The 57,002-nt window shown below is 45.0% G+C and carries 72 protein-coding genes and 1 other annotated feature (2 of these 73 running past the window's edge); of the genes, 69 read left to right on the top strand and 3 right to left on the bottom strand.

The features are described 5' to 3' along the window. The 60 genes from gltX to MM817_RS10425 form a co-directional block, all read left to right on the top strand. A protein-coding gene (gene gltX, locus MM817_RS10720; RefSeq protein WP_241714732.1) for a glutamate--tRNA ligase crosses the window boundary here: on the top strand, positions 1-1,208 show its 3' portion. The gene continues 244 nt to the left of window position 1, outside the view; 1,208 of the gene's 1,452 nt are visible here — the last part of the coding sequence; its start codon lies beyond the left edge, outside the window; it ends in the stop codon at positions 1,206-1,208. Between the two features lie 296 nt (positions 1,209-1,504). Next, the gene (cysE, locus tag MM817_RS10715; RefSeq protein ID WP_241714730.1) at positions 1,505-2,158 is read left to right on the top strand and encodes a serine O-acetyltransferase; all 654 of its coding nucleotides are present in this window, start codon (positions 1,505-1,507) and stop codon (positions 2,156-2,158) included. A gap of 13 nt (positions 2,159-2,171) precedes the next feature. Further along, complete coding sequence (gene cysS, locus MM817_RS10710) at positions 2,172-3,557, top strand: cysteine--tRNA ligase (protein WP_241714729.1); 1,386 nt, start codon at positions 2,172-2,174, stop codon at positions 3,555-3,557. Between the two features lie 2 nt (positions 3,558-3,559). Continuing rightward, positions 3,560-3,958 (top strand): Mini-ribonuclease 3, encoded by a 399-nt coding sequence (locus MM817_RS10705; protein WP_241714727.1) that lies wholly within the window; start codon positions 3,560-3,562, stop codon positions 3,956-3,958. Further along, complete coding sequence (gene rlmB / locus MM817_RS17280) at positions 3,952-5,373, top strand: 23S rRNA (guanosine(2251)-2'-O)-methyltransferase RlmB (protein WP_336605167.1); 1,422 nt, start codon at positions 3,952-3,954, stop codon at positions 5,371-5,373. Before MM817_RS10705 ends, rlmB begins: the two co-directional genes overlap by 7 nt. A 110-nt stretch (positions 5,374-5,483) precedes the next feature. Continuing rightward, positions 5,484-6,134 carry an RNA polymerase sporulation sigma factor SigH gene (gene sigH / locus MM817_RS10695; protein WP_241714725.1) on the top strand — a complete coding sequence of 217 codons (651 nt, stop codon included), beginning with the start codon at positions 5,484-5,486 and terminating at the stop codon, positions 6,132-6,134. Positions 6,135-6,268: 134 nt separating this feature from the next. Beyond that, positions 6,269-6,418, top strand: coding sequence for a 50S ribosomal protein L33 (gene rpmG / locus MM817_RS10690; protein WP_241714714.1), 150 nt, complete (start codon positions 6,269-6,271; stop codon positions 6,416-6,418). A gap of 53 nt (positions 6,419-6,471) precedes the next feature. Continuing rightward, a complete protein-coding gene (secE, locus tag MM817_RS10685) occupies positions 6,472-6,696 on the top strand; it encodes a preprotein translocase subunit SecE (RefSeq protein WP_241714712.1) in 225 nt (74 codons plus the stop codon). Between the two features lie 37 nt (positions 6,697-6,733). Further along, positions 6,734-7,285, top strand: coding sequence for a transcription termination/antitermination protein NusG (gene nusG, locus MM817_RS10680; protein WP_241714710.1), 552 nt, complete (start codon positions 6,734-6,736; stop codon positions 7,283-7,285). 165 nt (positions 7,286-7,450) lie between these two features. Further along, positions 7,451-7,876 (top strand): 50S ribosomal protein L11, encoded by a 426-nt coding sequence (rplK, locus tag MM817_RS10675; protein WP_241714708.1) that lies wholly within the window; start codon positions 7,451-7,453, stop codon positions 7,874-7,876. Between the two features lie 92 nt (positions 7,877-7,968). Then, the gene (gene rplA, locus MM817_RS10670) at positions 7,969-8,673 is read left to right on the top strand and encodes a 50S ribosomal protein L1 (RefSeq protein WP_241714706.1); all 705 of its coding nucleotides are present in this window, start codon (positions 7,969-7,971) and stop codon (positions 8,671-8,673) included. A gap of 44 nt (positions 8,674-8,717) precedes the next feature. Beyond that, positions 8,718-8,873, top strand: a sequence feature (ribosomal protein L10 leader region). 8 nt (positions 8,874-8,881) lie between these two features. Then, a complete protein-coding gene (gene rplJ / locus MM817_RS10665; RefSeq protein WP_241714703.1) occupies positions 8,882-9,382 on the top strand; it encodes a 50S ribosomal protein L10 in 501 nt (166 codons plus the stop codon). Between the two features lie 87 nt (positions 9,383-9,469). Further along, positions 9,470-9,841, top strand: coding sequence for a 50S ribosomal protein L7/L12 (gene rplL / locus MM817_RS10660; protein ID WP_241714701.1), 372 nt, complete (start codon positions 9,470-9,472; stop codon positions 9,839-9,841). Positions 9,842-9,971: 130 nt separating this feature from the next. Then, the gene (locus MM817_RS10655; protein ID WP_241714700.1) at positions 9,972-10,577 is read left to right on the top strand and encodes a class I SAM-dependent methyltransferase; all 606 of its coding nucleotides are present in this window, start codon (positions 9,972-9,974) and stop codon (positions 10,575-10,577) included. 242 nt (positions 10,578-10,819) lie between these two features. Further along, a complete protein-coding gene (rpoB, locus tag MM817_RS10650; RefSeq protein ID WP_419723384.1) occupies positions 10,820-14,362 on the top strand; it encodes a DNA-directed RNA polymerase subunit beta in 3,543 nt (1,180 codons plus the stop codon). Between the two features lie 35 nt (positions 14,363-14,397). Beyond that, on the top strand, positions 14,398-18,045 hold the full coding sequence (gene rpoC / locus MM817_RS10645; protein ID WP_241714695.1) for a DNA-directed RNA polymerase subunit beta': 3,648 nt from the start codon (positions 14,398-14,400) through the stop codon (positions 18,043-18,045). Positions 18,046-18,635: 590 nt separating this feature from the next. After that, entirely contained in the window at positions 18,636-19,055 is a 420-nt protein-coding gene (gene rpsL, locus MM817_RS10640; protein ID WP_241714693.1) for a 30S ribosomal protein S12, read from the top strand. A gap of 64 nt (positions 19,056-19,119) precedes the next feature. Then, a complete protein-coding gene (rpsG, locus tag MM817_RS10635; protein ID WP_241714691.1) occupies positions 19,120-19,590 on the top strand; it encodes a 30S ribosomal protein S7 in 471 nt (156 codons plus the stop codon). Between the two features lie 71 nt (positions 19,591-19,661). Then, complete coding sequence (fusA, locus tag MM817_RS10630) at positions 19,662-21,737, top strand: elongation factor G (RefSeq protein WP_241714689.1); 2,076 nt, start codon at positions 19,662-19,664, stop codon at positions 21,735-21,737. A 21-nt stretch (positions 21,738-21,758) separates the two neighbouring features. Continuing rightward, positions 21,759-22,949: an elongation factor Tu gene (gene tuf, locus MM817_RS10625; protein ID WP_241714687.1), complete on the top strand. Its 1,191-nt coding sequence runs from the start codon at positions 21,759-21,761 to the stop codon at positions 22,947-22,949. Between the two features lie 186 nt (positions 22,950-23,135). Continuing rightward, a complete protein-coding gene (gene lepB / locus MM817_RS10620) occupies positions 23,136-23,738 on the top strand; it encodes a signal peptidase I (RefSeq protein WP_241714685.1) in 603 nt (200 codons plus the stop codon). 199 nt (positions 23,739-23,937) lie between these two features. Next, positions 23,938-24,246: a 30S ribosomal protein S10 gene (rpsJ, locus tag MM817_RS10615; RefSeq protein WP_241714682.1), complete on the top strand. Its 309-nt coding sequence runs from the start codon at positions 23,938-23,940 to the stop codon at positions 24,244-24,246. Between the two features lie 29 nt (positions 24,247-24,275). Continuing rightward, on the top strand, positions 24,276-24,896 hold the full coding sequence (gene rplC / locus MM817_RS10610) for a 50S ribosomal protein L3 (RefSeq protein WP_241714680.1): 621 nt from the start codon (positions 24,276-24,278) through the stop codon (positions 24,894-24,896). Between the two features lie 24 nt (positions 24,897-24,920). After that, positions 24,921-25,547: a 50S ribosomal protein L4 gene (gene rplD, locus MM817_RS10605; protein ID WP_241714679.1), complete on the top strand. Its 627-nt coding sequence runs from the start codon at positions 24,921-24,923 to the stop codon at positions 25,545-25,547. Next, complete coding sequence (gene rplW / locus MM817_RS10600) at positions 25,544-25,837, top strand: 50S ribosomal protein L23 (protein WP_241714677.1); 294 nt, start codon at positions 25,544-25,546, stop codon at positions 25,835-25,837. Before rplD ends, rplW begins: the two co-directional genes overlap by 4 nt. Before the next feature lie 24 nt (positions 25,838-25,861). After that, positions 25,862-26,692: a 50S ribosomal protein L2 gene (rplB, locus tag MM817_RS10595; RefSeq protein ID WP_241714675.1), complete on the top strand. Its 831-nt coding sequence runs from the start codon at positions 25,862-25,864 to the stop codon at positions 26,690-26,692. 34 nt (positions 26,693-26,726) lie between these two features. After that, positions 26,727-27,008 (top strand): 30S ribosomal protein S19, encoded by a 282-nt coding sequence (gene rpsS / locus MM817_RS10590; protein WP_241714673.1) that lies wholly within the window; start codon positions 26,727-26,729, stop codon positions 27,006-27,008. Positions 27,009-27,051: 43 nt separating this feature from the next. Then, a complete protein-coding gene (rplV, locus tag MM817_RS10585) occupies positions 27,052-27,384 on the top strand; it encodes a 50S ribosomal protein L22 (RefSeq protein ID WP_241714671.1) in 333 nt (110 codons plus the stop codon). Positions 27,385-27,399: 15 nt separating this feature from the next. After that, on the top strand, positions 27,400-28,053 hold the full coding sequence (gene rpsC, locus MM817_RS10580; RefSeq protein WP_241714670.1) for a 30S ribosomal protein S3: 654 nt from the start codon (positions 27,400-27,402) through the stop codon (positions 28,051-28,053). A 14-nt stretch (positions 28,054-28,067) separates the two neighbouring features. Next, entirely contained in the window at positions 28,068-28,502 is a 435-nt protein-coding gene (rplP, locus tag MM817_RS10575) for a 50S ribosomal protein L16 (protein WP_241714668.1), read from the top strand. Continuing rightward, positions 28,492-28,689 (top strand): 50S ribosomal protein L29, encoded by a 198-nt coding sequence (gene rpmC, locus MM817_RS10570; RefSeq protein WP_241714665.1) that lies wholly within the window; start codon positions 28,492-28,494, stop codon positions 28,687-28,689. The genes rplP and rpmC overlap by 11 nt, the downstream gene beginning before the upstream one ends. A 27-nt stretch (positions 28,690-28,716) precedes the next feature. Then, entirely contained in the window at positions 28,717-28,983 is a 267-nt protein-coding gene (rpsQ, locus tag MM817_RS10565) for a 30S ribosomal protein S17 (protein WP_241714664.1), read from the top strand. Positions 28,984-29,034: 51 nt separating this feature from the next. Continuing rightward, complete coding sequence (gene rplN / locus MM817_RS10560; RefSeq protein WP_241714662.1) at positions 29,035-29,403, top strand: 50S ribosomal protein L14; 369 nt, start codon at positions 29,035-29,037, stop codon at positions 29,401-29,403. 30 nt (positions 29,404-29,433) lie between these two features. Continuing rightward, positions 29,434-29,763, top strand: a complete 330-nt coding sequence (rplX, locus tag MM817_RS10555; RefSeq protein WP_241714660.1) for a 50S ribosomal protein L24 — start codon at positions 29,434-29,436, stop codon at positions 29,761-29,763. Positions 29,764-29,787: 24 nt separating this feature from the next. Next, positions 29,788-30,330: a 50S ribosomal protein L5 gene (rplE, locus tag MM817_RS10550; RefSeq protein WP_241714658.1), complete on the top strand. Its 543-nt coding sequence runs from the start codon at positions 29,788-29,790 to the stop codon at positions 30,328-30,330. A gap of 21 nt (positions 30,331-30,351) precedes the next feature. Next, positions 30,352-30,537 (top strand): type Z 30S ribosomal protein S14, encoded by a 186-nt coding sequence (locus MM817_RS10545; RefSeq protein ID WP_241714655.1) that lies wholly within the window; start codon positions 30,352-30,354, stop codon positions 30,535-30,537. A 27-nt stretch (positions 30,538-30,564) separates the two neighbouring features. Continuing rightward, a complete protein-coding gene (rpsH, locus tag MM817_RS10540) occupies positions 30,565-30,963 on the top strand; it encodes a 30S ribosomal protein S8 (protein WP_241714653.1) in 399 nt (132 codons plus the stop codon). Between the two features lie 33 nt (positions 30,964-30,996). After that, positions 30,997-31,536, top strand: a complete 540-nt coding sequence (gene rplF / locus MM817_RS10535) for a 50S ribosomal protein L6 (protein WP_241714650.1) — start codon at positions 30,997-30,999, stop codon at positions 31,534-31,536. Between the two features lie 19 nt (positions 31,537-31,555). After that, positions 31,556-31,924, top strand: a complete 369-nt coding sequence (rplR, locus tag MM817_RS10530; protein WP_241714648.1) for a 50S ribosomal protein L18 — start codon at positions 31,556-31,558, stop codon at positions 31,922-31,924. A gap of 29 nt (positions 31,925-31,953) precedes the next feature. Next, on the top strand, positions 31,954-32,451 hold the full coding sequence (gene rpsE / locus MM817_RS10525; RefSeq protein ID WP_241714647.1) for a 30S ribosomal protein S5: 498 nt from the start codon (positions 31,954-31,956) through the stop codon (positions 32,449-32,451). A 14-nt stretch (positions 32,452-32,465) separates the two neighbouring features. Beyond that, entirely contained in the window at positions 32,466-32,651 is a 186-nt protein-coding gene (rpmD, locus tag MM817_RS10520) for a 50S ribosomal protein L30 (protein ID WP_241714645.1), read from the top strand. Positions 32,652-32,672: 21 nt separating this feature from the next. After that, positions 32,673-33,116 carry a 50S ribosomal protein L15 gene (gene rplO / locus MM817_RS10515; RefSeq protein WP_241714643.1) on the top strand — a complete coding sequence of 148 codons (444 nt, stop codon included), beginning with the start codon at positions 32,673-32,675 and terminating at the stop codon, positions 33,114-33,116. Beyond that, positions 33,117-34,415 (top strand): preprotein translocase subunit SecY, encoded by a 1,299-nt coding sequence (gene secY, locus MM817_RS10510; RefSeq protein WP_241714641.1) that lies wholly within the window; start codon positions 33,117-33,119, stop codon positions 34,413-34,415. It begins immediately after the preceding gene. Between the two features lie 31 nt (positions 34,416-34,446). Next, entirely contained in the window at positions 34,447-35,109 is a 663-nt protein-coding gene (locus MM817_RS10505; protein ID WP_241714639.1) for an adenylate kinase, read from the top strand. Further along, positions 35,096-35,842 (top strand): type I methionyl aminopeptidase, encoded by a 747-nt coding sequence (gene map, locus MM817_RS10500; RefSeq protein WP_241714636.1) that lies wholly within the window; start codon positions 35,096-35,098, stop codon positions 35,840-35,842. Before MM817_RS10505 ends, map begins: the two co-directional genes overlap by 14 nt. Positions 35,843-35,864: 22 nt before the next feature. Next, positions 35,865-36,083: a translation initiation factor IF-1 gene (gene infA, locus MM817_RS10495; protein WP_067561620.1), complete on the top strand. Its 219-nt coding sequence runs from the start codon at positions 35,865-35,867 to the stop codon at positions 36,081-36,083. A 28-nt stretch (positions 36,084-36,111) separates the two neighbouring features. Beyond that, positions 36,112-36,225, top strand: a complete 114-nt coding sequence (gene rpmJ / locus MM817_RS10490) for a 50S ribosomal protein L36 (protein WP_241714634.1) — start codon at positions 36,112-36,114, stop codon at positions 36,223-36,225. A gap of 28 nt (positions 36,226-36,253) precedes the next feature. After that, entirely contained in the window at positions 36,254-36,622 is a 369-nt protein-coding gene (gene rpsM, locus MM817_RS10485) for a 30S ribosomal protein S13 (RefSeq protein WP_241714632.1), read from the top strand. Between the two features lie 16 nt (positions 36,623-36,638). Further along, entirely contained in the window at positions 36,639-37,049 is a 411-nt protein-coding gene (gene rpsK, locus MM817_RS10480; RefSeq protein WP_336605166.1) for a 30S ribosomal protein S11, read from the top strand. Positions 37,050-37,134: 85 nt separating this feature from the next. Further along, the gene (rpsD, locus tag MM817_RS10475; RefSeq protein WP_241714630.1) at positions 37,135-37,761 is read left to right on the top strand and encodes a 30S ribosomal protein S4; all 627 of its coding nucleotides are present in this window, start codon (positions 37,135-37,137) and stop codon (positions 37,759-37,761) included. Between the two features lie 84 nt (positions 37,762-37,845). Further along, positions 37,846-38,790, top strand: coding sequence for a DNA-directed RNA polymerase subunit alpha (locus MM817_RS10470; protein WP_241714628.1), 945 nt, complete (start codon positions 37,846-37,848; stop codon positions 38,788-38,790). Between the two features lie 35 nt (positions 38,791-38,825). Beyond that, on the top strand, positions 38,826-39,194 hold the full coding sequence (rplQ, locus tag MM817_RS10465) for a 50S ribosomal protein L17 (RefSeq protein ID WP_336605165.1): 369 nt from the start codon (positions 38,826-38,828) through the stop codon (positions 39,192-39,194). A gap of 25 nt (positions 39,195-39,219) precedes the next feature. Continuing rightward, entirely contained in the window at positions 39,220-39,981 is a 762-nt protein-coding gene (gene truA, locus MM817_RS10460) for a tRNA pseudouridine(38-40) synthase TruA (RefSeq protein ID WP_241714791.1), read from the top strand. A 60-nt stretch (positions 39,982-40,041) separates the two neighbouring features. After that, on the top strand, positions 40,042-40,479 hold the full coding sequence (gene rplM / locus MM817_RS10455; protein WP_241714627.1) for a 50S ribosomal protein L13: 438 nt from the start codon (positions 40,042-40,044) through the stop codon (positions 40,477-40,479). A 68-nt stretch (positions 40,480-40,547) separates the two neighbouring features. After that, a complete protein-coding gene (gene rpsI, locus MM817_RS10450; protein WP_241714625.1) occupies positions 40,548-40,940 on the top strand; it encodes a 30S ribosomal protein S9 in 393 nt (130 codons plus the stop codon). Positions 40,941-41,115: 175 nt separating this feature from the next. Further along, positions 41,116-42,204, top strand: a complete 1,089-nt coding sequence (locus MM817_RS10445; RefSeq protein WP_241714624.1) for an Mrp/NBP35 family ATP-binding protein — start codon at positions 41,116-41,118, stop codon at positions 42,202-42,204. 177 nt (positions 42,205-42,381) lie between these two features. After that, positions 42,382-43,002: a TetR/AcrR family transcriptional regulator gene (locus MM817_RS10440; RefSeq protein WP_241714622.1), complete on the top strand. Its 621-nt coding sequence runs from the start codon at positions 42,382-42,384 to the stop codon at positions 43,000-43,002. A gap of 22 nt (positions 43,003-43,024) precedes the next feature. Further along, on the top strand, positions 43,025-43,666 hold the full coding sequence (locus tag MM817_RS10435; protein ID WP_241714620.1) for an HlyD family secretion protein: 642 nt from the start codon (positions 43,025-43,027) through the stop codon (positions 43,664-43,666). A 35-nt stretch (positions 43,667-43,701) separates the two neighbouring features. Further along, positions 43,702-44,439, top strand: a complete 738-nt coding sequence (locus MM817_RS10430) for an HlyD family secretion protein (protein WP_241714619.1) — start codon at positions 43,702-43,704, stop codon at positions 44,437-44,439. Positions 44,440-44,475: 36 nt separating this feature from the next. Beyond that, entirely contained in the window at positions 44,476-46,023 is a 1,548-nt protein-coding gene (locus tag MM817_RS10425; RefSeq protein WP_241714616.1) for a DHA2 family efflux MFS transporter permease subunit, read from the top strand. A 55-nt stretch (positions 46,024-46,078) separates the two neighbouring features. Here the strand turns inward: MM817_RS10425 and gerD are convergent, their stop codons facing one another. Both gerD and pdaB read right to left on the bottom strand, forming a co-directional pair. Beyond that, the gene (gene gerD, locus MM817_RS10420) at positions 46,079-46,849 is read right to left on the bottom strand and encodes a spore germination lipoprotein GerD (RefSeq protein ID WP_241714603.1); all 771 of its coding nucleotides are present in this window, start codon (positions 46,847-46,849) and stop codon (positions 46,079-46,081) included. Between the two features lie 132 nt (positions 46,850-46,981). Beyond that, on the bottom strand, positions 46,982-47,728 hold the full coding sequence (gene pdaB / locus MM817_RS10415; protein WP_241714601.1) for a polysaccharide deacetylase family sporulation protein PdaB: 747 nt from the start codon (positions 47,726-47,728) through the stop codon (positions 46,982-46,984). An 82-nt stretch (positions 47,729-47,810) separates the two neighbouring features. Between pdaB and MM817_RS10410 the strand changes: the two genes are divergently transcribed. Continuing rightward, positions 47,811-48,401: a stage II sporulation protein M gene (locus tag MM817_RS10410; protein WP_241714589.1), complete on the top strand. Its 591-nt coding sequence runs from the start codon at positions 47,811-47,813 to the stop codon at positions 48,399-48,401. Here the strand turns inward: MM817_RS10410 and MM817_RS10405 are convergent. Continuing rightward, positions 48,398-48,646, bottom strand: a complete 249-nt coding sequence (locus tag MM817_RS10405; protein ID WP_241714578.1) for a hypothetical protein — start codon at positions 48,644-48,646, stop codon at positions 48,398-48,400. The two genes, MM817_RS10410 and MM817_RS10405, sit on opposite strands and share 4 nt — an antisense overlap. 84 nt (positions 48,647-48,730) lie before the next feature. On the opposite strand from MM817_RS10405, the gene rocF reads away from it, so the two are divergent. From rocF to glmS, 8 genes are all read left to right on the top strand, one after another. Beyond that, positions 48,731-49,642: an arginase gene (rocF, locus tag MM817_RS10400; RefSeq protein WP_241714576.1), complete on the top strand. Its 912-nt coding sequence runs from the start codon at positions 48,731-48,733 to the stop codon at positions 49,640-49,642. A 32-nt stretch (positions 49,643-49,674) separates the two neighbouring features. Then, positions 49,675-50,742: a tRNA 2-selenouridine(34) synthase MnmH gene (gene mnmH / locus MM817_RS10395; RefSeq protein WP_241714575.1), complete on the top strand. Its 1,068-nt coding sequence runs from the start codon at positions 49,675-49,677 to the stop codon at positions 50,740-50,742. Positions 50,743-50,838: 96 nt separating this feature from the next. Beyond that, positions 50,839-51,576, top strand: a complete 738-nt coding sequence (locus MM817_RS10390; protein WP_241714573.1) for an SGNH/GDSL hydrolase family protein — start codon at positions 50,839-50,841, stop codon at positions 51,574-51,576. Between the two features lie 47 nt (positions 51,577-51,623). Further along, positions 51,624-52,202 (top strand): sigma-70 family RNA polymerase sigma factor, encoded by a 579-nt coding sequence (locus tag MM817_RS10385; RefSeq protein ID WP_241714563.1) that lies wholly within the window; start codon positions 51,624-51,626, stop codon positions 52,200-52,202. A gap of 66 nt (positions 52,203-52,268) precedes the next feature. Next, a complete protein-coding gene (gene cdaA, locus MM817_RS10380; protein ID WP_241714561.1) occupies positions 52,269-53,096 on the top strand; it encodes a diadenylate cyclase CdaA in 828 nt (275 codons plus the stop codon). Further along, complete coding sequence (locus MM817_RS10375) at positions 53,093-54,328, top strand: CdaR family protein (protein WP_241714559.1); 1,236 nt, start codon at positions 53,093-53,095, stop codon at positions 54,326-54,328. The genes cdaA and MM817_RS10375 overlap by 4 nt, the downstream gene beginning before the upstream one ends. A gap of 149 nt (positions 54,329-54,477) precedes the next feature. Beyond that, a complete protein-coding gene (gene glmM / locus MM817_RS10370) occupies positions 54,478-55,818 on the top strand; it encodes a phosphoglucosamine mutase (protein ID WP_241714557.1) in 1,341 nt (446 codons plus the stop codon). Positions 55,819-56,227: 409 nt separating this feature from the next. Further along, a protein-coding gene (glmS, locus tag MM817_RS10365) for a glutamine--fructose-6-phosphate transaminase (isomerizing) (RefSeq protein WP_241714555.1) crosses the window boundary here: on the top strand, positions 56,228-57,002 show its beginning. 1,055 nt of this gene lie beyond the right edge of the window; the window shows 775 of its 1,830 coding nt (coding positions 1-775); the start codon lies at positions 56,228-56,230; its stop codon lies beyond the right edge, outside the window.

Below are 57,002 nucleotides of genomic sequence, written 5' to 3'. Positions count from 1 at the left end.
TTTGTACGGAACGACTCCCTATTTACGCAAAACATATTGAGCTTTTGCGTGAAAAGGGGTTAGCCTATGAGTGTTTTTGTACGGAGGATGAGCTTTCGTTGGATCGTGAACGTGCGATTGCCAATGGAGAGACGCCAAAGTATGTTGGACGATGTCGCCATTTAACGGCAGAACAGCGACAAGCATATCTTGAAGAGGGGCGCCAACCGACGGTGCGTTTTCGCGTTAATGATGAAGATACGATTGACTTTATCGATATGATACGCGGGAATATGACATTTGATGCAGGAGCTACTGGCGGGGACTTTGTGATCGTTAAATCAAATGGGATTCCAACGTATAACTTTGCTTGTACGGTTGATGATTATCTGATGAAGATTACGCATGTGATCCGCGGTGAGGAGCATATTTCCAATACACCACGACAACTGTTGCTGTACCGAGCATTTGGGTGGGAGGCGCCTACTTTTGCGCACGTATCCTTAATTCTTGGCGCGGATGGTAAGAAGTTAAGTAAACGGGATGAGTCGATTGTTCAGTTTATTGAGCAGTATCGTGACCTTGGGTATCTGCCGGAGGCGATGTTTAACTTTCTCGCATTGCTTGGATGGACGCCGCAAGGAGAACAGGAAATTTTAACGAAGGAAGATATGATTGAGTCTTTTGGATTTGATCGGGTGCATAAGAGTGGAGCATTTTTTGATGCCGCAAAGTTGGCGTGGATGAATGGTCACTATCTTCGTGAGCGATCGGAGCAAGAATTATTGCCGCTTGTCAAACATACTTTTATGAAGTACGATAAAGAAAGTAAGGAACGTGAATCTGATTCGTTTCTTCTTCTGCTGACAGCGTTGTATAAAGATAAGATAAACTATATAGGGCAGTTACCTGAGTTGGCCCTTCCGTTTCTTGAAGATTTTCCTGTACTCGATGAGGATGCACGCATTTTATTGTCTGATGTGTCTGTGCGCATGGTACTTGAGGCGTTTGCAGATGCTATGGCTAGTGCAACGACATGGGATGCAGAAGTTGCGAAGGCTACGTTAAAAACGGTTCAGACTGTGACAGGATGTAAAGGGAAAGATTTATATATGCCTGTTCGTGCAGCGGTACTTGGTCAACTGCATGGACCTGATCTCAACAAATCGTTAGCGTTGCTAGGGCAAGAGCGCATTCTCTTGCGCCTTAAGCACGTGATGTCCCTATAGAGTCGATCATTTGGGATAGTATGCAAAGCAAGCCGCTTCAGAGAGCCTTTTTGCCCATCGTTGGGCGCTGTGAGGAAAGGTAGTTGGCTTCTTGCAAAATGCGCCAAATGCGAGCGAAAGGAACGGCGGATACCAAGCGGCATCTTCCTAGTAAAATTCGCCGGGGCCGCCCGTTATAGCGGATTCAAGAGTTGCTATCGCCAATCGTGCGAAAGCAGAATCAGAGTGGAATCGCGGGTAACCCGTCTCTGGCTTTACTAGAGGCGGGTTTGTTATGTGTAAAGGGGGGTTGACCGATGTTTCGTCGGATGCGTGAAGAGATTGATTTTATCATGGAAATGGATCCTGCTGCTCATTCTCGATTTGAAGTATTCCTTACGTATTCGGGATTACATGCGATCTCGTTTTACCGCATAGCTCACTCATTGTATCAACATCAATGGTTTACGCTTGCGAGGGCGATTTCACAATTTGCTCGTCTATTGACAGGGATTGAAATTCATCCGGGCGCTGTTATTGGCAAAGGGCTTTTTATCGATCACGGTACAGGTGTTGTGATTGGAGAGACGGCGATCATTGGGGATTATGTGATCCTCTATCAAGGGGTAACGCTTGGCGGGACTGGAAAAGAAAAGGGGAAACGCCATCCGACGATTGGTAATCACGTGCTGATTGCGACTGGGGCAAAGGTGCTTGGATCTCTTACTGTGGGAGATTATGCAAAAATAGGTGCTGGCTCTGTTGTGCTTAAATCGGTGCCGCCACATTCGACTGTTGTGGGTATTCCGGGGCGCGTTGTGGCTATTGAAGGTCGGCGCGTAGATGAACTGGATCAAGTGAGCTTACCGGATCCGATCTCCGAAGTAGTGCAAATGATGCAAGATCGCATTGAGGTTTTGGAACGCAGTCTCGCACAGTTAGAGTCTGAGCGTGTAAGATGGCGAAGCTAAGGAGGATCAGAAGATGTCGATACGCTTGTACAATAGTTTATCTGGGGAAAAAGAAGTATTTGAACCGATTGAACCTGGTGTAGTGAAAATGTACTCTTGCGGCCCTACAGTATATAATTACTTTCATATTGGTAACGCGCGGGCTTTCGTGGTATTTGATATGGTTAGACGCTATTTGCGCTATCGGGGCTTCAAGGTAAAGTTTGTGCAGAATTTTACGGATGTTGATGATAAGCTGATCAAGCGTGCTAACGAACTGGACACGACTGTGAATCAAGTTGCTTCACAATATATAGATGCGTATTTTGCTGATGCTTCTGCTTTAGGGATTGAGCAGGCGGATGTGCATCCACGTGTGACGGAGACCATGGATGATATTATTGCGTTTATCTCAGGTTTAATTGACGCGGGGTATGCCTATGTCGCTGACGGAGACGTGCTTTTTGATACGCCAAAGTTTAAAGACTATGGACAGCTATCCAAGCAAAGCCTAGATGAATTGCAAGCGGGTAGTCGCGTAGAGGTGTCAGATTTAAAGCGCAATGCGATCGACTTTACGCTCTGGAAGGCGGCAAAGCCAGGTGAGCCATGGTGGGATAGTCCGTGGGGACACGGTCGTCCGGGATGGCATATTGAGTGCTCGGCGATGATCCAGAAACATTTGGGTGAGCATATTGATATCCACGGGGGTGGACACGATCTATTATTTCCACACCATGAAAACGAGATTGCTCAAAGCGAAGCACTTCTTGGAGCTCCACTAGCGCGTTATTTTTTGCACAATGGCTATATCAATATCAATAACGAGAAGATGTCTAAGTCTCTTGGCAACAGCATTTTTGTGCACGATCTTGTGAAACGTTATGATTCACGTGCGTTGCGGATGTTTTTGCTCTCTGCGCAATATCGTAGCCCGATTAATTACTCTGATGATGTCATGGCGCAGATGGTGGCAGCCATTCGGCGAATGGATAGTTGTTATGATAGTATCGTTGCCAAACTAGAAACGCCATTTTTGCCTGAGGGAGAAACGTTTGATGCATCGCCGTGGGAAGATCGTCTGATTGAAGCGATGGATGATGATATTAACACAGGGGATGCCATTGGCGTGATGTTTGATTTTATTCGCATGGTTAATAGTTACCTTCATCAAGGTGATGTGGATCGAGCGGGATTACAGGGCAGATATGAAAAGTTGAAAAATTGGCTACAATTATTTGGGTTAGAGAAAATTGCAAGTGAGTTGCCTGATGAGGAAATTGCGCAGATGATTGAGTCCCGAGCACAAGCGCGATTTGCACGAAACTTCGCAAAAGCGGATGCCATTCGCGAGAAGCTTTTAGAACAGGGTATCCACCTTGAAGATACAGCACAAGGTGTGAGGTGGTGGAGGGAATAGCATTGGAACTAGAGGAGAAGGCGTATCGTATGCCCCCGTTAGCCTTGGCTTATATAGGCGATGCGGTATGGGAACTTGCTGTGCGAGAGTTTCTTATAGCACAGGGGGAAACGCAGCCAAGGCGATTGCATCGCTTAGCCGTTTTGCGGGTACGTGCTAAGGCGCAGGCGGATCGTTTGCGCAAGATTACAGAGGAACTCTCTGAACGTGAACGGGATGTGGTGCGCAGAGGGCGCAATGCTAAGTCGGCATCTGTGCCAAAAAGTGCATCTGTGGCTGATTATCGAGCGAGTACGGGCATCGAGGCTCTCATTGGGTATGTGTATTTGGCAGGACAGCAAGAACGATTAAAGGAAATTATGCAGTTATTGTTACAAGTTGAGGAGAATGATCTATGTTAAGGAAACGAGTATCAGTTAAAGCAAGGATGCAAGGTACAGGTGGCAATCGATCGGGTGGTCAAGGTAATGCAGGGTTCGCTAGACGTAGTGAGGGATTTGATCGGTCACAGAATGAAGGCGGGAGAAGTGGTCAATCACGAGGCGGCGAACGCAGCAGTGAGTCGCGCTATGGTCAATCGCGAGGTGGCGAACGCAGTAGCGAGTCGCGCTATGGTCAATCACGAGGTGGCGAACGCAGTAGCGAGTCGCGCTATGGTCAATCGCGAGGTGGCGAACGCAGTGGTGAGTCGCGCTATGGCCAGTCACGAGGCGGCGAACGCAGTAGTGAGTCGCGCTATGGCCAGTCACGAGGCGGCGAACGCAGTAGCGAGTCGCGCTATGGCCAATCACGAGGTGGCGAACGCAGTGGTGAGTCGCGCTATGGCCAGTCACGAGGCGGCGAACGCAGTAGTGAGTCGCGCTATGGCCAGTCACGAGGCGGCGAACGCAGTAGTGAGTCGCGCTATGGGCAGTCGCGAGGTGGCGAACGCAGTAGTGAGTCGCGTGGTGGTCAATCACGAGGTGGCGATCGCAGCACAAGCACGCGACGTAACCGAGGTAGTGATCGCGAACAGCGCAATTATCGTGAAGAACGGGAACGTACCAGAGAGACGGCATATAGCCAAGATGCAAAAGAGGTACAAGAAGAGTTTGTGTTTGGTAGAAGGTCAGTTCTAGAAGCTCTTAAAGGGCAACGGGCGCTAAATAAAATTTTATTGCAAGAAGATGCCTCGGGGGGCAGCTTAAACGAAATTTTAGCTGTTGCTAGAGAACAACGTGTGATTGTACAAAAGGTTCCAAAAGCAAAGATGAATGAGATTGTAGGGGAACGCAGTCATCAAGGCGTTATCGCGTATATTTCCGCAAAGGAATATGTGGAATTAGAAGATCTTATTCAAAAGGCTAAAAGTCAAAAACCGGGTCTTCTCATCCTGTTAGATGGAATCGAAGATCCTCATAATTTGGGTTCCATTTTACGCGCAGCTGATGGTTCTGGAGCTGCAGGTGTAATTATTCCTAAACGGCGTGCTGTACCGCTCACGGGAACGGTTGCTAAAGCTTCTGCAGGTGCATTGGAACACGTCGACGTCGCTCGCGTAAGCAATATTGGACAAGCTATGGAGCGATTAAAAGAGGCTGGGTTCTGGGTTGTTGGAGCGGCGCCGGAAGCAAAAGAAATGTACTGGCAGGTAGATTACTCTATGCCTGTTGCTCTAGTGATTGGCGCAGAAGGAGAAGGTATTGGCCGACTTACCTCGGAGCGCTGTGATATTCTAGTAGGTTTACCCATGCGCGGACAAGTCAATTCGTTAAACGCAGGTGTAGCTACGGGGATTATCTTGTATGAAATTTTGAGGCAACGGCTATCTAAATAACCGCACTTGCCTGATTTTTGCTATTGACCCACACAAAATAAGATTGACCCTCTCGGAATCTATCATGTATACTGACTTTACTATAATGCGATGATAGAGTCCCCGGAGGGATGACGGTGGCAGTTGAACTTTTGGTTGAGTATGGCAGGAGCCTTGACGACATCCCGGACGAATTATTAGTCGAGTGCGTAAGGGTTGGCGATGATAGAGCGCTGGAATGTTTAATCCAGCGTTATAAAACGTTTGTACGTGGGAAGGCGCGCTCCTATTTTCTAATAGGGGCTGACCATGAGGATATTGTGCAGGAAGGTATGATTGGATTATATAAAGCAATCAGAGACTTCCGAGATGATAAACTCGCCTCGTTCAAGGCATTTGCGGAGTTGTGTGTAACGAGACAGATTATTACCGCGATTAAAACGGCTACGCGGCAAAAACACGTCCCGCTAAACTCCTATATATCATTAGACAAGCCTATATACGACGAAGAGTCGGACCGAACGTTGATGGATGTGATTGGCATAGCGCGGGTAGCCGATCCAGAAGAGCTCATGATTAATCGCGAAGAATTCAGCCGAATTGAGTATAAAATGGCACAATTGTTGAGTGAATTAGAGCGAAACGTTTTGATGCTTTATCTGGATGGACGCTCATATCAAGAAATCGCTGTGGATTTGCAAAGACATGTGAAGTCGATTGACAATGCTCTTCAACGTGTGAAACGCAAGTTAGAGAAGCATTTAGAAGATCGACTTGCATGATGGAAGCCGCACAATCAAAAGATATTTTTCATGCACAATGACTAAAATATTGTCAAAAGGGCAATATTGACATACGTCGTTGCTTGTGTTAGAGTATTTTGGTGTTTTCGGCTTTGTAAAGGGAGGTGCTCTACATGCGTGTGACGATAACGTTAGCTTGTACGGATTGCAAGCAGCGTAACTATACTACGATTAAGAACAAGAAGAATAACCCGGATCGTTTAGAAATGAAAAAGTTCTGTAAATACTGTAATTCTCAGACTGCACATCGTGAAACGCGGTAATGTAACAGGCTTTTTCTGTCCGTGGGGTCTATCCGCAGTTGGGGGTGCCTTTCTTGAGTAATTTACTTTCAAGCGTACAGAATGGCACAAATAGTATGCTTGGTTATTTTCGCGGGGTAGTAGAAGAGGTCAGGAAAGTGCGCTGGCCAACTCGCAAAGAATTGACTACGTATACGATTACGGTCGTTGTGGTGTGCGTTGTTCTGTTTTTGCTGACTTATGGATTTGACTGGCTTGTCACTCGGGCATTTGAGTTGCTGGGTATAGGGAATTCCTGATTATAACTTAGGAGGTGCGGGCTACCGCCCTCGGTCTATGGAAAATCAAAATCAATTAGAGACGTTATGGTATGTGCTTCATACTTATTCTGGGTATGAAAACAAGGTTAAAGCCAATCTTGAACGTCGCCTTGAGTCGATGAACATGTCAGACAAGATCTTTCGGATCTTGGTTCCAACTGAAGAAGAAATTGAAGTCAAGAATGGCAAGAAAAAAACGGTGCAACGCAAAGTATATCCTGGTTATGTACTCGTTGAGATGATCATGACGGATGATTCTTGGTATGTCGTGCGTAACACGCCCGGCGTAGCTGGTTTTGTCGGATCTAGCGGAGCGAACTCAAAACCAACTCCTTTATTATCTAACGAAGTAAGGCAGATCTTGATGCAAATGGGTGTAGATGATGTGAAGACGCGCTTTGAGTATGAGGTCAAGGAAGCGGTTCGCATTATTAATGGTCCTTTTGCAAACTTTGTGGGTACGATCGATGAGATTTTGTGGCCAGAGCAAAAAGTCCGCGTATTGGTTTCGATGTTCGGTCGCGAAACTCCTGTTGAACTTGATTTCGAACAGATGGAGAAACTATAATAGTACAGTCTATAGAGCGAAGCACCGTTGTGTAAAAGGTGCATACGGTGCTCAGTTTAATGTTAATCCGCTACTATGTGCGTGCATTGTTGTGCTGTAGTGGGAGGTCGTGGGATAACCTGCGGTCGTCATACCACATTGGTGAGGGAAAGTGAGGTTTTTCAAGTGGCAAAACGCATTATGAAGCTTGTAAAGCTGCAGGTGACTGCAGGAAAAGCCACGCCGGCGCCTCCGATTGGACCTGCATTAGGTCAAGCGGGCGTCAATATTATGATGTTTTGCAAGGAGTTTAATGCTCGTACCGCTGATCAACCTGGGATGATTATTCCGGTTGTAATTACCGTATATGAAGATCGCTCATTTACGTTTGAGTTAAAGACACCTCCTGCATCTGTGTTGCTTAAAAAGGCGCTCGGTGTGGAAAGTGGTTCTGGCGAACCGAATAAAAAGAAGATCGGTACGTTGCCACGCACTAAGGTGCGGGAAATTGCTGAAATGAAGATGGTTGACCTGAACGCAGCAGACGTAGAAGCTGCAATGCGCATGGTTGAAGGCACAGCGCGTTCGATGGGCATTGTGATTGCAGACTAGTACGATATGTTGTGTGAAGTGGGAGGTGCGCAAAATGAGAGGATTTTCTCATGATGATGCGCCGTCTACCACATTTAGGGAGGAACGAGATCATGGCAGGAAAGAAGTATGCTGAAGTAGCGAAGCTAGTTGAAAAAGATCGTTTATACGATCCTATCGAGGCGTTAGAACTTGCAAAGCAAACCTCTGTTACGAAGTTTGATGCTTCTGTTGAGATTGCATTTCGTTTAGGCTTAGATCCTCGCAAAAACGATCAACAGATTCGCGGTGCTGTTGTACTACCGCACGGCACTGGTCGAACAGTGCGTGTCATCGTTTTTGCAAAAGGTGACAAGGCGCGTGAAGCGGAAGCAGCTGGAGCAGATGTTGTGGGCGATGATGATTTGGTTGCACGTATTTCAGGTGGCTGGATGGATTTTGACGCCGCTATTGCAACTCCTGATATGATGGCGAGTGTTGGTCGGCTTGGTCGCGTGTTGGGTCCAAGGGGATTAATGCCTAATCCAAAAACAGGAACTGTAACTTTTGATGTGAAAAAAGCAGTAGAAGAAGTGAAGGCTGGTAAAATTGAATATCGTCTTGATAAAGGGGCGAATGTTCATGCTGTGTTGGGGAAGGTTTCTTTTCCTACAGAGAAGCTTCTAGAAAATTATCAGGCGATTCAGGATGCATTGCAAAAAGCAAAACCTGCAGCGGCAAAAGGGCAGTATTTCCGTAGTGTTTCAGTAAGTACCACGATGGGACCTGGAATTTCTATGAATCTTCAACGGTTAACCGCTGCAGCACGGACAGAGTAATTATTCGGTTTGACACTTGTGATGATGGTCAATATGTGATATAATTATATAAGTTTGTCGAGCTGTAGACAGTAGGTGCTCTTTTGAGCTTAATATAACCTACCGAGGCTGCGACCACCGGATCGGATGAAGGTGTATTGCCTTTTAGCTGAAACGTTTGGACGTAGTCTCCGCCTCGGCGGAGTTTTTTGTTTGCTAGGAGGTGTAAATGGTGAGTGTTCGTGAAGAGAAGGCAGCACAAGTAGCTGAGATTGCAGACAAGCTGTCCAATAGTAAAACGACGATTATCACTGACTATCGTGGTTTAACAGTTGCGGAAGTCACTGATCTGCGCAAAAGACTGCGCGATGCGGGTATTGAGTTTCGCGTGTTAAAGAACACCTTAGTTCGTCGTGCGACTGCAGAGTCAGGGACGTCTGCGGTAGACGTGTATTTAAAGGGACCTACTGCAATTGCATTTAGTACAGATGACTTAGTTGCACCTGCTAAATTGCTCAATGACTTTGCTGTTAAGAACAAGGCTCTTGAAATCAAGGGCGGTCTTGTTGAAGGTAAGTTGGTTGATGCAGATGGTGTGAAGGAACTAGCTACGTTACCATCACGTGATGGATTGTTATCGATGTTGCTTAGTGTATTGCAAGCGCCAATGCGCAACTTGGCTTATGCAACAAAACAAATTGCAGATCAAAAAGAAGCGCAAGAAGCATAGATTTGCTTTGGGTTACCGTCGTAGTGGTGTCTTAGAGTAAAACACCAACAACAACGAGAATATAAGATGGTTTGTGGAGGGATACACGTGTCTAAAGAACAAATTATTGAAGCGATTAAGGGCATGACTGTACTAGATTTGAACGAACTTGTTAAAGCAATCGAGGAAGAGTTTGGTGTAACTGCAGCAGCTCCAGTCGCCATGATGGGTGGAGCAGGTGCAGGTGCAGGTGAAGTAGAGGCAGAACAAACTGAGTTTGATGCGATTCTTGTAGAAGCAGGCGCTTCGAAGATTAACGTAATTAAAGTTGTTCGCGAAATTACTGGCCTAGGATTGAAAGAAGCGAAAGAAGTAGTTGATAATGCACCAAAAGCTTTAAAAGAAAAGGTTAGCAAAGAAGATGCTGAAGCAATCAAAACAAAGATTGAAGAAGCAGGCGGCAAAGTCGAAATTAAGTAGTTTTCTATGCTTGAATGTAATCAGCGGATCGCGCTTTGCGTAGTCCGCTGATTTTTCTACCTATGCAAAGTTAGCGATTGTAAACCATTCTATTACATAAGCTTACTAGGGTGATTAGAGGGAGATTCATATGTCGGACCACTATTATAGCTCAAAACCTAGTAGTCTATCAGAGCGCTCTGAAATTCATGCCGTTTTGCGTGGTCTCTCGTTTAAATTCGTGACTGACCGCGGTGTATTTAGCCGTTCTGAAGTTGATTTTGGATCGGCATTGCTAGCTGAATCGGCATTTATTTCGCCGGGTGATCGACTCTTGGATTTAGGATGCGGCTATGGGGTAGTTGGCATAGCGTTAGCTAATTCTGTGAAGGATGTTGAGCTTTGGTCGGTGGATATCAACGAACGTGCGGTAGAGTTGTGCAGGATGAATGCAGCGCGCGTAGGTATTGAGGCGCACGTTCTGGAAAGTGATGGCGTTGCGAAGATACCGAGCGAGATTGCATTTAATTGTGTGGTTTTGAATCCTCCGATTAGAGCAGGTAAATCCACGGTGTGGCGTCTATATGCAGAAGCTGAATCAGTACTTTTGCCGCATGGCGAGCTATATGTCGTCATTCAAAAAAAACAAGGTGCTCGTTCTAGTACGGAGTATTTGCGCACGCTATTTCATACAGTGGAAGTCATAGCAAACAAGTCCGGGTATCAAGTCATTCAATGTGTCAAAATGGCAACATAACAAATAAAGATTATTTATTTAGTTTAAAATTGTCAAATGATGTTGACTTGGGATGTCTTACGTGGTATCGTAGCTTAATGTGAAATATTATTCTGGGGTTGTATGCTCTATGAATGAATATTTTGCTTACATTTCGGCAATAGAAGTATATTACGCATTTGAAATAGAAGAGAAATGAGGTCGAGAGTGACCCGTTTGTCTTTATTTCTTTTTTGTGGATAGCCAGCGATTTGGTATGAGGGGTGACCGATTTGCAGGGACACGTAGAAAAGTACGGGCGCCGCGAGCGCAGAACGTACTCTCGCGTTGCGGAAGTTCACGAACTCCCGAATTTAATTGAGATACAACAAAAGTCGTACGAATGGTTTTTGAGTGATGGATTGCGAGAACTTTTCGCAGATATCTCTCCCATTCAGGATTTTACAGGGAATCTGACTTTAGAATTTGTAGATTATAGCCTGGGGGATCCGAAGTACAGTGTCGAGGAATCTAAAGAGCGAGATGTAACCTATGCAGCTCCTCTGAGGGTAAAGGTGCGGTTGATTAACCGCGAAACAGGTGAAGTCAAGGAGCAAGAAGTCTTTATGGGAGATTTCCCGCTCATGACGGATACAGGTACCTTTATTATTAATGGTGCAGAACGGGTAATTGTCAGTCAGCTCGTACGTTCTCCTAGTGTGTATTTTAATACAAAGGTAGATAAAAACGGGAAAAGAACGTTTAGCGCTACCGTCATTCCTAATCGGGGCGCTTGGCTTGAACTTGAAACAGACGCAAAAGATATTATATATGTGCGTATTGACCGCACGCGCAAAATACCAGTAACTGTCTTGCTAAGGGCGCTTGGCTTTTCAACAGATGCCGAGATTTTAAACCTTCTTGGTGAAGATGAATACTTACGAAACACATTAGAAAAGGATAACACCGATTCTACTGAGAAGGCTTTAATTGAAATCTATGAACGCCTACGGCCGGGAGAACCTCCCACATTAGATAATGCGCGTAATTTATTGACTTCGCGCTTCTTTGATCCAAAGCGGTATGATTTGGCTGCGGTTGGTCGTTATAAACTCAATAAAAAGTTACACTTAAAAAATCGTTTGCTTAATCAACGATTGTCAGAGTCGCTTGTTGATGCGGATACCGGGGAGATTTTAGCTGAGGCTGGTCAAGTTGTGGATCGACGTCTGCTTGATCGTTTGCTTCCTTTTCTTGATTCTGGTCTTAATCAGCATACGTATCGATCATCGGCAGGTGTCACTGAGGATCCACAAATCCATGTACAAGAGATCCGCATTTTTAGTCAACGCGAAGATGGGAAGCCCATTAAAGTAATTGGTAATGGACGTATTGAAAAAAATGTAAAGCACATTATGCCGGCGGATATCATTGCATCGATTAGTTATTTTATGGATTTGCTTCATGGGATCGGGGATACAGATGATATTGACCACTTAGGGAATCGTCGTCTCCGCTCTGTTGGGGAATTGTTGCAAAATCAGTTTCGCATAGGTCTATCTCGTATGGAGCGCGTTGTTCGCGAACGGATGTCGATTCAGGATGCTAACGCGATTACTCCACAGGGGCTTATTAATATCAGACCTGTGATCGCATCGATCAAAGAGTTTTTTGGGTCGAGTCAGTTATCTCAGTTTATGGATCAGACGAATCCTTTGGCAGAATTGACACACAAACGTCGGCTATCTGCACTTGGCCCAGGCGGTCTTACGCGTGAGCGAGCTGGTTTTGAAGTGCGAGATGTTCACCACTCTCACTATGGTCGGATGTGTCCAATTGAAACGCCTGAAGGTCCGAATATTGGTTTGATCAATAGCTTGTCTACCTATGCGCGAATCAATGAATATGGTTTTATTGAAACGCCCTACCGACATGTTGATCCGGAAACCGGCCTGCTGACTGATCGTATCGATTATTTAACGGCTGATGAAGAAGATAATTATGTCGTTGGTCAAGCAACATCAAGGATTACACCTGAAGGTAAGTTTATGGATCCGGAACAAATTGTCCGTCATAAAGAAGAAATTCTAACAATGCCTGGTGACCGGGTCGATTATATTGACGTTTCACCTAAGCAAGTTGTTTCTGTTGCGACGGCGCTTATTCCTTTTTTGGAAAACGATGATGCCAACCGAGCGTTGATGGGTTCGAACATGCAACGTCAAGCCGTACCGCTATTGGTGACAGATGCACCGCTTGTTGGGACGGGGATGGAATACAAGGCAGCTCGTGATTCAGGTGTTGCTATACTTGCAAAACGTTCTGGCATTGTGGAGCGTGTAACTGCAAATGAGATTCAGATTCGCGCGCAGGAAATAGTTGATGGCAATGTTGTTCAGGGCAATATTGATCGCTATAAAGTGATGAAGTTTATGCGTTCAAACCAGGGGACATGTATCAATCAACGGCCGATTGTCAGATTGGGTGATAAAGTCCAAAAAGGTGATATTATTGCTGACGGCCCTGCTACAGATCAAGGTGAATTGGCACTTGGACGCAATGTTCTTGTCGCGTTTATGACGTGGGAAGGATACAACTATGAAGATGCAATTCTCTTAAGTGAAGACATTGTGAAGGAAGATGTCTATACTTCCATTCACGTAGAAGAATATGAGTCTGAGGCGCGGGACACAAAACTTGGGCCTGAAGAAATTACACGGGATATTCCGAATGTCGGGGAAGAGGCACTTCGCAATTTAGATGATCGCGGGATTATTCGCATCGGTGCAGAGATTGTCGCAGGTGACATTCTGGTAGGAAAAGTGACACCAAAAGGTGTGACTGAACTAACTGCAGAAGAGCGGTTGCTTCATGCGATCTTTGGTGAAAAGGCGCGAGAAGTCCGCGATACTTCGCTAAAGGCGCCAAATGGTGGGGCCGGTATTATTGTGGATGTAAAAGTATTCACTCGCGAAAATGGCGATGAATTACCTCCTGGTGTTAATCAGCTTGTGCGGGTTTATATTGCGCAAAAACGCAAGATTTCTGAAGGCGATAAGATGGCAGGAAGACACGGTAATAAGGGTGTTGTGGCCCGGATTATGCCTGTGGAAGATATGCCTTATTTGCCAGATGGAACGCCTGTGCAAATTGTGTTAAATCCATTGGGTGTTCCTTCGCGGATGAATATCGGACAAGTGCTTGAGACGCATCTAGGCATGGCGGCACATACACTTGGTATTCGGATTGCAACTCCAGTTTTTGATGGCGCTCATGAAGCTGATGTGTTCGATGCGTTAGAAGAGGCTGGTCTTGATCGCGATGGTAAGACGGTGCTTTATGATGGTAGAACTGGTGAACGATTTGATGGACGTGTGACTGTTGGCTATGTGTATATGTTGAAATTGCATCACTTGGTTGACGATAAGATTCATGCTCGTTCTACTGGACCGTATTCACTTGTTACGCAACAACCGCTTGGTGGTAAGGCGCAGTTTGGTGGTCAACGTTTTGGCGAGATGGAAGTGTGGGCGTTAGAGGCGTACGGCGCAGCTTATACACTCCAAGAAATTTTGACAGTCAAGTCGGATGATGTAGTTGGCCGTGTAAAGACGTACGAAGCAATTGTTAAAGGTGAAAATGTGCCTGAACCAGGAGTTCCTGAATCATTTAAGGTGCTCATCAAAGAACTGCAAAGTCTTGGGCTTGATGTAAAAATACTCTCTGAAGATGAACAAGAAATTGCCATGCGTGAATCCGATGAGGACGATGATACGACAGAAAAGCTTAATTTCAGTTTAGAGATGCGTGAAGTGGGCGAGGACTAAAAGTCCTTAAAGAGGACATAAGAGGGGGGCCCCTTTTGCTAGATGTCAATAACTTTGAGTATATGAAAATTGGTCTTGCCTCACCAGACAAGATTCGATCATGGTCGCATGGGGAAGTCAAAAAACCAGAAACAATTAATTACAGGACATTAAAGCCCGAGAAAGAGGGGCTGTTTTGTGAAAAGATTTTTGGACCTCAACGAGACTGGGAATGCCATTGTGGTAAGTACAAACGCGTTCGGTATAAAGGTGTAGTTTGTGATCGTTGTGGTGTGGAAGTAACGCGTGCCAAGGTTCGACGTGAACGCATGGGACATATCGAATTAGCTGCGCCAGTATCACATATTTGGTATTTTAAAGGCATTCCTAGCCGCATGGGTCTTGTATTAGACATGTCACCGCGCTCGCTAGAAGAAGTCATTTATTTTGCTTCGTATGTAGTTACTGACCCAGGTGATACGCCGCTTGAAAAAAAGCAACTACTTTCCGAAAAAGACTATCGCAGTTATCGTGAAAAGTATGGTTATGCGTTTGAAGCTGGCATGGGTGCTGAATCCATCAAAAAATTGTTATTAGAGATTGATATCGAGCGGGAAATTGAAACATTGCGTGAAGAGCTGCGCACTGTGCAAGGGCAACGCCGTAATCGGGCGATTAAACGTCTTGAAGTATTGGATGCTTTTAAACAATCAAGGAATGAACCGAGTTGGATGATTCTTGATGCACTTCCGGTTATACCTCCGGATTTGCGGCCAATGGTTCAGTTAGACGGAGGTCGTTTTGCGACTTCAGACTTAAATGATCTGTATCGCCGAGTGATCAATCGTAATAACCGTTTAAAACGGTTATTAGATTTGGGAGCACCGGATATTATCGTACAAAATGAGAAGCGGATGCTACAAGAAGCGGTAGATGCGCTCATTGATAATGGTCGTAGAGGTCGTCCTGTTACAGGACCTGGGAATCGCCCGCTAAAATCTCTTTCGCATATGCTAAAGGGAAAACAAGGACGGTTTAGACAAAATCTCTTAGGCAAACGGGTTGACTACTCTGGGCGATCTGTCATCGTCGTTGGACCAGAATTAAAAATGTACCAATGTGGATTGCCAAAAGAAATGGCATTAGAACTATTTAAACCCTTTGTTATGAAGGAACTCGTGGGTCAAGGGCTCGCGCATAATATTAAAAGTGCAAAACGCAAGGTAGAACGTGCGTCTCCAGAAGTGTGGGATGTACTCGAACAGGTTATTACTGAACATCCTGTATTGTTAAATCGGGCACCTACGTTGCATCGATTGGGTATTCAGGCGTTTGAACCGATACTTGTTGCAGGTCGTGCCATCAAGTTACATCCACTCGTCTGTACTGCATATAATGCAGACTTTGATGGTGACCAAATGGCTGTGCACGTACCTTTATCTGCGGAAGCGCAAGCCGAAGCGCGTTTGTTAATGCTTGCAGCGCACAATATCTTAAACCCTAAAGATGGGAAACCTGTAGTTACGCCAACTCAGGATATGGTTCTAGGTTCTTATTACTTAACCATTGAGAAGGCGAATGAACCAGGTGAAGGGCGAATTTTTAGCACTAAGGAAGAAGTTCTCCTTGCCTATCAGTATGATCAGATATCGTTGCATTCGCGCATTGTTATTCCTGCGCGCATGCTTGGAAAAACTTCATTTACAGCGGAACAACAACAAGCTCTTCTTGTCACGACGTGTGGGAAAATATTATTTAATGAAATTTTCCCTGTGGAATTTCCTTATATCAACGTTGCGGACAAGAAAAACCTTCTCGTTGGAACGCCTAATGAGTATTTTATCTTCGAAAAAGGTACGGATTTAAAAGCGTTTGTTGAAAAAGTACCTGTAAAGGGCGCTGTTGTGAAGTCCTTTTTGGGATCTATTATTGGAGAGTGTTTTAGCCGATTTGGAACAACTAAGACAGCTGAAATTCTTGACCGCGTTAAGCGTCTTGCATTTTCCTATTCAACAAAAGCTGGTATTACGATTTCTGTAGCAGATATTTATGTTCCCCAACAAAAAGAGGACATTGTAACTGATGCAGAGAAAAAAGAAGATGTTGTAGTTATGCAATTCCGCCGTGGTCTTATTACGGAAGAAGAGCGTTATAACCGATTTATTAGTATTTGGAGTAGTGCTAAAGATCAACTGACGAGTACATTGATGGATTCACTTGATCGCTTTAATCCTATCTATATGATGGCAGATTCAGGTGCTCGGGGATCTGTTTCGCAGATTACTCAGTTAGCCGGGATGCGTGGATTAATGGCCAATCCATCTGGGCGCATTATTGAATTACCAATTAAGTCTAACTTCCGCGAAGGTCTCAGTGTATTGGAGTACTTCATTTCAACTCATGGCGCGCGAAAAGGACTTGCAGATACGGCGCTTCGTACGGCTGACTCAGGTTATCTAACTAGACGTCTTGTGGATGTTGCGCAAGATACCATTGTTCGCAGTGATGATTGTGGAACAGACCGCGGTTTGCCGGTTTCACAAATTCGCGATGGTAAAGAGATTATTGAAGATTTGTATGATCGCATTGTTGGACGAATTGCGTTTTCCACTGTTCGCCATCCGGAGACGGGTGCAGTGCTTGTAGAGCGCAATCAATTGATCGATGAAACTATAGCTCGTACCATTATTGACGCAGGGATTACGGATCTTATGATTCGCTCTGTATTGACATGTCGTGCAAGACATGGCGTATGTATTAAATGTTATGGACGCAACTTAGCCACAGGTAAAATGGTGGAAATCGGTGAAGCAGTTGGTATTATTGCAGCGCAGTCTATTGGTGAGCCAGGAACACAGTTAACGATGCGTACCTTCCATACGGGCGGTGTAGCAGGCGATGATATTACTCAAGGTTTACCACGTATTCAGGAATTATTTGAAGCGCGCAATCCGAAAGGGCAAGCCATTATCACAGAGTTGACTGGTAAGGTGACTGAGATACGAGAAGCTAAGGATAAACGGGAGATTGAAATCACTGGTGAAGCTGAGACAAAAGCTTATACGGTGCCGTTTGGATCTAGGTTACGTGTGACGGTTGGTCAAGAACTGGAAGCTGGGGATGAGCTGACAGAAGGTAGTGTGGATCCTAAGGAGATGCTTCGTGTTAAGGGTTTGCGCGGTGTTCAAAACTATTTACTGCGTGAGGTCCAACGGGTTTATCGACTACAAGGGGTTGACATTGACGACAAGCACGTTGAAGTGATGGTGCGCCAAATGATGCGCAAGGTGCGTATTGTGGATAGCGGATCAACAGACCTTCTGCCTGGAACCTATGCTGATCTGTTTACCTATGAGGATGCCAATCGAGCAGCCTTGCTAACTGGCGGGGAACCGGCGGTAGCGAGAGCAGCGCTGTTAGGTATCACCAAAGCATCTCTTGAAACAGATTCCTTCTTATCTGCTGCGTCTTTTCAAGAGACGACGCGCGTGTTGACGGAAGCTGCTATTAAAGGTAAAGTAGATCGCTTACTAGGCCTTAAAGAGAATGTGATTATTGGTAAACTCATTCCTGCTGGGACGGGGATGGCAAGATACAGGAATATCGCATTGGTAGACACAGAAACTCAACAAATCGTAGGATCCAATGCTCATAGTGCACAAGAACCGAAATTGGAAAAAGTGACTGCTGATGTGGTTGAGTAAGATATCGGTCATCGTGTGATGCTTTTGCGGTGAATGTTGTATTTTAGAAGCTCGTGTAACCGCCTTTACTAGTGTGCGTAGTGCGCAGTAAAGGCGGTTCATTATTGCACATAATGATCTTCTGGGTATTGACATTGCACTGTTAAAGGTGATAACATATCGAAGTGTGCCTAGATAGGAAGAAGTGGAAATGGCGGATCGGCTGTATATTTTTATCGGATATGCAGATTAGCTGGCTACACACTTTGCAAAAAAGGCATCTGAACGAAGCATATCTTACGAGAGACACTGAGTCGTGTGATGCGTTTGCCACTGAGGCTGTGTAAAAGACAGGGTGTGTCTGTCGTATGATCGTTTTACATCTTGTTGGGGTTTACCTGCAGATTGTGAATGAACGCTTCGACAGTTGAAGCTTTGCGAAACTATTAGGCGTGTAGAACATAGTAAGTCAGCTCGGGGTTTTTAAGGTATGTGCGTCTTTTATTTGTCTGCAAATGATCCACCAGGGTCAGTGGTCTTGACTAAAGATGATGCACATGATTTGAATGTTGGCGGATGAGATAAGTCCGCTTTATAAGGAGGTGTACGACGTGCCGACGATTAATCAGCTAGTGCGTAAAGGACGCATGGTTATAGAAGAAAAGTCCGGAGCGCCGGCATTACAGAAGGGCTATAACAGCTTCCACAAGGAGCAAACGGATCTCCCTTCACCACAAAAACGCGGCGTGTGTACCCGTGTAGGGACGATGACCCCGAAAAAGCCAAACTCAGCACTTCGTAAGTATGCTCGTGTGCGTTTAACGAATGGTATTGAAGTAACTGCCTACATTCCTGGTATTGGTCATAACTTGCAGGAGCACTCCGTAGTTCTAGTGCGGGGCGGTCGTGTAAAGGACTTACCTGGTGTGAGGTATCACATTGTCCGTGGTGCACTTGATACTGCAGGCGTGAAAGACCGTCAACAGTCTCGTTCCAAGTACGGCGCCAAGCGTCCGAAGAAAAAGAAGTAATGAGCTTAAATGCTAGAAGTGATTTCTCTCATGTGATGAGGGTAATGGAAAGGGGGATTTGTCCATGCCGAGAAAAGGGCCAGTTCCGCGTCGCGATGTGATGCCGGATCCGGTTTATGAAAATAAATCGGTTACTCGCTTGATTAATAAGATTATGTTGGATGGTAAGCGTGGAGTAGCACAAAATATTGTTTACGGTGCGTTTGAAAAAGTACGTGAGCGTGCAGGTAAAGATCCGCTGGAAGTATTTGATGCAGCCATGAAAAATATCATGCCGGTTTTGGAAGTTAAAGCACGTCGGGTAGGGGGTTCAAACTACCAGGTGCCAATTGAAGTTCGTCCAGAGCGACGTTCTACGCTTGGCATCCGCTGGTTAGTCACCTATGCCCGTCAACGTCACGAAAAAAACATGGACGAGCGCTTGGCTAATGAAATTATGGATGCTGCTAATAACGCTGGTGGATCTGTGAAGAAGCGTGAAGATACACATCGGATGGCGGAGGCCAATAAGGCGTTTGCTCACTACCGCTGGTAGTCATTTGATGAATACAGTGTTATGCGATGCTATTCAGATCGCTTACGATGAAAGCAGGGAGGAGGGATTTCATGTCTAGACAGTTCCCGCTAGAAAAAACGCGCAACATTGGTATTATGGCTCACATCGATGCGGGGAAAACAACCACGACTGAGCGTATCTTGTTCTACACAGGGCGCGTCCATAAGATTGGCGAAGTGCACGAAGGTGCTGCGACCATGGACTGGATGGTTCAAGAACAAGAGCGTGGAATTACAATTACTTCGGCTGCTACCACTGCACAGTGGAAAGGGCACCGGATTAACATTATTGATACTCCTGGTCACGTTGATTTTACGGTTGAGGTAGAGCGTTCGTTACGTGTTCTTGATGGTGCTGTAGCGGTTTTTGATGCTAAAGGTGGCGTTGAACCACAGTCCGAGACTGTGTGGCGTCAAGCTGATAAATATGATGTTCCGCGGATCGCATATGTCAACAAGATGGATATTATCGGAGCAGACTTTTATGATTGCGTAGATCAAATTCGCGATCGTTTGAAATCTAATCCGGTGGCTATTCAAATTCCGATAGGCGCAGAGGATCATTTTACAGGTGTCATTGACCTGGTTGAAAATCGCGCAATCGTGTACACGGATGACCTTGGAACCACATCGGAATCACGGGATATTCCCGATGAGTATCGTGAGAAAGTTTCAGAGTACCGCATCAAGCTTCTTGAGGCAGTTGCAGAAGTAGATGAAGAATTGATGATGAAGTATCTTGATGGTGAAGAGTTAACTGTTGATGAGATTAAACGGGCATTGCGCGTTGGTACAATTAAGACTGGATTGGTACCTGTTTTATGCGGTTCATCGTATAAGAATAAGGGCGTTCAACCTATGCTTGATGCAGTAGTTGACTACTTACCTTCACCACTGGATATTCCGCCTGTTAAGGGCTTGGATGAAGATGGGGAATTTGAAGAGCGCATACCTGATGATGATCACGCCTTTTCAGCATTAGCGTTTAAGATTATGACCGATCCTTTTGTTGGTAAACTTGCATTCTTCCGTGTGTATTCTGGTCATTTGTCTTCTGGATCGTATGTTCTCAATTCAACAAAAGGGAAGAGAGAACGTATTGGACGGATTCTACAGATGCACGCAAACCATCGTGAAGAAATTCCTGTGGTTTATTCGGGGGATATCGCTGCTGCTGTTGGTCTTAAAGATACGACAACTGGTGATACCTTATGTGATGAAAAGTCCATCATTGTTCTAGAATCAATGGATTTTCCGGATCCGGTTATCTCCGTTGCTATTGAACCTAAGACCAAAGCTGACCAAGATAAGATGGGCATTGCTTTGAATAAACTTGCTGAAGAAGATCCTACCTTTAGGACGCGTACAGATCAAGAAACTGGTCAAACCATTATTTCGGGCATGGGTGAGTTACACCTTGAAATTATTGTTGATCGGATGGTACGCGAATTTAAGGTGGAGGCAAACGTTGGGAAACCAGAAGTTGCCTATAAAGAGACAATTCGCAATAAAGTCAAGGCTGAAGGTAAGTTCGTTCGCCAATCTGGTGGTCGTGGTCAGTATGGGCATGTATGGGTAGAATTTGAACCACTTGAACGCGGAGCTGGATACGTGTTTGAGAACAAAATTGTCGGTGGTGTGGTTCCGCGTGAATATGTGGCACCTGTCGATGCGGGTATTAAAGAAGCGATGCTAAATGGTGTCGTTGCTGGCTATCCGATGATTGATATCAAAGCGACAATTGTTGATGGTTCTTACCATGAAGTTGACTCTTCAGAAATGGCTTTCCACATCGCCGGTTCTATGGCTCTTAAAAATGGTGCCAATAAAGCGAATCCGACATTGCTAGAGCCTATTATGAAGGTTGAAGTTGTGGTGCCTGAGGAGTACATGGGTGACATTATGGGTGACATTAACTCGCGCCGAGGGCGTATTGAGGGAATGGAGTCACGTGCTGGAGCTCAAGTCATCAGAGGTTTTGTGCCGTTAGCGGAGATGTTTGGTTATGCAACTAGCCTCCGTTCGCGTACGCAAGGACGGGGAACGTATACGATGGAATTCTCGTCATACGAAGAAGTACCGCGTTCTGTTGCAGCAGAAATTATTGCAAAAAATAAAGGACAGTAAAACGATAAGGAGTTGATTTCATTGGGAAAGGCAAAATTTGAACGCAACAAACCGCACGTAAACATTGGTACCATTGGTCACGTTGACCACGGCAAGACGACTTTAACAGCTGCTATCACCACAGTTCTATCGCTAAATGGTCAAGCGCAAGCCATGTCGTATGCTTCGATTGACAAGGCTCCAGAAGAGCGTGAGCGCGGTATTACAATCAATACAGCTCATGTTGAGTATGAGACAGAAAATCGCCATTATGCTCACGTTGACTGCCCTGGTCATGCTGACTATGTTAAAAACATGATTACAGGTGCTGCACAGATGGACGGAGCTATCCTTGTTGTATCTGCATCAGATGGTCCAATGCCACAAACACGTGAGCACATTTTGCTTGCACGTCAAGTAGGTGTACCGCATATTGTCGTATTTATGAACAAATGCGATATGGTTGATGACGAAGAGTTGCTAGAGCTCGTTGAGTTAGAAATTCGCGATCTTCTAACTGAATATGAATTCCCTGGTGATGACACGCCTATTATTCGCGGATCTGCTTTAAAAGCTTTAGAAGATCCTAAAGGTGATTGGGCTGGAAAAATTACTGAGTTAATGGAAGCTGTAGATAGCTTTATTCCTACGCCAGTTCGCGATACAGATAAGCCTTTCTTGATGCCTGTTGAAGACGTCTTTACGATTACAGGTCGTGGCACTGTTGCGACAGGTCGTGTGGAACGTGGACAATTAAAAGTAGGCGACGAAGTAGAGATCGTCGGTTTGTCAGAAGCACCACGTAAAACGATTGCAACTGGTATTGAAATGTTCCGTAAGTTACTTGACTTTGCACAAGCAGGCGACAATATTGGTGCATTATTGCGCGGTGTTGATCGGAAAGATATTGAGCGTGGTCAAGTTATTTGTAAGCCTGGTTCGATTAAACCGCATACCTCTTTTGACGCATCAGTATATGTGTTGAAAAAAGAAGAGGGCGGTCGTCATACACCTTTCTTCAATAATTATCGTCCACAGTTTTATTTTCGTACCACTGATGTAACTGGCATTATTACACTTCCAGAAGGCGTGGAAATGGTTATGCCTGGCGATAACGTTACTCTTAAAGTGGAACTGATCGCACCGATTGCTATCGAAGATGGTACGCGGTTTGCTATCCGTGAAGGTGGACGTACAGTTGGCGCAGGTGTTGTTGTAGGTATTACGAAGTAAATGTTGAAGAATTAAAGCTAGGCGTATCGTGCGCCTAGCTTTTTTCTTTTTATTGGCATTGAAGCTTTTATATGCAACCTACTCCAGAGTGAGTGCTTGGTTTATTGCGCGTAAAGCATGTATAATAGAACGGGTGTCCTGATTGTGCGTAAACACCATTGAACTTTCTTTTGAAGGAGGCACACGATGAGCGAACCATCAGGCGTTACGGGTGGAGCATCTAGACCTGACGATAAGAACCAGAAATCTGGGTGGAGTAATTTATGGGATTGGATTAAGGCGATTCTTGTTGCTGTAGTCATTGCGTTTCTAATTCATCATTTCTTGTTTGCACAATTTCAAGTTGATGGGTTATCCATGTATCCTACATTGCATAACAACGAGCGATTGCTTGTAGATAAGATTCCATATTATTTTGGACCCCCTAAACCTGGAGACATTATCGTTTTTCGTTCTCCTTTTGGAGATGACTGGGTTAAACGGGTGATTGGAATACCTGGCGAAACACTAAAGATTTATGATGGGCAGTTGTACATTGATGGAAAGATTATAAAAGAACCATTTATTAATGGACCGATGAATCCTTATAAAAATTTTGGTCCTATTACTGTACCTCCAGGCGATTTATTTGTCATGGGTGACAATCGCAACATTAGTGAAGATTCACGTGTGATTGGGCCTATTCCGATCTCATCTGTCATTGGTAGAGTGGATTTTGTTTTCTGGCCACTCAGTCACTTTAAATTTATTGGTCCCACTCAAGAACACTATCTTCCACAATCACCTTGAAGATGATGGAGATCATTTTGGTTGATACTTGTGTTTTGCGGATTTCTTGTGTATAATTTCATACTGTTGGTTTCTGACTGCGATGATGCAAAAGGTTGCTCATGTACCAATGCCATATGGGTACCAATGGGGAGATTTTTGCGGAGTATGTCCAGCCGGTCATGAGCCGGAATAATTGGGCGATGAAGGAGGGAAACATGTGGCAAAGCAAAAAATTCGGATTCGACTTAAAGCGTATGACTACCGACTGCTAGATCAATCAGCTGAAAAAATCGTTGAGACTGCAAAACGGTCAGGCGCAGGAGTAGCTGGTCCGATTCCGTTGCCAACGGATAAGTCTGTGATAACCGTTCTGCGTTCACCGCATAAGTACAAGGATTCTCGCGAACAGTTTGAAATGAGAACGCATAAACGACTGATCGATATTTTGAGTCCAACGCAACAAACTGTAGATGCATTGATGCGCTTAGATTTACCGTCAGGCGTAGACATTGAGATTAAATTGTAGAGCTGTGCACGGCTTGGGAGGTGCAGGTAGTGAAAGGGATATTAGGACGCAAACTTGGTATGACGCAAGTGTTTCTGGATGACGGAAACGTAGTTCCTGTAACGGTTGTTGAAGCGGGACCGTGTGTAGTATTGCAGGTAAAAACCCCTCAAACAGACGGATACAGCAGCGTTCAACTTGGATTTGCAGATATGAAGCGGCCTTCAAAACCGCTTGCTGGTCATGCTGCAAAGGCCAATACGGTGGCCAAGCGCTACGTTCGTGAACTTCGTGGGCAACTTGATCAACAGTATGAAGTCGGTCAGGAAGTATTTGCGGATACGTTTAGCGCTGGAGATATCGTCGATGTAGTTGGCGTATCGAAGGGTAAGGGTACAGCGGGGCCAATTAAACGTCACAATCAATCCACTGGTCCTATGGGACATGGTTCTAAATACCACCGTGGAACAGGTTCTTTAGGTTCGATTGATGCAAATCGGGTCTTTAAGGGTCAAACGATGGCTGGTCGTATGGGTCATGAACGTGTGACTGTACAGAACCTACAAATTGTACGTGTGGATCGTGAACGGAATCTACTATTGATTAAGGGTGCCATACCTGGTCCTAAAAAAGGATTCGTCACAGTTCGTACAGCGGTGAAACATCGCTAACGAGTAAGAAAGGAGGTATATGAGATGCCGAAAGTACCTGTATACAATTTGAACGGAGCGGCAATTGGAGAAATTGAATTGTCGGATACGATATGGAATGCTCCTGTTCATCAAGCGGCAATGTACGATGTTGTGCAGAGTTTGCTAGCTTCTAAGCGCTCTGGAACACATAAAGTAAAAGGGCGTTCAGAAGTGCGCGGCGGTGGTCGTAAACCATGGAAACAAAAAGGTACTGGCCGTGCTCGTCAAGGTAGTATTCGTTCGCCGCAGTGGGTAGGCGGTGGAGTTGTACATGGTCCAACACCGAGATCGTATGCGTATCAATTGCCAAAGAAAATTAGGCGTTTAGCGTTACGCTCAGCGTTGACGACAAAAGTTCAAGCGGGAACCATTATAGTGCTTGATGAATTGGCTGTGTCGAATATAAAAACAAAACATATGCAATCTGCATTAGCAGCATTGGGTGTGTCGAGTAAAGCATTGTTAGTTGATGCTTCAAAAAGTCAAAATGTCTATTTGTCACTTCGTAACATACCGGGCACTTCATACTGTGCTGCAGATGGTTTGAATGTATATGACATTTTGAAATATGATCGATTGATTATCACTAAAGCCGGTGTTGCCCGTGTGGAGGAGGTGTTTGCGAAGTGAAAAATCCTCACGATATTATCCGTCGACCACTTGTAACTGAGAAGTCGATGGCGCTTATGGAGCGCCTTGTATATAGCTTTGAGGTTTCTGGCGATGCAAATAAGATTGAGATTGCAAAAGCGATTGAGATTGTGTTTCCGGGCGTCAAGGTAGTAAAGGTCAATACGATGTGGGTACCTGCTAAGCGCAAACGCTTTGGTAAGCACGTTGGTTATACATCTAAGTGGAAAAAGGCTCTAGTCACCTTGACGGAAGATTCGCAGCAACTTGATTTCTTCGGTCAAGCGTAGGTCTGAGTAAAGGAGGTATCCTCGTTGGCTATTAAAAAGTACAAACCGACTTCGCCGGGACGTCGTTTTATGTCGGTGTCGACGTTTGACGAAATCACAACTGATCGCCCTGAGCGTTCTTTGATCGAATCCTTGCCAAAACGCGCTGGTCGCAATCATCAAGGTAAGATTACGACACGTCACCGGGGCGGCGGGCATAAACGTCAGTACCGTATTATCGATTTTAAACGGAATAAAGATGGCATACCCGGCCGTGTTGCTACGATTGAGTATGATCCGAACCGTTCATCTCGCATCGCGCTCATTCATTATGTGGATGGTGAGAAACGGTACATTATTGCGCCGGTGGGCTTAAAAGTTGGCGATATGATCCATTCTGGTGTGGGTTCAGACATCAAGGTCGGAAATGCAATGCCCCTGTCTGCAGTGCCGGTTGGTACTGTTGTGCATAATGTCGAGTTGAAGCCAGGCAAAGGCGGTCAATTGGCGCGTGCAGCAGGTGCAGAAGCGCAACTACTGGCTAAAGAAGGAGACTACGCTCAGCTTCGCTTGTCTTCTGGTGAAGTGCGCATGGTTCGCATTGAGTGCCGCGCAACGATCGGACAAGTTGGAAATCTAGATCACGAGAATGTGAACTATGGTAAAGCTGGTCGTAAACGTTGGTTGGGCATTCGGCCTACGGTTCGAGGCGTTGTTATGAACCCGAACGATCACCCTCACGGTGGTGGTGAAGGTCGTGCGCCAATCGGACGCAAATCTCCGATGTCGCCTTGGGGTAAGCCTACTCTTGGCAAGAAAACACGCAAGAAGAATCACAGGACCGACAAGTATATCGTTCGTCGTCGCAAGAAGTAATCTTGCGTGACTTGCGAGAAGGGAGGACAATATCGTGGGCCGTTCATTAAAAAAAGGGCCGTTTGCTGACGATCATCTTCTGAAAAAAGTTGATGTATTGAATACCGCAAACGAAAAGCGCATCATTAAGACGTGGTCGCGTCGTTCGACGATTTTCCCGCAATTCGTGGGACATACCATTGCAGTTCATGATGGTCGCAAACATGTTCCAGTGTATATTTCTGAAGACATGGTTGGACATAAGTTAGGGGAATTTGCACCAACGCGGACTTTTAAAGGTCATGCAGGTGATGAGAAATCATCGCGGTCTCGTTAAGTGGGCTGGAAGATGAGAAAACTGAAGTAAAGGAGGTACGGAGATGGAAGCTAAAGCTATTGCGCGGCACATTCGTATCGCTCCGCGAAAAGTTCGATTAGTTGTGGACTTGATCCGTGGGAAGCGCGTTGGTGATGCGATTGCTATTTTGCGGCACACACCAAAAGCAGGATCCCCGGTTATAGAGAAGGTTCTGCGCTCGGCAATTGCCAACGCAGAGCATAATTACAACATGGATGTGGAGCAACTGGTTATTACGAAGATCTTCGTGGACCAAGGAACTACTTTAAAACGGTTCCATCCACGTGCGCAAGGTAGGGCGTTTAGCATTCTAAAGCACACGAGTCACATCACTGTGGTTGTGGGCGAAAAGTAGGGAGGGATTGACTGCATGGGGCAAAAGGTGCACCCAATTGGCATGCGAATCGGTATTATTCGCGACTGGGAGTCAAAGTGGTTTGCTAATAAGAAAGAATACAGAGGTTTGTTGCATGAAGACCTTAAAGTGCGGCAGTTTGTTCTAAAGCGCTTGAAAGACGCAGCAGTATCTCGTGTAGGCATTGAGCGTTCTGCCAATCGTTTGAATGTTACTGTTCATACTGCAAAACCAGGTATGGTGATCGGTAAAGGTGGTTCGGAAGTAGATACACTTCGCAATCAACTTTCTAGCTTGACTGGCAAGCGTGTACACATTAGCATTAATGAAATTAAGATCGCTGATCTTGATGCAAAATTGGTTGCTGATAATATTGCATTACAGTTAGAACGTCGTGTAGCATTTCGTCGTGCGATGAAGCAGGCGATGCAACGGACGTTGCGTGCTGGTGCAAAAGGTATAAAGGTGCAAGTGTCTGGACGTTTAGCGGGCGCAGATATTGCGCGTAACGAAGGATATTCAGAAGGAACTGTGCCGTTACACACTCTTCGTGCTGATATTGATTATGCACTAAGTGAAGCGGCCACAACGTATGGAAGAATCGGAGTTAAGGTGTGGATCTACCGCGGTGAGATTTTGCCAACGCGCGGGAAGAAAACCGCCGAATAGGGAGGTAACAAACCATGTTGATGCCAAAACGCGTGTTGCACCGCAAGGAACATCGCGGGCGTATGAAGGGCATGAGCAAGGGTGGCAACGAGATCGCGTTCGGTGATTATGGCCTTCAAGCGTTGGAGCCGGCGTGGATTACCAATCGTCAAATCGAAGCTGCTCGTATTGCTATGACGCGTTACATTCGCCGTGGTGGTAAGGTATGGATTAAGATTTTCCCGAGTAAACCAGTCACTGCTAAACCTGCTGAGACACGTATGGGAAGTGGTAAAGGTTCTCCGGAAAAGTGGGTTGCTGTTGTAAAACCTGGTCGCATTCTTTTTGAATTAGCTGGCGTACCGGAAGAAGTAGCACGGGAGGCGCTGAGACTAGCGTCGCATAAACTTCCTATTAAAACGAAGTTTATATCGCGTGCGGATATGGGGGGTGAACCAAATGAAAGTTAAGGACCTCCGTTTGCAAACGAATGGTGAGTTGGTCGATGCAATTGGTTCTCTAAAAGGAGAGTTGTTTAACCTGCGTTTTCAATTGGCCACTGGTCAGTGCGAAAATCCGATGCGTGTGCGCGAAGTTCGCAAAGCCATCGCGCGTGCAAAGACAATTCTTCGCGAGCGGGAACTAGGCATCGGTTAAGTTTAAAGGAAAGGGGAATCGATCTACATGGATGAGACCCGTAATGAAAGAAAGGTTCGGACTGGAACTGTTGTAAGCGATAAAATGCAAAAGACAGTTGTGGTTGCTGTAGAAACGACGAAGCCACATCCGCTCTATGGCAAACGTGTAAAACATACCAATCGTTTCAAAGCTCATGACGAGCAAAATGAAGCTAAGATCGGCGATGTGGTTCGTATTATGGAGACTCGCCCACTTAGTAAAGATAAGCGTTGGAGACTTTTGGAGATTGTAAAAAAAGCAGAAATTCTGTAATGCTCATTTTAGCGTGGGATGTCCCGTGCTGTTTGAAGGGAGGCATTTGCTGTGATTCAACCCCAAACGAGACTTGCTGTAGCTGACAATTCAGGCGCAAAGGAAATCATGTGTTTCCGTGTACTTGGTGGTTCAAATCGCCGTACGGCAAATATTGGCGATATCATTGTTGCTTCTGTAAAAAGCGCAACACCAGGCGGCGTTGTCAAAAAAGGCGACGTAGTTAAGGCGGTTGTCGTAAGAACGCGACGTGGTGTGCAACGGACCGATGGAACCTATATTCGGTTTGATGAAAATGCCGCCGTTATTATTCGTGAAGACAAAAGCCCGCGTGGAACACGGATCTTTGGACCAGTTGCTCGTGAGTTGCGCGATCGCGATTTTATGAAAATTATATCGTTAGCTCCTGAAGTACTATAAGGTGCTGCTTTGGAACGAGGAGGTGTGATGATGACCCAACCGAAGCTTAAGATTAAAAAAGGCGATCAAGTCATCGTAACGACAGGTAAAGATCGCGATAAAAAAGGTGTCGTTTTAGCGGTTTTTCCTAAAAAAAATCGAGTTTTAGTTGAGGGCGTTAACATGATTAAACGTCATATGAAACCAAGTATGACGATGCCTGATGGTGGTATTGTAGAACGTGAAGCACTGATTCACGTCTCCAATGTTGCGATTGTAGATCCTAAAACAGGAGCTCCAACTCGCGTCGGTTATAAGTTTTTAGAAGATGGTTCAAAAGTCAGATACGCGAAAAAGTCTGGCGAAGTGCTCGACAAGTAGCCAGGTTGAAAAGAGGTGTAGGGCATGGCACGTTTACGTGATCATTATGAAAATGAGATTATATCGCGTTTAATGCAAAAGTTTGAGTACAGAAGTGTGATGCAAGTACCTCGTTTAGAGAAAGTAGTTATCAACATGGGTGTTGGTGAAGCTGCTCAAAATGAGAAGGTTATGGATAATGCGGTTGGCGATTTAACGCTGATTGCTGGACAGAAGCCTGTTGTTACACGTGCTAAAAAGTCTATCGCTGGTTTTAAACTGCGCGAAGGACAAAAGATTGGTACCAAGGTTACATTGCGTGGAGAGCGCATGTATGATTTTGTTGATAAACTTTTCAACATTGCACTTCCTCGTGTACGCGACTTTCGTGGTGTATCATCGAAGGCGTTTGATGGTCGTGGCAACTACACATTAGGTTTGCGCGAGCAGTTGATATTTCCGGAAATAGAATACGATCGCATTGACAAGGTTCGTGGAATGGACGTCGTGCTTGTTACAACGGCTAAAACCGATGAAGAAGCGCGTGGTTTACTCGCAGAACTCGGAATGCCATTTCGTAAATCTTAAAAGGTCGTAGGGGGTAGAGTTGTGGCCAAGAAGTCGATGATTATTAAGGCTCAGCGTCCGCCGAAATTTAGCACCCGAGCTTATACGCGCTGCGAACGTTGCGGCCGTCCGCACTCAGTGCTGCGCAAGTTCGGGATTTGTCGGATTTGCTTTCGCGAATTGGCGCACCAGGGTCAGTTGCCTGGCGTAACCAAGTCTAGCTGGTAAGGGTAAACGGAAGGAGGTTGTCTTTTCATGGTGATGACAGATCCGATCGCGGATATGTTAACCCGCATTCGCAATGGCAATATGGTCGGCCACGAGAAAGTGGATATTCCTGGTTCGCGCATAAAGCATGCGATCGCTGATATTTTGAAATCAGAGGGGTATATTCGGGATGCGGAATTGATTCGAGATAATAAGCAGGGGACAATCCGCGTCCATCTCAAGTATGGTCCGAACAATGAACGTGTGATATCGGGATTAAAAAGAATTAGTAAGCCTGGTTTGCGTGTATATGCAGGATCAGAAGAAATGCCACGGGTGCTAGGTGGTCTCGGTATTGCGATTGTTTCAACATCGCACGGGATTATGACAGATCGTGAAGCTCGTAAGAATAAAGTTGGCGGAGAAGTTCTTTGCTACGTTTGGTAATTGAGTTTTGTTTAATTTAGAGGAGGTGTGATCGTGTCCCGGATCGGTAAAAGATCTATTCCAATTCCAAGTGGTGTTAACGTGGAGATTGACGGGAATGTTGTAACGGTTAAGGGTCCTAAAGGAACTTTAACACGCGCATTGCACCCGGACATGATTGTTAAAATGGAAGCGAGCGAAATTCAAGTTGAGCGTCCGAGTGACAGTAAACTTCATCGCAGTCTGCACGGTACAACGCGTAGCGTTGTTGCCAATATGGTTGATGGTGTGAATACTGGATTTCAAAAGACGCTTGAGCTTGTCGGTGTCGGTTACCGTGCCGCTAAGAGCGGAGACAAAGTGACGTTGTCGCTTGGATTCTCCCATCCAGTTGAGATTCTGCCTGAAGCAGGTCTTGAACTCGATGTTCCAGCTAATAACCGAGTCATTGTCAAGGGTATTGATAAAGAAAAAGTTGGTATATTTGCAGCTAAAATTCGTGATCTACGGAAACCTGAACCTTACAAAGGGAAAGGTATTCGCTACGAGAACGAGGTAGTTCGTCGCAAAGTTGGTAAAACTGGTAAGAAGTAAGGTTTAGGGGTGTGAAAACTTGATTACCAAACCGGATAAAGAAGCCGTACGGGCGCGTAGACATGCGCGGATTCGACGTCAATTGAGTGGAACGGCTGCTCGTCCCCGTCTAAACGTGTTTCGTTCTGACAAGCACATCTACGCTCAGATGATCGATGATGTATCGGGAACGACCATTGTCTCGGCATCTACTGTTGAAAAGTCTGTTCGTGAAAGTGTGCCTCATGGCAATACTGTTGCAGCGGCAGAAGCTATTGGAGAACTCGTTGCAAAACGTGCAGTAGAAAAAGGGATTTCTAAAGTTGTTTTTGATCGCGGTGGTTATTTGTATCATGGACGAATTCAAGCACTAGCTGATGCAGCACGTAAAGCAGGCTTGGAATTCTAATCGTCTAATGTAAGGGAGGGAAGTTACTCGTGCGTATTGATCCATCAAACCTTGATCTAACAGAAAAGGTGGTCTCGATCAATCGTGTCGCTAAAGTGGTTAAAGGCGGCCGACGCTTCAGTTTCAGCGCGTTGGTTGTCGTTGGCGATGGTCAGGGGCATGTAGGGGCTGGCCTTGGAAAAGCTTCTGAAGTTCAGGAAGCTGTCCGTAAAGGCGTTGCTGATGCAAAGAAAAACCTTATTCATGTGGCCATGCGTGGTACAACAGTACCACATGAAATGGTCGGTCGTTTTGGAGCAGGCAAGGTATTAATTAAACCAGCTCGCGAAGGTACAGGTGTTATCGCGGGTGGCCCTGTTCGTGCAGTATTGGAATTGGCTGGTATTAAAGACATTGTTACTAAGTCCTTGGGGTCATCCAATTCAATTAACATGGTACATGCGACATTGCAGGGCTTAGGAGCAATTAAACGTCCAGACGAGGTTGCTCGCCTGCGCGGTAAGACACTCCAGGAATTGCGCGGTTAGGAGGGCGATTTTCGATGAAACAATTGCAAATTAAATTAGTTCGGAGTTTGATCGGTCGGACCCAATCGCAGCGTGATACTGTGAAGTCGCTTGGCCTTCGGAAGATTAACCAAGTTGTACTTCGTGAGGATAATGCTTCGGTCCGTGGCATGGTAAGCAAAGTGAGTCATATGATCGAGCTTACTGAGATCGACGCCTAATAGGTTTTGGAGGGGTATCAGATGAAATTGCATGAACTTGCACCAGTACCTGGTTCTCGCCACTCTCGTAAGAGGCTTGGACGTGGCATTGGTTCCGGACTAGGTAAAACGTCTGGTCGGGGCCACAAAGGCCAATGGGCACGCTCAGGTGGCGGTGTGCGTCCTGGTTTTGAAGGCGGTCAAACACCGATTTTTAGACGGTTGCCTAAACGTGGTTTTAGTAATGCTCCTTTTAAGAAGGAGTGGTCGGTGGTTAATTTGAAAGAACTAGAACGTTTTGCAGCAGGAACTGTAGTAACTCCTGAGTTATTGCAAGCGGAAGGTCTAGTTAAAGGAGTTAGTGAGGGCGTAAAAATCCTTGCTGTTGGTGAGTTGTCTGCACCATTGACGATTCGCGCACACGCTTTTTCTGGTGCAGCGAAAGAGAAGATTGCAGCAGCTGGCGGCACTGTCGAGGTGATCTAGATGTTGCACAGCCTAGGGCGTGTCTGGCGAGCAAAGGATTTGCGCAAGCGCTTGTTGATCACCTTATTAATATTAGCTATTTATCGGATTGGCGCTGTCATTCCGGTACCTGGTGTCAATGCTTCGATGCTGCAGTCACTTGCTGCCAAGAGCCCTGTGGTGGGATTGCTTAACACGTTTTCTGGCGGTGCACTTTCGAATTTCTCGATTTTTTCGATGAGCATCTATCCCTATGTGACCGCTTCAATCATCGTGCAGTTGTTGCAGATGGGTGTTGTGCCACAGTGGGAAGACTGGTCCAAGGAAGGCGAGACAGGGCGAGCGAAACTGACGCAAGTGACGAGATACCTTACCATTATTTTAGGTTTGGTTCAGTCATCGGCATTAACGTTCTCCTTTACGCGTGAATTGGGACCGGGATTTATCGTGGATCCGAGCATTTGGACATTTGGGTTAATTGCTCTTACGCTGACAGCAGGTACTACTTTTTTGATGTGGTTAGGAGAGCAAATAACCGACAAGGGTGTAGGTAACGGAATCTCTGTCATTATCTTTTTGAGCATTTTATCTCGATTAGAGACAGTCATTCCTGAGATATATACCAATTGGTTTTATGCGCATCCCACAGAGTTATTTTTAAACATCGTTAAAGTTGTGGCTATGTTAGCAGGTGTATTAGTTCTTGTGGTGTTTGTTGTGTTTGTGCAACAAGGAGTTCGTCGAATTGCTGTCCAGTATGCACAAAAGCAAGTTGGTCAAAAGGTTTATAGTGGTCAGAGCACATTTATTCCGATTAAGGTCAATGCAGCTGGTGTTATTCCTGTGATTTTTGCGACTTCCGTGTTGTTTTTTCCGACAATCATTGCGCAGTTTTTTCACGGCAATAAGATTGCTACTTGGATTACGACAACGCTTAGTCCAACTTCAACGGTTTTTATTGTTGTGGAAATGGTACTGATTATCGGCTTTACATTTTTCTATACTCTAATTCAGATTAACCCAAGTCAATTGGCTGAACAGATGCAGAAAAATGGAGGGTATATAGTTGGTGTTAGACCAGGTAAGGCGACAGAAGATTATTTGGTTCGTATTATGAACCGGCTGTCTCTGGTTGGCGGGATTTTTCTAGCAGTTGTATCTGCAGTTCCCTATCTTTTTATGGGAATTACAGGCTTGTCGGGTGTTGCTTTTTACTTTGGTGGTACTTCGTTACTCATCGTCATTGGTGTGGCACTTGATACCGTAAGGCAACTAGAAGGTCTTGTGTTGCAACGGAGCTATAAGGGGTTCATCCGATGATATCAGTTTGGCAAGAAGGAGTGGGATTGGCATGCAAGTTGTATTTTTAGGGCTACCGGGTGCCGGTAAAGGTACACAGGCAACCAAAATTACTGAGGATTATGGTATACCACATATCGCGACTGGGGATATGTTTCGGTCAGCGATCTCTGCGGGAACTGATCTTGGTAAGGAAGTTCAGCGCTATCTTGATGCTGGTCTCCTCGTTCCAGACGAACTGACGATTCGGGTAGTTAAGGATCGTTTAGAGGCGAAAGATGCACAGAAGGGTTTCCTACTTGACGGGTTTCCCCGTACAAGGCCACAGGCGGAAGCGCTCGATCAGATTTTGGCTGAACTGGGTCGCCCGTTAACGAAAGTACTTTATCTCGTCGTTTCGCAAGATGAGTTACTTCGTCGCTTAACTGGTCGTCAAGTGTGTAAAGAATGTGGAGCAAGTTATCATGTAGTATTTAATCCACCGCATGTAGAAGGTATTTGCGATCGTTGCGGCGGTAAGTTAGTTACACGTGCAGATGATGAACCTCAAGCAGTTGCTGTGCGATTACAGCAAAATATGTTGCGCACAGAAGAACTTGCTGGGTTTTACGCAGAACGCGGTTTGTTGGGTAAAATTGACGGTGAACAAGCGATCTCGCACGTGTATGATGAAATACGGCAGATACTGCGAGGCGACACACATGATTACCGTTAAATCTCCTCGAGAGTTGGAAATTATGCGTGAAGCAGGGCGTATCGTTGCTATGGCACACGCAGAGGCCAAAAGGGTGTTGTGTGTAGGCATAACAACGCGCGAATTAGACGCAGTTGTAGAAGATATCATCCGCAAAGCTGGCGCAATACCTTCTTTTAAAGGCTATCAGGGCTTTCCGGCCTCTAGTTGTATCTCTATCAATGAAGAATTGGTTCATGGCATTCCTTCTGGACGGAAAGTTCAAGCTGGGGATATCGTGACGATTGATATTGGTGCTAACTATAAAGGTTACCATGGTGACAGTGCCTATACTCACGCAGTTGGGAACATATCTGCTGACGCACAGAGGTTACTCGATGTGACAGAAGCCTCTTTGTACGAAGGTATTAAACAGGCTCAAGTTGGTCATCGTCTGTCTGATATTTCTCATGCGATTCAGGTATATGTAGAAGCGCAAGGGATGTCAATTGTACGTGAGTATGTGGGTCATGGCATTGGTCAGGAAATGCATGAGGATCCGCAGATTTCAAACTACGGTCCACCTGGTAAAGGGCCACGCCTTAAAGCTGGTATGGTGCTTGCCATTGAACCGATGGTGAATTTGGGTGGACCTGAGGTCCGGACGTTGCTTGACAACTGGACTGTGGTAACAGAAGATGCTTCACTTTGTGCGCATTTTGAGCATAGTGTAGCAATCGCCGAGGATGGGCCGCATGTATTGACGGTTCTGTAAGCCAAAAGGAAGGAGTGAGTGCATGGCAAAGGATGATGTGATAGAAGTAGAGGGTAAAGTTATCGAACCTCTACCAAATGCTATGTTTCGTGTAGAACTTGAAAATGGTCATAAAATTTTGGCACACGTTTCGGGGAAAATTCGGATGAATTATATCAAGATTTTACCTGGGGATCGAGTTACGGTAGAATTATCACCATACGACCTTACAAGAGGTCGCATCACCTATCGGTATAAATAACCGGGAAGTGTGTAAGGGGGTTTGAACGATGAAGGTACGTCCTTCGGTAAAGCCAATGTGCGAGAAGTGCAAAATTATTCGCCGCAAAGGTAATGTGATGGTTATTTGTGAGAATCCTAAACACAAACAGCGTCAAGGATAATTAAAGGATAGTATAGGAGGTGCATGGAATGGCTCGTATCGCAGGCGTAGACTTACCACGCGATAAGCGAATTGAAATCGGCCTGACCTACATTTTTGGCATTGGTCGCCCGACGGCGAATCTGATTCTCGCAAAAACGGGAGTTGATCCTAATAAGCGAGTGACAGACTTAAGCGAAGAAGAAGTCCAATTACTTCGTGATGAGATCGATCGTACCTTTAAGGTTGAGGGAGATCTTCGGCGTGAGATTGCTTTAAATATTAAACGCTTAATTGAAATTGGCTCATATCGTGGTATGCGCCATCGCAGAGGATTGCCTGTGCGTGGTCAACGTAGCAAGACTAATGCTCGCACGCGTAAAGGTCCAAGGCGTACAGTTGCTGGTAAGAAGAAGTAAGTAGGGAGGCGTAGAAGTGGCTACAAAGGTTAAACGCAAGTCGACTGCGACCGTGCGGACAAAGCGCCGCGACCGTAAAAATGTAGAGACTGGGATTGCGCATATTCGCTCCACATTTAATAATACGATTGTAACGATTACTGATCCTACAGGTAATGCACTCAGTTGGGCTAGTTCCGGTGCACTTGGTTTTAAAGGGTCTCGTAAGAGTACTCCGTTTGCCGCACAGATGGCTGCTGAATCTGCAGCTAAAACTGCTATGGAACACGGAATGAAGACAGTCGAAGTGTATGTGAAGGGACCAGGTGCGGGTCGTGAGGCTGCGATTCGCTCATTGCAGACTGCTGGTCTTGAAGTTTCTGCGATTAAGGACGTTACACCGATACCGCATAATGGGTGTCGTCCACCTAAGCGTCGTCGAGTCTGAGTAAAGATAAGCGCTTAGTTTATGCGATTTTGCTGATTTGTATTCAAATAATCGCATAAAAAATTCAGGAGGTGTCAATACTAGAATGGCGAGATATACGGACCCCGTATGCCGGATTTGCCGTCGTGAGGGCCTAAAGCTATACTTTAAAGGTGAACGCTGCTATACGGACAAATGTGCCATTGATCGCCGCGGATATGCACCTGGACAGCATGGTCAAGGTCGCAAACGCACGAGTGAATATGGTATTCAATTACGCGAGAAACAAAAAGCGCGCCGTCTATATGGAATACTAGAAAAACAGTTTCGTGCTTATTATGAAGAGGCTGCACGCCAAAAAGGAATTACAGGTGATCGTCTGCTCTCGTTACTCGAAACGCGTTTAGACAACGTTGTCTATCGTTTAGGCTTTGCAGGTTCACGTCCAGAAGCTAGACAATTGGTCAAACACGGCCACTTTTCTATCAATGGTCATCGTGTGGATATTCCTTCGTACTCAGTACGTATTGGTGATGTTATTACTGTACGCGACAAAAGTGCGACATCTACGAAGTTTAAAGATGTGTTAGAGGCTGCAGAGAGTAAAACTGTTGTAGCGTGGTTGGAGCGCGATCTCGAAGCACGTAGCGGGAAAGTAGTGCGTTTTCCAGAGCGTCAAGAAATTGATGTTCCTGTAACCGAACAGTTAATTATTGAGTTCTATTCACGGTAATTTTACGCTGGCGAGTGTATACCACTCGTTGCGCGAACAAGTTACATTTTGCGCGCTGGCGTCGCCCGAAGGAGGGTTATGTGGATGATCGAGATAGCAAAACCCAGGATCGAAACGGACACGCTGAGTGAAGACGGTAAGTATGGCAGATTTATTGTCGAGCCGCTAGAAAGAGGTTATGGCACGACACTTGGGAATTCTCTTCGGCGGATTCTCTTGTCGTCGTTGCCAGGGGCGGCTGTCACTTCCGTCAAAATCGAAGGTGTACTGCATGAGTTTTCGACTATTCCCGGTATAGTTGAGGATACCACAGAATTTATTTTAAACATGAAACGCCTTGCTTTGAAGATACATTCGGAAGAAGAGAAAAAACTTTTTATCGATATCGATCAGGCAGGCGAAATAAAAGCAGGGGATATTCGCGCGGATTCTGATGTAGAGATTTTGAATCCCGAGCTTCACATCGCCACGCTTGCACCGGGTGCACGTATTTACGCTGAAGTTGAAGCGCGCAATGGTCGTGGATATGTTCCTGCCCATTTAAATAAATCGGATGATCAAGAGATAGGCGTATTACCTATCGATTCGATCTATTCACCGATTTATCGTGTGAATTATCAAGTGGAAAACACACGTGTCGGTCAGGTGACAGACTATGATAAATTGACTTTGGAACTGTGGACAGATGGTAGTGTTAAACCTGATGAAGCAGTGAGTATGGCAGCAGGTATACTTTCAGATCAATTGTATCTTTTTATGGGACTGACAGATCGTGTGCGGCATCATGAACAACCGATCGATCACGGCGAAGAACGAAAAGATAAAGTTTTAGACATGACGATTGAAGAGTTGGATTTGTCTGTGCGGTCCTATAACTGTCTGAAACGAGCTGGGATTAACACGGTACAAGAGCTATGTTCAAAAACAGAAGATGAAATGATGAAAGTTCGCAATCTCGGTCGTAAATCACTAGAAGAAGTCCAAGAGAAGATGGAGCAATTAGGGCTTACGTTGCGAGAAGAGGACTAATATGTTTTCCATTTTTAAAAAAGGAGGTATCCGGAGTGAGAGGATATCGTAAACTGAATCGTCGCACTGGCTCTCGTGAGGCTTTAATGCGCAGTTTAGTGACTGATCTGTTCATGTATGAGCGCATCAAGACCACTGAAGCAAAAGCAAAAGAACTCCGTAAAGTGGCTGATAAAATGGTTACTTTAGCGAAGCGTGGAGATTTGCACGCAAGACGCATCGCGGCGACTTATGTTCGTCCTGAGCCGATTGAAGGAACAGAACGCCAAAATGTTTTGCAAAAGCTATTCTCAGAAATTGGACCACGCTTTGCAGAGCGTAACGGTGGATATACGCGTATTATGAAACTTGGACCACGTCGTGGTGACGCGACTGAGATGGTGTACATTGAGCTTGTTGAGTAGATCGATATGAGCTATGCAAAAGGTGATGTGTACTACCTCGTATGATGGTTCGGACTTTCACGGTTTTTCGCGTCAACCTCGGTTGCGCACAGTCCAAGGTGAAATCGAGCGTGTGCTGAGTGTCGTGTTTGATTGCCCTATTGAGACGATAGCGGCTAGTAGAACTGATGCTGGTGTACATGCGCGCGCTCAGGTATTTCATTTTACATTGCCTCATCAACGTGTAGCTGTGGAGAAATTACCGTATATCTGCTCTAGACAATTACCAGATGATATTGTCTTAGAAAAAGCAGTAGTAGTGGATGATGGTTTTGATGCGCGGCGATCTGTGTTATGGAAAACATACCGCTATACCATCGCTCTAGGTCCCATTCAGGACGTGTTTATAAGGCGCTATGCGTTGTATGAACACCAAATGCTAGACGTTGATGCAATGCAAGCAGCGGCACTGCATTTAATGGGAGAACATGATTTTACTAGTTTTTGCACTGCTAGAGCACAGCAGGTGTCTAAAGTACGAACTGTGCATCGCATTCATTTTGCTTATGATCATCAAGCACGGCGGTTGCATATAGACATTACAGGAAATGGGTTTCTTCACAATATGGTACGGATTATCGTTGGGACGCTTTTGAATGTAGGACGTGGTAAGCTAAAAAGCATCGACGTTTTACACATACTTGAAAGTCGCGATCGTCGCACTGCAGGGCAAACAGCACCTGCTCGTGGTCTCACTTTATGGCATATTGAATATCCTTGTATCAATCTGTTGCTTGACGATGCATAGGTAGCTGCGTTACACTCGTTTTTAGCACATTGAACGTTATGGAATTGAGGAGGGACACCCATGCGGACGACCTATATGGCCAAACCGGGTGCCGTCGAGCGTAAATGGTATGTGGTTGATGCGGAAGGTATGCGCGTTGGCCGGTTAGCGACAGAAGTCGCATCCATTTTGCGAGGCAAGCATAAGCCGGAATATACACCACATGTGGATACTGGTGACTTTGTAGTTATTATTAATGCTGACAAAGTGGTATTTACAGGAAATAAAATGCATGACAAAATGTATTACCGCCATTCTGGATATCCAGGTGGATTGAAAACAACGTCTGCTGAGGAAATGCTGAGTAAGCATCCAGAACGCGTTATGGAAATGGCGATTAAAGGTATGTTGCCACATAACAGTCTTGGTGCTGATCAGTATCGCAAATTAAAAGTATATGCAGGTGCAGAGCATCCACATGGTGCACAACAGCCACAAGTTCTTGAATTAGCTAAGTAGTGGTCGTATGTATTGTATGGATGATGTACAGTCCTATTTATTAGGGTAGTAAAGGAGGGTTATCTAGTTTGGCACAATTACAGTATTGGGGCACAGGACGTCGGAAGACATCTGTGGCGCGTGTTCGTTTGTTGCCAGGTGAAGGCCGAGTAGAAATTAACCATCGTGAGATGGATGAGTACTTTGGTCTTGAAACACTTAAGTTAATTGTAAAACAACCATTACTCGTAGCTGATGTTTTAGGACGCTATGATGTTCTTGTCAATGTTCATGGTGGTGGGATTTCTGGACAGGCTGGGGCTATTCGTCATGGTATCGCTCGAGCACTGTTGAAAGTTGATCCTGATTTGCGCCCTGCATTGAAACGTGAAGGATTATTGACACGTGATGCACGCATGAAAGAGCGTAAGAAATACGGGTTAAAAGCAGCTCGCCGTGCACCGCAGTTTTCTAAACGCTAACGATCAGCAAAGTTTGGTGCAGAAGAAGGCACTCCACGATATGGGAGTGCCTTTTTATGATTGTAAAAAGGTTGCTATCTTGTCGAAATCGTTATCTATGTATACGATTAGAAGTGATACAATAGAAATATCGATGGAGTATGATGGCTTTGTGGTGTTATAGGAGGCGAAAGATATGGCAAAGGTAAGTGTTACAGAAGACGCGGTTCTCGAGGCGCTACGTGTCGTAGAAGATCCGGAAGTTAGACGTAGCATTGTAGAGATGGATATGGTCCGGCACATTGTGATCGATGGGTCAAAAGTGGATGTTGAGATTGTTTTAACAATTCGTGGTTGCCCGATGCGCTCCGTAATTGAGGATCAGGTGCGCGATGCTTTATTGTCGATCCCTGGTGTAACCATGGCTACTATTACGATTGGAACAATGACCGATGAAGAAAGAGATCGGTTTGCCACGAAGATTCGGGGTAAGGAAGGTGAAGAAACGGTATCCCCACTTTTACAAGCCGACTCATCGACTAAGTTTATCGCTGTGGCGAGTGGAAAAGGTGGAGTTGGAAAGTCAACTGTTACGGCTAACTTAGCTGTTGCTTTTGCACGTCTTGGATATCGTGTAGGTATTGTGGATGCGGATATTTATGGATTCTCTATACCTAATATTTTTGGTATTGCAGATGTTAAACCAGCAGTTGTATCTAACCTGATTATGCCTGCACAAACGCATGGGCTAAAGATCGTCAGTATGCATTTCTTTGTGCCTGAAAATCGTCCTGTGATTTGGCGGGGACCGATGTTAGGAAAAATGTTGCGTAACTTTTTTCAAGAAGTGCACTGGGGTGAATTGGATATCATGTTGCTTGACTTGCCACCTGGCACTGGCGATATCGCATTAGATGTTCATAACATGCTGCCGAAAAGTCTAGAGTTAATTGTGACTACACCACATGTCAACGCAGCTGATGTGGCTGTAAGAGCTGGATATATGGCACAACAAGTGAAGCATGATATTATTGGGGTCATTGAAAATATGGCGTATTATCAGTGCGGTCAATGTGGTGAAAAAGCTTATCTGTTTGGACAAGGTGGCGGCGAGCAAGTGGCACAGACGCTTGGAACTCAGTTACTGGCACAAATTCCTCTAGGGGAAATAGGGGCTTCAACGACAGGGTTATTTGCACCTGAAAGTCTTCAAGGTGAAGCGTTTCATGAATTAGCTATGACATTAGCAGATCGTCTTGCCATGCAACCATCAGTAACGGTGTGAACGATTTATTCCGGTATGAGTATGGAGTGGTTTTTAGTAAGTGCCTGAGAAAATTTCAGGCACTTTTTTGTTTTATAAAAAGTACTTGCGGAAATACTAAATAGTACAGTATAATGCAAGCACATACTTACGTATGTATGTGCTAACTTACTTACGGTTGCGGAAGGAGGATATTTGATGACTGAACCTTCCCATATTGCGGGAGAGGTGAAGACTCACCAGCGCATTATTGAAGCCGCTTTGCAAGAGTTTACTCAGCATGGATACAAGGGTGCAAGTACGCGTGCTATTGCTGAAAGGGCTGCAGTTAACGAAGTTACCTTGTTTCGACATTTTGGTAATAAAGTTGATTTATTGCGGATTGCTGTTGAGTATGAAGTCGCTCAGGTTAAGCTTCCAGATAATGTAGATGCATTTGTTGAAATGGATTTACGTGAGGGTTTCTCTCGGTTAATTCGGGAATACTTAATGCAATTGACACGTAAGGGCGACATATTGATGTTAGGTTTTGCGGAATCGTATTCGCATCCACAGATTGTTGATTCTCTTAAAGGTTTGTTCTGGAGAATTAGGACGATGCTACAATCGTACTTTTCTATCATGCAAGAGTCTGGAAAGATGCGTCAAGCAGATAGCTATGTACTGGCACAGATAGTCATTGCTACGCTTCATACGGCACCCGTAGTTAGAAAAACTGCACCGAAAGAAGTTTCTGACCAATTGACGGATGAAAGATTGGTTTCGTCTCTAGTGGAAACTATTGTTACTGCCTACGAAGTAGTCAAAGATAGACCCTAGAAAAAATAAAGGGGGAATATAGGTGAAAAGTTCACGCACCATAGGAATATTTACCATCGTCCTTATTGCAGTTATCGTAATCTTAGTTGGCGGTGGATACTATGTTTATGAACAAGCAAACTATGTAACGAGTTCTGATGCCAGTATACAAGGGACCATCGTTCCGCTTACAGCTCCTCAAGACGGGACATTACAAAATTGGAACTTATCCATAGGGGAAAATGTGACGAAACATGCAGTCATCGGTCAAACCGATGGCTTGGCAGGGATAACGGACATCTATGCTCCGATTTCAGGCACTGTAGTACAAAATAACGCTGTTGATAACGAGCTAGTTGTTCCAGGGCAACCTTTAGGATACGTAGTCAACTTAAACAATCTTGATGTGGTCGCCAATGTTCAAGAAACAGAAATTAATAATGTAGCTGTTGGTAAAACAGTCGATATAACAATTAATGCATATCCAAACACAAGTTTTACAGGTACCGTTACTCAAATTGGCGGTGGTTCTACTGTAGTGACAGAAGGTGTTCCAAATACGAGTTTGACGGGTGCATTTAATAAGCAAACACAACGGGTTCCCGTATATATTTCAATCGCCGGTAGTGAAGGGAAGACGTTAATGCCTGGAATGTCTGTAGAAGTCTCGATTCACCGTAATTAGTCGAAGAAGTCATATCAAGAATGGAGTGAATTCACATGCAGGGAGCAAGTGCGATTCGTGTCATCTTAATTAACTTGATCGTTGTTGTTGTTCTTTTTGCGCTGATTATTGCAGGATATTTTTACTATACGAACTCAACTAACTACGTTACTACTCAGGATGCACAAGTTTCAGGAACGATCGTTCCCATTACTGTTCCTTTTACAGGTACAATTACACACTGGTATGCTGCCGTGAATAGTACAGTTAATCAAGGAGAACTGCTCGGAAATCAGTCTAACTCATCAGTTTTTGCTTTAAATCCAGGTCTTTCGCAGATGATTGGAAATAACAAATCCATGTTAAATAAGTTAAAAGATGAAGAAACGGTGACGTCGCCTATTAGCGGTACGATTCTTCAGAACAATGTTGCGGTTGGACAGGTGGTAGAACCAGGACAGGTGGTAGCTGAAGTTGTCAACTTGGGCAATTTGAATATTACTGCCAATATTTTAGAAACCGAAATTCGTCACGTGAGTGTTGGGCAAACTGTAAATATTAGTATTGATGGGATCCCTAATACGAGCTTTAAAGGAACGGTTCAATCCATTGGAGACACGACAACATCTGCTTTTTCTGTAATTCCAAATCCAGATGCGGCACAAGGTAGTTATACAGCCGTTGCGCAACGGATTCCCGTGACGATCAGCCTCAATGGTGGCTATGCTGGAAAGGCGCTTGTTCCAGGAATGAGTGCGGTAGTCAGCATTCAAGTGAACAATAATAATAGCTGATGTGGCTCTGATGTGTGGTGAAAGGGGGTTTTGCGCTTGTCGTTTAAAGAGCGCTTTGGCATTAGCTTTCCAGCGTTATTTGCAGTTGTTCTTGGTGTATTTATGGCCATCCTTGATACAACCGTTGTCAACGTCGCTATTCCTAAAATGATGGCTGTCTTTAATGCGACTCAAGATGAGATGCAGTGGGTCATTACTGCATATCTATTGGTTACTGGAATGCTTACTCCAATTAGTGGATATTTAGGTGATCGATTTGGTCAAAAGAAGATTTATTTAATAGCGCTTGTTATATTCACAACGGGATCTGCATTGTGTGGATTGGCATGGAGTTCAGATGTATTAATTTTCTTTCGCGTCATTCAAGCTGTTGGCGGTGCGATGTTAATGCCAGTTAGTATGACCATTTTGTTCTCTTTGTCGAAACCTGAAAGACGCGGTGCCGTTATGGGGATATGGGGTATTGCACTAATGTTTGCACCAGCGCTTGGTCCAACATTGAGTGGATACCTTGTTGAATATGTCAATTTTAGATTGATTTTTTACATCAATGTTCCGATTGGGATTTTTAGCTTTTTACTGGTCACAGCGACGATTCCAGAATTTCCGGCCAAAAAAACGGAGAAAATGGATCTGCCTGGTCTAATCACATCGATTATTGGTTTCTTCTGTTTGTTGTTTGCACTGTCAGAAGGGCCAACAGATGGCTGGAGCTCACTTACGATTATTTCTTTGTTCTTCGCAGCTGCGGTATTACTTTCCATGTGGGTAGTTATCGAATTGACCGCGGAGAATCCAATGCTTGATTTGCGCTTATTTAAGCGCAGAGTATTCACTGTATCACTGATTACGAGTAGTTTATTGAATGTTGCTATGCTTGGTGCATTGTTTATCTTGCCAGTATTTTTGCAAGATGGACTTGGATTAACGCCTCTTCAGACAGGACTATTGACTTTGCCAGGAGCACTGTTGACAGGGATTTTGATGCCGATCAGTGGATTTTTATTTGATAAAATAGGTGCACGGCCGCTTGGCGTGATTGGATTATTTATTGTGATGATGGCCACATTCCAAATGATACAGATGAATTATGATTGGACATTCGGGGCCATTCTTGTAATTTATATGTTTCGGCAGGCAGGTATGGGTCTTGCTATGATGCCTCTATCCACAGCAGGGATGAACGATGTAACGAGAGATAAGATTAGCCGAGCAACGGCCTTGCAAAATACAACTCGTAATATTGCTGGATCCATTGGAACAGCTTATCTCAGTACAGTTATGCAAACCAATGATACAAAACACTTAGCTCAATTATTGGAACGTTTGACCATCCACTCATTTCAAGGGTTGCATGTCGCAGGTCAAATGCCGTCTGTATTTGGCCCGGCAAATAGCAATGTCGTCTCCTCCATGATGAGCGTGCTTGAACAAATTGCCTTTGAACGAGGAACACAAGATGCATTTGGAGTATCTGCTATTATTGCGATTATCGCCTGGATTGCCGTTTTCTTTATTGGGAAAAAGCGTCCACCAGTGGTTACTTCAGAAGCAGATAAATCACATATGATGATGATGGAATAACATAAATGAAAAAACAAAAGACCCGAGGTGAAACATACACCCTCGGGCCTTTTGTTTAACTACCACTATCTGAACCGCTATCTCCTTTGTCACTGCCACCATCTCCGCCGCCACCGGAGTCACTATCGCTACCACTACCTTTATCCTCTTCTTTGTTGCCTTGACTACTGCTATCTTTGGATTTTTGTTGACCCATTTGTTTTGGATTTCCTCCACCAGAAGACTTTACAGCCTCTTTCATGCTATCCATAAAGAGCAGACGAAATGTAGGTTCTTGTAATGCTTCAGTCATGATTTTCATCACTTCTTTGCGATATTCAGGACTTTTTAATAGTTGTAATTGGGTTTGTTGAAATTCTGGTGAAGCCATTAAAGTAAGTAATGATTTTTGATATTCAGGATCTTTCATCAGCTGTTTTTGTACCTCTGTCATCTGTTGCCGAGAGGCTTTTACAATAGCTGCGGCAAATGTGGTGTCTTTCATTTGATCCGCTAAAAAGGATTTGTTTTGTCCTTGTTGCAATGCTTTTTCTACCGCGGCAGAGATATCCGCATCAGTAATGGCAGCTTGTCGTTTAAATTCAGGTGTAGAGATTGTATCTTTCAATGTGTTCATGCCATCTTTGCTATGCAAAATGTCAATGACCATCGCTTTAATATCAGGGTAGCTTGGCTTACTTGCTTGTTGGCCGTTTGTCTGTTGTTGAGAGGAGTCATTTGTCGATTCATTACTTGCCGCTTGATCTCCTCCCATCGAACAACTCGTGAGCAAAAGGGTTGTCGCAAAAAGAGCTGGGGTTATTCGTTTTAGTAGTTGGTTTACCACACTGTCGTTCCTCCTTTCTATGGGTACTATGTCCAGCGAATAGGGGGTTATTCAATGATGTGTTATGGTTATCCTAAAGAAAAAAGCCCGAAATGTTCTCTTCGGGCTTTGAAAACAAGTAGCACGCATACACTATTGAACAGTAGAATGAACATTTGCACCTGAGATTAATTCTGATACAGTTGCAAATTGGTATCCTTTTGCGCGCAGGCCATCAATAATCGCTGGCAGTGCTAGGTGCGTTTGTTTACAGCTATCGCTTGCGTGCATTAAGATGATGTCGCCTGGTATGCATCGAGTGAGGACACGCTGTTTAATCTGTTCTACACCTGGGTTCATCCAATCAAGCGAGTCTGTGTTCCATTGAATCACTGTATAGCCCATTTGATTGAGGACTTGGATGGTATGTTTGTTAAAGTCTCCATTTGGAGTTCGAATCAAAGTGGTTTTGACACCAAGGACATCTTTTATGGCTTGTTCCGACTTTTGTACTTGCTCTCGCACCCAAGTATCTGTATGCTCGGAGTAATTTTTATGCATATGGCCATGACTTCCAATTTCAAAACCCATGGCTTTAATTCGTTTGGCTATCTCTTGATGGTGCAAAACCCACGGTCCAGAAAGAAAAAAAGTAGCTTTAGTCACGTGTTTTGCTTGTAAGATATCAAGAATAGGTCCTGGCGCTTTATCGCCCCATGAGATGTCAAATGTAAGTGCAAGAACTTTATTTGACGTAGCTACCTTATAAATCGCAGCAGGTGGTTTGGTCATTGCAGGGCTTTGCGCTGCAAGACTCACCGGCGCTGATAGGGCGAAACCTGTGCAAAACAACGTGGCAGCAAGGCTGACACGTGCAACAAAGCGTCGCACCGAATTCATAGTGAGCACCTCCGTATGTTCAGTCATAAAAAGTGTGCGCGAAAAACGTAGATAGCATACGAAAATAGAGGGGAAGTTTAGAATGATTCAGCTCGTACGCAGATATGGCAAGTTGTCTTTTTTATTTTTTTTGGTGGGGTCCATTCTTGGGGCGGTCTTTGCACATCCATTGCAACACGTATTGTTACCCTTTGTGCGGGATATTCGAAAAGTTGGAGTCAGTATGAGAGGGGAATCATTGATTGAAGTTGCCTTTACTATCTTCTCGCACAATCTAACGACAAGTCTGACTATGCTTATAGGCGGGATTATTTTTGGCATCATACCGCTTGTATCTGTGATGATCAATGGAGCATTAGTGGGATTTGTCCTTACGGTACTGACTCAAACGACACATGTCAATCCAATCTTATTATTTTTTACAGGCATTTTTCCGCATGGGATCTTTGAGATTCCTGCGTATTTACTTGCCAGTGGGTTTGGTCTTGAATTAGGATTTACGCTGTTTCGTTCGTTGTGGCACCGTAAGGAAACTCGTTCTGAATGGGTACAGTTACGTACTGACTTTGGACCTTCTATCCTTTGGATCATCATATTTTTAGCTATTGCGGCATGCATAGAGGCTGGGATTACTCCTCATTTGTTGGCCTGGGCCATAGGAACGCATCATTAATCGAAGTCTTCTACTTCGTCTGCCGGAAATGAGATGATCTTTTGTTCATCTTGTTCTTTGTATGCAACGGTGTAGAGATCAACTGAGCGAGCCATGACTTGTAGTTGCGTGATATGATATTCCTGTTCTAATTTCTTCTCAATCTCTCTTTTAGCTGAGATGTACCTCTCATTTTGCGGCGTAAATAACAGCGCAGTCTCGATTTTTGCATAACTTAAAATAAATAATTCTGCATCTAGTGACATCGCTCTGCCTCCTTTCGGTTTATATGGTACCATATGAAGCGTAAGATGTAGTACGCAGTTTTGGATTTGAAAGGATGGGTTTACATGAATCAATCGAATAATAAAAGGCTACGAGTCATTGGAGTTCCTTCCGACTTAGGACAGGGAAGACGCGGTGTCGATATGGGGCCTAGCGCCATTCGCTATGCAGGGCTTTCTGATCGTTTGAAAGAATTGGGATATGAAGTTCAAGATTTAGGTAACATTGATGTACCGACACCGGAATCACGTGTGCAGGGTTTAGAAAAGCTGAAGTATTTGGATCAAGTACGCGTTGTTTGTGATGAATTGCGCGTTCTCGTGCGCGATGCCTTGCAGGAGGGATTTCTACCGATCGTACTTGGTGGCGATCATAGTTTATCGATCGGCAGTGTGGCAGGTGCTGTGGAGGCTAGAGGCAATCTCGGATGTATCTGGTTTGATGCACACGGAGATATGAATACGGACGAGACGACACCAAGTGGCAATATTCACGGGATGCCTTTGGCAGCGTCACTTGGGTTGGGGCATACTGACCTTGTGTCACTTGGCGGCTTTAGCCCAAAGTTGCAAGCTAAAAATGTTGTTCTCGTTGGCGCGCGATCCATCGATGATGAGGAGCGCCGATTAATTCGGGAGTCAGGTATGCATGTATTTACTATGGCTGATGTAGATGAGATGGGTATTAGCGTCGTCATGCATAAGGCGATCGAACTTGCATCGCAAGGTACAAAAGGTGTGCATCTTAGCGTAGATCTAGATGCGCTTGATCCCATGTATGCGCCTGGTGTTGGCACTGCAGTCAATGGTGGATTTACATATAGAGAAGGTCATCTTGCCATGGAAGTACTGGCCGCTAGTGGATGTGTGACTTCTGTTGACTTTGTTGAAGTGAATCCCATTCTTGATTTGCAAAATCGCACAGGGCAGATGGCTGTTGAGCTTGCATCGTCATTACTTGGCCTTACGGTTATGTAAGTGATCTTGAGAAAAGAAGGTATGGCAGTAGGATGTTTGTAGATGAGCGATATGAAGACATGGTAGAGCGCGACGATTTGATATGGATCGACGTAAGATCTGGTAGTGAATTTCAAGAAGCTACGATTCCTCATGCAGTGAATATTCCTCTATTTAATGATGAGGAGCGAGCTCGCATTGGTACTGTGTATAAACAGGTGAGTAAAGCTGCTGCGATGGAACTTGGACTGGAGATCGCATCTGAAAAGTTACCGCACATCGTTGCAAGTGTGCGCGGCGCGTGTGCAGATGGGAAAAAACCAGTTATTTTTTGCTGGCGTGGTGGCATGCGTAGTAAAACAGTGGCGACAGTCATTGATCTGATGGGGATCTCCAGTATTCGTTTGAGTGGTGGCTATAGGGCCTATCGACAAGTGGTTGTAGATCAACTTGCGCAGTATGCAGGCGTAGAGTTGCCGCCAGTTATCGTTCTACATGGCATGACAGGCGTAGGCAAAACAAATATTTTACACAAATTGGCTAAGCGTGGTGAACCGGTGCTTGATCTAGAGGGCCTAGCTGGACATCGGGGATCTGTATTTGGTGGTATTGGCCTTGATGTGGCGAATCAACGCACATTTGATAGTTTGCTTCTTGCACAACTTCAAAAGTTGCAACATAGTCCATACATCTTCATGGAGGCTGAAAGCAGGCGTATTGGACGGGTGACCATGCCTGAATTTTTATTTGTTGCCAAACAGCAGGGGTATAACATCGAGCTTACAGCGCCCATGGATGTGCGGGTTGCACGTACATTGTTGCAATATCGTTTGCATGATGACCAATTATTTGCTGATCAAGTCCTGTATGCACTTCAATATATCGAAAAACGATTCTCTCCAGATTTGCGTCAACGAGTGTTTGAGTGGCATGCGATGGGGGATTATCCTTCATTAGTAGAGGCGTTGCTTGTTGAATATTATGACCCCCGCTATCAGCATGCCATGGAAAGCTACGACCGGGAGTTCACTTGCTTAGATGTCACTGATTATGAGTTAGCGACAGAACAAATCTGTACTTATGCACAGGAACATATCAAACGAGTAACGGCGTTCCAGTAATCATTTTGAGTGATAGGGACATTCGCAGTAACCAAATGAACCTCCCCCGCATCTTATAGAAAACGCGATTCTTTCTAGTGGCGGGTGAGTGCGGATATGATCTATCTAGCGTTAGGCGATTCTATTACATTTGGTTATGATGCTTCAAGTGATGAGCACCGTTTCGTCAATATTTTGACTCAAAAGCTAACTCAGGTGGCGCGAACTAGTGTACATCTGCATGCAAAACCGGGATGGACATCAAGCCAATTATTGCGATCGCTTGATAAAATTCCACCATGTATTCTTGACGAAGCGCAATTGATTAGTCTGATGATTGGTGGCAATGACCTCATAAAAGTGATGCCGTGGTATCTAGACGATGTAGATACTGCAAAGGAACGATTGGAAAAATCCTTTTATCCACAAGTTTTAGCGATTGTTGATAAAGTCAAAAAAAATCCTGACGCCATTTTGATGATTTGCACAGTCTATAATCCTTTTCCTAAGTCTGATATTGCAAAGAAGGCGTTAACTGATCTCAATCAACTGTTGCGGGATATTGCGAAGAAACGTGGTTGTGTAATCGTTCCTGTCGATGAATGGTATGGCGGAAGTGAAGAACAATTTGTCAACGGATTCAAACGGGGAGAATTGCAGGACTTTCGACTTGTGCGCAATCCGATTCATCCAAATGACGCGGGACATGAACGCATAGCAGAGGCGATTTTGGCCAGTTATCTGAGTATCCGCAAGCGGCAACAAGGGACCAGTAGTAAACACCCGGCTAGAATGGATAAGGGTCCACAGGTTAAAAAACGATTAAAGAGACGCAAGAGTGCTTCTGGTGTATAATGTTTGAAGCAGCGCGTCATGGATCATGCAGCATGTGGGGGCTTGACATGGAACGCGTGAAGCAAGAAACAATCCAATTAGCGATGACTGGCGATCTCCATGCATTTGATACCATTGTAGATGGATATAGAGATGCATTACACCATTTGGCATTTAATTTGCTAAACCATGAACTTGAGGCAGAAGATGCTGTCCAAGAGACGTTTTTGCGGGTATTTCAACATGTATCGGAATATGATAATCAGTTCAATTTCACGACATGGGTATATCGCATTGCTACAAATGTATGCATCGATCGATTGCGTAGACGAAAGTTTACAAGTTCTTTAGATGCATCTGTTTCTCGGAGTGATGGCACAGTAGGGCATGGGTGGTATGAGTGTATTCCTTGCAATGCGCCATCACCAGAAGAAGAAACTATTCGCGAAGAGATGTGTGTCGAGGTTCGCGAGGCATTACTTTCATTGCCGCAGATGTATAGAACGATTCTTATTTTACGTTATATCCAGGAATTATCATTACGTGAGATTAGCGAAATACTTTCTGTTCCACTTACGACTGTAAAGACGCGCATACATCGTGGACGGTTAGCGATGCAGCGTAGCTTTCTTGCAGGGACAAGCTAAGTTTCATGTGATGATCTGACACGGTGAAACAGCACAGGTAACGATGTCAGTAGTTGGGTGGATTTTATGGATCAATTGATGGCGCTGCTAGATAAGTTCACTGTCTTTGACGTGATCGACATATTAATTGTATCGTATGTTTTTTATCGAGGAATCCTGCTGATTCGCGGAACACGAGCAGTCCAATTGTTAAAAGGGATTATCGTGCTTCTGATTGCGACAGGGTTAAGTGGAATCTTCCATTTACAAGCACTCAATTGGTTACTCGACCGAGTGCTTGAGATGGGGCTATTTGCTGTACCTGTAGTATTTCAGCCAGAATTGCGAAGAGCGCTTGAACAACTAGGAAGATCAAACTTGATGAATTTGAGTCGACGTTGGCAACATGTACAAGAGGATCCTACACGCGTGATCCAAGAGACTGTAAACGCGGCACAGGTATTTGCAAAAAATAGAATTGGCGCGTTGATTGTCTTTGAACGGGAAACTGGACTCAATGAATACATTGAAACAGGTATTGCCATTCGTGGACTCATTAGTTCGGAGCTTTTGATCAATAGTTTTATTCCCAACACACCGTTGCACGATGGAGCGATCATCGTTCGCGGCGATCAAGTGATCGCTGCTTCTTGCTATTTGCCATTAAGTGACCGGTCGGATCTAGCAAAGGAATTAGGTACTCGTCATCGAGCGGCAGTAGGGATCACTGAACAATCTGATGCACTGGTTGTCGTTGTATCTGAGGAAACTGGAAAGATATCTGTTGCAGAAACGGGAGTATTGACGCGCGGGTTAGATGAAGTGACTTTAGCAAATACATTAACTAATGGGTTACATCGAAAGCGACGCAATGCAGGGTTGCGGTTTTTTTCAAGGAGAGTGGGGTCCCCGTGAAACGCGATCGCGATTTACTGCAAAACAACAATTTTGTTCGTCTGATTTCGCTTGTTATGGGCATTGCATTGTGGGTGATTGTCAATTCAGCTCCAGGTGGTCAATCCAATGGTCTTGCCACCATCACTCAAACGCTACGCAATGTTCAGGTAACGGTAGTTGCACCGTCAGATATGGTTGTTGTGTCTGAGCAACCACAAAGCGTAAATTTGAGTGTGTCTGGGAGCATCATCGATGTGGCAACTGTACAAGCAGAAGCCTCACAAATTCGAGTGGTAGCTAATGCATTGACGCTTGGACCGGGGATTCACCAAGTTCCAGTGATCATGGAACATGTGCCATCTAGTTCAGTCAATTATGTACCAGATACAGGATTTGTTACAGTTGATTTGCAGCCGAAAATTGGCCAATCGTTGAAACCAAAACTAACGATCGTTGGTCAACCAGCAACAGGTCTTTCGTTAGGTCAACCGATCGTGTCTGTTTCTCATGTGGTTGTCAGTGGACCTAATACGTTAGTCCACCAGGTGGTAGCTGTAACGGCTCGTGTCAATGTTTCTGGTGCGCAAACTAACTTCACGCGTATTATTCCTGTGTTTCCTGTGTCAGCAGATGGACGAGTCATTCCAGGAGTGGTGTGCAACCCTTCAACTGTTACTGTTACCATTCCAATTGAAAACCCTGTTCACGCGGTGAAATTGGTGGCAACTACTGTAGGAACACCTTCGGGTAATGTGGTTGTTTCGGGTATTTCTATCAATCCTTCGCAAGTTCAGGTGCAGGGGACAAGCTCTGATGTAGATGCCCTCACAAGTATTGCATTGCCACCTATTTCTGTAGACCATCTTACACAGACGCAAACGATACAAGTGGCTATTCCTATCCCTTTTGTTGGGGCACATCTCAGTACACCGACAGTGAACGTAACAGTAACCATTGCTCCGAAAGCGACGGTTACTTTGCAAGGGATTCCAATATCCCTAGTGGGCAATGCACAGGGTACTGCATATACTTTAGAAGGTCAAAAAACCGCTAGTATAACGATTACCGGACCAGCAGACATTGTGACGTCGCTTACAGCTGCAGATATTGAGGCGTATGTAGATGTGAGTCAGGTGGCAAATGGCATGAAAAAATCGCTACCCATTCAAATTTCACTGCCTATGTATACTCAAACTGCGAGTATTGTACCTGCAACGGTAACTGTTGCGGCTGTAAAGAGTTCAGGATGAGCACGGAAATATTGGTGTGGACATATTTGGATGATTGCGAGTTGTGGGTTAGTTATGTGACAATATGAAAGATACCGTTTTGAACTAGAGTGTAAGTAAGGGTGCGAGACTGTTGTTAATCCCCCTTGCTTTTTGAAGGAGATAATGGTGTGGCGCGTTTGTTTGGTACAGATGGAGTTCGGGGAGTTGCTAACCGCGATTTAACTCCAGAATTGGTTTTTCAATTGGGGTATGCAGCTGCTCGTGTTTTATGTGAAAATCAAAATAATTCCTTTTTTGTAGTTGGTAAAGATACTCGTTATTCTGGTGATTTGCTCGAATCAGCGCTGATCTCAGGGGTTCTTAGCGCTGGAGTCGACGTTGTGCAATTAGGTGTTCTACCAACACCGGGGGTTGCTTACGTGACGAGGTCGATGGGAGCAACAGCAGGTGTGATGATTTCTGCCTCTCACAATCCCATGCAGGATAATGGCATTAAATTTTTCGGGGCTGATGGATTTAAATTACTTGATGCGATTGAAGATATGATTGAGTTAGAGCTAGGTCGCATTGTACCGGCTGATCGTCCCATTGGAGACGCAGTAGGACGTGTGCGCCATCACCACCATGGCTTGCGTGATTACATGGAATTTTTAAAAGGTACCGTAAGACATCCTTTCACAGGTTTGAAAATTGCTGTAGATGCAGCCAATGGTGCTGCTTACGCAATGGCAGGGGAGGTACTGCGCAGTCTAGGTGCTGATGTATTTTTGTTTCATGCAGAACCAGACGGTGCGAATATCAATGTCCATTGTGGGTCTACACATCCGCATACGATCGCGAAACTCGTTCGGGAAACAGGTGCTGATGTTGGACTGGCCTTTGATGGAGATGCAGATCGACTTATCGCTGTTGATGAAAAAGGCTGCGTAATTGATGGCGATCGGATTATGTTGATTTGTGCCATGGATATGGAACGACGAGGAGAACTGAAAAACCATACAGTTGTCACTACAGTGATGAGCAACTATGGATTTATGAAAGCCGCGCGGCAACTAGGTTTGAATGTCGTGAAAACGGCTGTTGGAGATCGCTATGTTATGGAAGCGATGCGCGATGGTGAATATGTGTTAGGTGGCGAACAGTCTGGCCATGTGATTTTTCTCAATCACAACACCACCGGAGATGGTGTGCTTACCGCTTTGCAATTAGTGGATGTCATGATTGCTACAAAGCGTCCGTTGAGCGAATTAGCAGCAGTGATGCGTTCTTATCCGCAAGTGCTTGTGAATGTGCGAGTGGCAGATAAGTTGGCGTGGCGCAATCATGCGCCTATTGTGGATGCCATTGCTCGGGTAGAGGCACAACTTGGAGATGATGGGCGCGTGTTGGTCCGTGAATCAGGCACCGAGTCTATCGTTCGCGTCATGGTAGAAGGGCCTAGTGAAGATGTCGTGGCGACCTATGCAGAATCGATTGTGTCGATTGTAAAGCGTGAGTTTGGCGTGTGATGAGCTGTTTTAGTGTCTGTAACGATGATGAGGATAGTTGCAGACACGGAGTAGGAGGTGATGATAGCAAAGCGGTGGGGACGAGAAAAACGGGGAATGCAATATGGATGAATCAGTAAAATGACTGTCTTGATAAGCGCCAGGGCTGTGAGATGATCTTCTATTACAGTCGACGCGGTGGAGGTTAGCGAAGAGTTCGGCGGGTGCCTCCCGATGTGATCCGCATTGTGAAAGAATGCCACAAATCTGTAAGGTAACTTACAGGACAAAGGCAAACTAGGATGTCCTAAAAGGGACAATCCCTAATCCCCTAACTTCCGTTTTTGCAACTACACTTAGCGAGGATTGAAGTTAAGCAAAATAGGCACTGCAGATTGCATGTGCCAATGTGATTGGGGGTAGGGCGTTTATGTGCGGAATTATGGGTTATATTGGTGGGAGACAAGCGCAAGATGTATTATTAAACGGACTAAGTAAATTAGAATATCGAGGATATGATTCAGCAGGTGTAGCTATTGCTACTAAAACTGGGTTACATGTAGAAAAAGCAGTAGGAAGATTGCAAGTACTTGCGGATCGTCTAACGACATCTCCTATTGTAGGCAATGTGGGTATTGGTCATACAAGATGGGCTACACATGGACGCCCTTCGGATGAAAATGCGCATCCACATACAGCATGTGGTAATGAATTTGCTGTTGTGCACAATGGAATTATTGAAAATTATCTACACCTAAAGGAGCAACTCTTAGCTTCTGGTCACCGCTTTTCTTCAGAAACGGACACAGAAGTGGTTGCTCATTTGCTTGAGGCTTATGACACTGGGGATCTATTTTCGACCGTTTTACGCATGATTAAGGAGATTCGTGGAGCGTATTCACTTGTGATCGTTTCGGAAAAAGAGCCCGGCCAAATTATTGCTATTCGCAAGCATTCACCTCTTGTTGTAGGTTTTGGCAAAGGAGAACAGTTTCTTGCTTCAGATATCCCTGCACTCCTCGATTACACTCGAGAGGTTCATATCTTAGAAGAAGAAGAGATCGTTGTTCTTACGTCGGAGGCTATCCAATGCTTTGATTTTATGGGCCAACCGAAAAAGATGAAGCCTTTTACCGTCACCTGGGATGCACAGGCTGCAGAAAAGGGTGGGTACGACCACTACATGGTAAAGGAAATCTATGAAC

It is taken from the genome of Sulfoacidibacillus ferrooxidans (genome assembly GCF_022606465.1).
Taxonomy (GTDB): domain Bacteria; phylum Bacillota; class Bacilli; order Alicyclobacillales; family SLC66; genus Sulfoacidibacillus; species Sulfoacidibacillus ferrooxidans.
Note: the sequence above shows the minus strand (reverse complement) of the source record. Positions and strands in the feature narration are given on the sequence as shown.

Excerpts from the sequence above, each read along its gene's own strand:
- cysE (WP_241714730.1), top strand. The coding sequence starts at position 1,505 with ATGTTTCGTCGGATGCGTGAAGAGATTGATTTTATCATGGAAATGGAT.
- cysS (WP_241714729.1), top strand. The coding sequence starts at position 2,172 with ATGTCGATACGCTTGTACAATAGTTTATCTGGGGAAAAAGAAGTATTT.
- rlmB (WP_336605167.1), top strand. The coding sequence starts at position 3,952 with ATGTTAAGGAAACGAGTATCAGTTAAAGCAAGGATGCAAGGTACAGGT.
- sigH (WP_241714725.1), top strand. The coding sequence starts at position 5,484 with ATGACGGTGGCAGTTGAACTTTTGGTTGAGTATGGCAGGAGCCTTGAC.
- rpmG (WP_241714714.1), top strand. The coding sequence starts at position 6,269 with ATGCGTGTGACGATAACGTTAGCTTGTACGGATTGCAAGCAGCGTAAC.
- nusG (WP_241714710.1), top strand. The coding sequence starts at position 6,734 with ATGGAAAATCAAAATCAATTAGAGACGTTATGGTATGTGCTTCATACT.
- rplA (WP_241714706.1), top strand. The coding sequence starts at position 7,969 with ATGGCAGGAAAGAAGTATGCTGAAGTAGCGAAGCTAGTTGAAAAAGAT.
- rplJ (WP_241714703.1), top strand. The coding sequence starts at position 8,882 with ATGGTGAGTGTTCGTGAAGAGAAGGCAGCACAAGTAGCTGAGATTGCA.
- MM817_RS10655 (WP_241714700.1), top strand. The coding sequence starts at position 9,972 with ATGTCGGACCACTATTATAGCTCAAAACCTAGTAGTCTATCAGAGCGC.
- rpsG (WP_241714691.1), top strand. The coding sequence starts at position 19,120 with ATGCCGAGAAAAGGGCCAGTTCCGCGTCGCGATGTGATGCCGGATCCG.
- fusA (WP_241714689.1), top strand. The coding sequence starts at position 19,662 with ATGTCTAGACAGTTCCCGCTAGAAAAAACGCGCAACATTGGTATTATG.
- lepB (WP_241714685.1), top strand. The coding sequence starts at position 23,136 with ATGAGCGAACCATCAGGCGTTACGGGTGGAGCATCTAGACCTGACGAT.
- rplD (WP_241714679.1), top strand. The coding sequence starts at position 24,921 with ATGCCGAAAGTACCTGTATACAATTTGAACGGAGCGGCAATTGGAGAA.
- rplV (WP_241714671.1), top strand. The coding sequence starts at position 27,052 with ATGGAAGCTAAAGCTATTGCGCGGCACATTCGTATCGCTCCGCGAAAA.
- rpsC (WP_241714670.1), top strand. The coding sequence starts at position 27,400 with ATGGGGCAAAAGGTGCACCCAATTGGCATGCGAATCGGTATTATTCGC.
- rplP (WP_241714668.1), top strand. The coding sequence starts at position 28,068 with ATGTTGATGCCAAAACGCGTGTTGCACCGCAAGGAACATCGCGGGCGT.
- rpmC (WP_241714665.1), top strand. The coding sequence starts at position 28,492 with ATGAAAGTTAAGGACCTCCGTTTGCAAACGAATGGTGAGTTGGTCGAT.
- rpsQ (WP_241714664.1), top strand. The coding sequence starts at position 28,717 with ATGGATGAGACCCGTAATGAAAGAAAGGTTCGGACTGGAACTGTTGTA.
- rplX (WP_241714660.1), top strand. The coding sequence starts at position 29,434 with ATGACCCAACCGAAGCTTAAGATTAAAAAAGGCGATCAAGTCATCGTA.
- rplE (WP_241714658.1), top strand. The coding sequence starts at position 29,788 with ATGGCACGTTTACGTGATCATTATGAAAATGAGATTATATCGCGTTTA.
- rpsH (WP_241714653.1), top strand. The coding sequence starts at position 30,565 with ATGGTGATGACAGATCCGATCGCGGATATGTTAACCCGCATTCGCAAT.
- rpmD (WP_241714645.1), top strand. The coding sequence starts at position 32,466 with ATGAAACAATTGCAAATTAAATTAGTTCGGAGTTTGATCGGTCGGACC.
- rplO (WP_241714643.1), top strand. The coding sequence starts at position 32,673 with ATGAAATTGCATGAACTTGCACCAGTACCTGGTTCTCGCCACTCTCGT.
- secY (WP_241714641.1), top strand. The coding sequence starts at position 33,117 with ATGTTGCACAGCCTAGGGCGTGTCTGGCGAGCAAAGGATTTGCGCAAG.
- MM817_RS10505 (WP_241714639.1), top strand. The coding sequence starts at position 34,447 with ATGCAAGTTGTATTTTTAGGGCTACCGGGTGCCGGTAAAGGTACACAG.
- map (WP_241714636.1), top strand. The coding sequence starts at position 35,096 with ATGATTACCGTTAAATCTCCTCGAGAGTTGGAAATTATGCGTGAAGCA.
- infA (WP_067561620.1), top strand. The coding sequence starts at position 35,865 with ATGGCAAAGGATGATGTGATAGAAGTAGAGGGTAAAGTTATCGAACCT.
- rpmJ (WP_241714634.1), top strand. The coding sequence starts at position 36,112 with ATGAAGGTACGTCCTTCGGTAAAGCCAATGTGCGAGAAGTGCAAAATT.
- rpsM (WP_241714632.1), top strand. The coding sequence starts at position 36,254 with ATGGCTCGTATCGCAGGCGTAGACTTACCACGCGATAAGCGAATTGAA.
- rpsD (WP_241714630.1), top strand. The coding sequence starts at position 37,135 with ATGGCGAGATATACGGACCCCGTATGCCGGATTTGCCGTCGTGAGGGC.
- MM817_RS10470 (WP_241714628.1), top strand. The coding sequence starts at position 37,846 with ATGATCGAGATAGCAAAACCCAGGATCGAAACGGACACGCTGAGTGAA.
- truA (WP_241714791.1), top strand. The coding sequence starts at position 39,220 with ATGTGTACTACCTCGTATGATGGTTCGGACTTTCACGGTTTTTCGCGT.
- rplM (WP_241714627.1), top strand. The coding sequence starts at position 40,042 with ATGCGGACGACCTATATGGCCAAACCGGGTGCCGTCGAGCGTAAATGG.
- MM817_RS10445 (WP_241714624.1), top strand. The coding sequence starts at position 41,116 with ATGGCAAAGGTAAGTGTTACAGAAGACGCGGTTCTCGAGGCGCTACGT.
- MM817_RS10440 (WP_241714622.1), top strand. The coding sequence starts at position 42,382 with ATGACTGAACCTTCCCATATTGCGGGAGAGGTGAAGACTCACCAGCGC.
- MM817_RS10430 (WP_241714619.1), top strand. The coding sequence starts at position 43,702 with ATGCAGGGAGCAAGTGCGATTCGTGTCATCTTAATTAACTTGATCGTT.
- pdaB (WP_241714601.1), bottom strand. The coding sequence starts at position 47,728 with ATGAATTCGGTGCGACGCTTTGTTGCACGTGTCAGCCTTGCTGCCACG.
- MM817_RS10410 (WP_241714589.1), top strand. The coding sequence starts at position 47,811 with ATGATTCAGCTCGTACGCAGATATGGCAAGTTGTCTTTTTTATTTTTT.
- MM817_RS10405 (WP_241714578.1), bottom strand. The coding sequence starts at position 48,646 with ATGTCACTAGATGCAGAATTATTTATTTTAAGTTATGCAAAAATCGAG.
- rocF (WP_241714576.1), top strand. The coding sequence starts at position 48,731 with ATGAATCAATCGAATAATAAAAGGCTACGAGTCATTGGAGTTCCTTCC.
- mnmH (WP_241714575.1), top strand. The coding sequence starts at position 49,675 with ATGTTTGTAGATGAGCGATATGAAGACATGGTAGAGCGCGACGATTTG.
- MM817_RS10390 (WP_241714573.1), top strand. The coding sequence starts at position 50,839 with ATGATCTATCTAGCGTTAGGCGATTCTATTACATTTGGTTATGATGCT.
- MM817_RS10385 (WP_241714563.1), top strand. The coding sequence starts at position 51,624 with ATGGAACGCGTGAAGCAAGAAACAATCCAATTAGCGATGACTGGCGAT.
- cdaA (WP_241714561.1), top strand. The coding sequence starts at position 52,269 with ATGGATCAATTGATGGCGCTGCTAGATAAGTTCACTGTCTTTGACGTG.